This is a genomic window from Pseudomonas sp. NBRC 111139 (assembly GCF_001753955.1).
Taxonomy (GTDB): domain Bacteria; phylum Pseudomonadota; class Gammaproteobacteria; order Pseudomonadales; family Pseudomonadaceae; genus Aquipseudomonas; species Aquipseudomonas alloputida.
Genome location: NZ_BCBP01000058.1, coordinates 1 through 47,379 on the forward strand (window position 1 = coordinate 1; position 47,379 = coordinate 47,379).

Sequence of the window (47,379 nt, forward strand, 5' to 3'; positions counted from 1 at the left end):
CAGGGCCATTGGTAGGGGTGTACCATCTGCCAATGCCCCGACCAATCCCGACCCCAGTATTCCAGTGCCATACTGTAGCGCACCGATCAGGGCGGATACCGCGCCTGCGACTGTGGGAAAGCTGTTAAGCGCTCCGACGATGGAGTTCGCAACAATCAAGCCTGCTGCTGCGCAAAAGACGAAGAGCGGTGCCACCAGCCCTGTTAACCCTCCTAGGCCGCTCCAGCTATCAATCAACAGCCAGATCCCCGCCAGTGCCGCCATCAGCGCCCCCACGCGCATTAGCCGGTCACTACCTATGTGCTTCACGAGTCTGGCGTTGGCCTGATTCGCCATCATGATTCCCGCGATACCCAAGGCAAAGAGGAGGCCGTAGGACTGAGGCGAAATGTGGTAGTAGTCAATGTAAACGAACGGCGTTCCAGCAATGTAGGCGTAGACCCCACCGTAGAAGAATCCACCCACTGTGGCATAGCCGATGATTCGACGATCCATGATTAGCTGAATGTAACGCTTCCATGCACCACCAAGGGGCTCGTAATTTCTCCGCTCGATGGGTAGCGTCTCAGGCAGGGAGTACACAGCGATCAGCGTCGCAATACCGAAGAAAGCCAGAACCCAGAAGATCAAGTGCCATGATCCAAGCTTCAAGATCGCCCCCCCCACGCTTGGCCCGAGTAGAGGGGCGACGGCCATGACGGTCATCAAGGTAGAGAGCATCTGTGCGGCACGGTGGCCCTCGTAGAGATCACGGATCATTGCACGCGCCAGAACCACGCTCGCACATGCGCCGACCGCTTGGAGTGCACGGCTAATGATCATGACGGGAGTTGCGGTCGACAATGCGCAACCGATAGAGCCCGCGATGAAAAGAAGCAAGCCAAGGGCAATAGGTAGGCGCCGACCGTAACGGTCGCCAATTGGGCCCCAAAGCAGCTGGCCTAGGCTGAAACCAACCAGGTAGCCTGTGATAGTGAGTTCCAGTTGCCCAGGGCTGGCATGAAGAGATTGAGCCATCGCTGGCATAGCTGGCAGGTAGAGATCGGTGGAAACTGAAGCGAAAGCCATCAAGGCGCTTAGGACTGCAAGTATCCATAGACTTTGCTTGTCCGACTGTTGAGTACCTACCAGAGGAGTCGTTTGGAGCATTGAGGAAGCTGCCCTCGGTAAAGATCTGAGAAGCAAGACCGCCGGCATCTAATCAGAAAGTCGGCGGCACTCGTTACGGAAGATTCAGCGATTCACGTTTTTCTGTAGATGAGCCGGGTAGCGGTCGCCAACAATTTGGATGTGAGCAAGCGCTGTCGCAATGGAGGCTAGGTCGTCGTTAGTCAGGCTGAGACTGGCCGCAGCGATATTTTCCTCGAGGCGATTTAGTTTCGTAGTGCCAGGAATTGGGACGATCCAAGGTTTTTGAGCTAACAGCCAGGCCAGTGCTACCTGAGCACGTGTGGCGCCTTTGCTATCAGCAATTACCCCGAGCACGTCCACCAGTCTCTTATTGGCTTCACGGCTCTCCTCGGTGAATCGTGGCACTACATTGCGGAAGTCGTCATCTGCGAATTTAGTGTTGGCATCGATAGTCCCAGTAAGGAAGCCCTTGCCAAGAGGACTGAACGGTACAAAGCCAATTCCGAGCTCTTCCAGGGTAGGAAGAATGTCCTTCTCTGGCTCACGCCACCACAAGGAATACTCGCTTTGTAGTGCAGCCACGGGTAGCACGGAATGCGCCCGGCGAATAGTCTCTACCCCGGCCTCTGACATGCCGAAGTGGAGGACTTTACCCGCTTCCACCAACTCCTTGACTGTCCCCGCAACATCTTCCACTGGCACCTGAGGATCTACGCGGTGCTGGTAGAGGAGCTCGATACGGTCGGTTTTCAAAAGCCGCAGGGAATGCTCGACCACCTTTCTGATGTTTTCTGGTCGGCTATCCAGCCCATCAGCCGGCAAGCCATTCTTGAAGCCAAATTTGGTGGCGATTACCACTTGGTCGCGAATTGGAGCCAAGGCCTCACCGAGCAACTCCTCATTGGTGAATGGCCCGTAGGCTTCAGCTGTGTCGAAAAAATTCACCCCTTTGTCGAAGGCGCCTCGGATCAAAGCGGTAGCTGCTTTCTTCTCCAAGGCTGGGCCGTAGGCATAGCTGATACCCATGCATCCCAACCCCAAGGCGGATACTTCCAATCCGTTTTTGCCGAGCTGACGTTTCAACATGTTTCGTCTCCTTCGCAAAGATGTAGATGGCATGTAAACTCTAAACTCATGTAGCTTGCTCAACAATTTGCGTTACATTTCATAGGTAAGTGAGGGGAATTCATCAATGATTAGAGCCGGAATTCCTGAACTGACTGCTTTCGTCGCGATAGCCGAGCAGAAGAGCTTCACCGGGGCGGCCAAAGCTCTGGGAGTCTCTCCCTCTGCGCTGAGCCACTCAATGAGAGGTTTGGAGGCACGGCTTGAGCTTCGCCTATTCAACCGAACTACGCGGTCTGTAGCCCTGACCGAGGCGGGAGAAGAACTCTATCAACGGGTTCAGCCACTCTTGAATGACTTGGAGTGTGCAGTGAATGACGTCACCTCCGAGCGCAGTACACCGTCCGGGTCTATCCGGCTCAGTGCGTCAGAATCGTCCTTCAAACCTTTAATCCGCCACGTCATGCCTCAGTTCTTGCGAGACAATCCCCAGATTCATATCGAGTGCGTGGCTGATAGTAGATTGGTGGACATCGTTGCTGACGGATTCGATGCCGGCATTCGGCTCTATGACGACGTGCCGCGAGACATGATCGCTGTGCGGTTTGGGCCCGACATTCGATTTGCAGCTGTGGCCTCCCCCGAGTACCTCTCCCGTCATCCTGCCCCAAAGGCCCCGCACGACCTCAAGGTGCATCGATGCATCAGGTTTCGATTTGCGAGCGGAACGTTATTCCGATGGGATCTCGATCACTTAGGTCGGTCTGCCAGCATTGATGTAGACGGCCCGATGACGATGGACAACATCAACCTGATGATCGAGGCTGCCCTCACCGGGATTGGCATTGCTTGGGTGCCTGAGCATCAGGTGGAAGAATATCTGCAAGCGGGAAGGTTGGTACATCTGTTACCAGAATGGGGGCCTCACTACGGCGGAGCCTGTCTGTACTATCCGGCCAATCGTCATCCACCGATGGCCTTGAGGATGTTCGCTGAAGCTGTGCGCGAATGGGCTCGCCAGCAGGAGCAGTATTAACCCTCCTGCTGACTGCTTCGCTTACTGGTTTTCTCCCCACCAGTATTGTGCAGTTACGCCACCATCCATGAGGAAGTCGCTGCCAGTGATGAACGTTCCTTCGGGGCCCATCAACAATGCGGCGACGGCGCCTACCTCATCAGGAGTGCCACCGCGTTTGGCCGCGCAGGATTCGATCATGCTTCGATACCCAGCGCCGCGTGGGCCATTCAATTCATCACGCGCCAGTGGGGTGAAGATGATGCCTGGGCTGATTGTATTGACGCGAGCACCACGCTTACCCCAACGAACAGCTTCTGCAGCCACGCGCAGGGAGTTGCCGCGCTTGGAGATCTGGTAGGCGTTGAGCGGATCGGTCACCTGTTCGGGTTGCAGCATCGGAAGCGTCAATAACTCTTCAACGGGCGTTAGCGCCAGGGCTCTATTTTGCTCAGGTGTCAGCGCCGGCAGTCGGTGACCGGACTGCGAAGCGATGACGATGGCAGATCCCCCTTTTGCAATGACGTTGCCGAAGAGCTCCAGAACTAGCGCAGTGCCATACAAATCCACTCGAAGTATGGTTGCTGGTGGCGCCTGGGACGGGGAGACACCAGCGGCATGGATCACCCCAGTAATATCGCCAACGGCAGCGGCGGTATCAACCAAGGCTTTGACAGAGGCACGAGAGGAAACGTCAACCACTGCCGTGCTGACTTCAAAGCCGGCGTCGTTGAGCACTTTAGCGGCTGAGTCCGCAGTTTCCTTGCGAAGATCTGCGAGCACGACATGCTTGCCTGCGCTGACTCGCCTAGCAATTGCCTGGCCGATTGATCCGGCACCGATCACAACGGTTACGTCTGGCATGAATATCTCCTGGCTAGGTTAGGTTAAGCCTATAACTCTAGGACAAAATGCTAGGGCTGATTAGCGCAATTGCTTTGAGTAACCCTATGAGCGCGCTTCATCAATCGAGCTTTGGTAGTGAGTAAATGGGCGGGGCGCGCTTGTACGGCCCCTATGTTACATAATTGATCTAAGCTTGAGTTGCAGGCAAAGTAGTGTTTGCGCAAGCTTCAGCCGAAGTCTCATCCGATTTAGATGTGCGAATACAGAGCAGTAAACTTGCTCCTAAGAAAAGTAGCGCGACCATTACGTATAATCCAGCATGAAGCGAACCTGTCGTAGTGGTTGCCCAGCCGATGATTGTTGGGCTAACAAATCCACCTGATGCTCCGATTGTATTTATAAAGGCTATACCGCCAGCAGCACCATTGCCCTTCAGGTATCTCGAGGGAATAGTCCAGAATACGGTGTATGAGGCATACATCAATAGAGTGGCAAGGGTAATGGTGGTTAATGATGCCAGTACGTTGCCTGAGATAGATGTCGAAATACACAAGCACAGACCAGCACCCACAGCGGGAAGTACGCTATGCCAGCGACGCTCACGGTGACGATCAGAGCTTCGCCCAAAATAAATCATTCCGCATATGCTCGCTATATAAGGGATGGCGGTATAGAAGCCTATTTCGAGGGTGCTAGATACCCCGCTAGCTTTAATTATGCTTGGGAGCCAGAAGTTGATTGTGCAAATACCGCATATCAAACAAAAGTAAGCGGTGGCCATCAGATAGATGCGTGGGTCAGATAGCACGCTACGGAATGAATGGTGTTTCACTACATGTGTGATGTGTGTTTGGTTTTTGAGCAGCTTAACTTCATCTGTGGAGAGCCACTTAGCATGCTCCGGTTGATCCGCTAGCATCTTCCAAACAACTAAAGCGAGTGGTAAGCAAGGCAGGGCCTCTATTAGAAACATCCACTTCCAACCTGCAAGACTTAACACTCCATCGAATGCTGTCATCAGCCAGCCAGATAGGGGGCTACCTAGTACGCCAGATATAGGCCCCGCAATCAAGATTAACGAAATGGCTCTAGCCATTCTTGCTTCACCATACCAAAAGGTGAGGTAGAAGACCATTCCAGGAAATAGCCCTGCTTCAAAGACGCCCAAAAGTAGTCTCAAGCAGTAAAACATTGGCACGCTGTTTACAAACATCATTCCTGCTGAGGTTAATCCCCAGAGGACTAATATTCGAGAAATAGTCCTTCGTGCTCCAATTCGTGCCAGAATTAGGTTGCTGGGAACTTCAAATAAAGCATAGCTAATGAAAAATATGCCCGCTCCTAGGCCATAGATGGCGTCGGAAAATGCAAGGTCATTCTGCATTTGTAGCTTTGCGAAGCTTATATTTTGTCGGTCTAGGTTAGAGAAAAAGTAACAAAGCATTAATATTGGAAGGAGGCGCCAGTTAATTTTCCTATATAGCGCCTCACTCGCCGCGCTTCCCTTGTGGAAGCCTTTGACGTTAGTCATCACTGAGCGTACTCCGATAGATTGAGGCAGAAGTCAATTGCTAACTGCCATTTCTGTTGTTTTTATTGTGCGCTCCGCATTAGGGGCGTCGCGGTCAATGGTGACAATCACCGCCTTGGCAAGCAATAGCAATCAAGATGTGCTATCGTTGCCTTTTGGGCAACGTTCGGTGGCGAAGATCCCGATGCGCGAGATCAATCAGAGGCGCTTGCGATACTTTTATGAAGTTCTGACCCAAGGTACCTTTAGGGGGGCTGCGGATAACCTCAATACTGCCGCGTCGGTTATTACTCGGCAAATCAAGCTCTTGGAGGAAGAGGTTGGAGCGGAACTCTTTGAGCGTCGTGCTCGAGGCGTTGTGCCCACGGAGGCAGCTCAGCATCTGGTCGAATATTGGCGTGGTTGCCAAGCTCAGCAGGAGCAATTCGATAGTAGAATGCGCGCTCTTCAGGGATTGGAGCAAGGGGGAATAAGAATTGCTACTAGCGAGGCTTATATTGAAGGACTGATGGATGAAGTGGTTACCGACTTCTGTGTAAGATATCCTCGGATTGAGGTCGGTGTGAACGCTTTTCCAGTAAATGATGTGGTGAATGAGGTGGTAGATGGGCGAGCTGACTTAGGTGTTGCCTTTAATCCTCCTGCACATCCCCATATAAACCATCTTGTCTCCGCCTCAAGGCCGGTCAATGTTATCGTGAATCCACAGCATCCTTTGGCTTTACGAGGGACAGATGTAACTGTAGAGGACGTCGTCAAGTATCCGGTTGCCACGCCACCCTCTTCATTTGGGCTTGGTCAAATAGTTAAAATGCTGGAGTATGCTGAAGGTCTGCAGTTGAATATTCAATTGAGGACGAACTCCCTGGTCGCATTGAAGCAATTCGCAAAGAAGGGGGAAGGTATAACGTTTTTTGGTAAGTATGCTGTTATGAGAGAGCTGAAGTGTGGGGAGCTCGTGGCACTTCCGATGAGGCACTCGCTTTTTCAAACATGCAAGGTCTGTTTGATCGCTCGTAGTGGTCGTCCACTAGGCCCTGCTGCGGCTGAAATGCGAAAATGGATGCTAGAAAGGATGACCGCGCTTCGCAACTGCGAGTAACGCAAAAGAATTTTAATGCTTAGTTTTCTTGAGGTGGTGTGCACCTCAAGATTCTAAATAAGTGGGGCTATATATTTTAAGTGGTCGTAATGTGGTTGCGCTAATTGATTTGGTATTTTGATGCGCTAATTGCGAATAGCAAAATGCCCCCGCTAATTAACAGGCATGCCATCATGTGCATGCCAACATCAAGAGAGCCTGTTGCGGTGCTTGACCAGCCAATAAGGCTGGGGCTAATGAAGCCACCGATGAGTCCTATCGAATTTATCAAAGCTATTCCTCCGGCTTCACCTCCCTTCTTCAGGTGCTTGCAAGCTGCTGCCCAGAATACGCCATATGAGCCATAGAGAAAGAAGGCTGTCAGGCTTATAAAGGTTAGGAATAATAAAGCGCTATTGACTACCATTGTCGCTATGCTCAGCAATGCACCGGCGGCTAAGGCTGGCAATATACTGTGCCACCTACGTTCGAGATGGCGATCAGAGCTCCACCCAAATAGGAGCATACCCAATACCCCGGCGAGGTAGGGCAGCGCGGAGGCGTAACCAAGTTCTAATGTGTTGCTCATTCCGCTTTGTTTCAATATGCTGGGGAGCCAAAATTTGAGAGTATAGATTCCGCAAATAAGGCAAAAGTAAGCTATTCCGAGTAGGTAGGCTTTTGGTGAGGTGAATATTATTAGAGATGACCTTGTGCTTTTTTGGGTGGGGAGTTGGCTCTTCAGTTTTTCCTTTTCTGCATCTGAAAGCCAGGTGGCATCTGCTGGTTTGTCAGGAAGTATCAACCAAATTGTAAGTCCGAGTACTACGCACGGTAATCCCTCGATTACAAACATCCATTGCCACCCAGCTAACCCCAGTAGGCCGTCGCACACGCTTATCAACCAAAATGAAAGAGGGCCCGCTATGACTCCTGAGGCTGGGCCCGCTATTAGAACGATTGAAAGTGCTCGAGCCATTCGAGCTTCGCTGTACCAGTATGTGAGATAGAGAATCATCCCTGGGGCAAACCCTGCCTCAAATACTCCAAGTAAAAATCGAATGCCGTAAAACATTTTGACGTTTTCTACTAGCATCATTGAGGTTGATGCTAGTCCCCAAAGTATTAAAATCCTAGAGAATGTCTCGCGGGCGCCTCGACGTAATAGAATAAGGTTGCTTGGTATTTCAAAAAGCACATAACCAATAAAGAAAATTCCAGCGCCGAGACCGTAAACGGCATCGGAAAATCCCAGGTGGCTCTGCATTTGTAGTTTTGCAAAGCTTATGTTTTGGCGGTCTAGATTTGCAAAGAGGTAGCAAATCATTAGCGGGATTAGGATTCTAAGGTTTAGAGATTTGTATATCTTATGAAGGGCTTCATTGTCTTCTTTCTGGTGTTTTGCGTCTGGCGTCACATTTGGTTCTCCGGGTTTTAGGTGAGTGAGCCAAAATTTAATGGGGTGCCTCTTTTTTGCAGAACCCTTATATTCGCCGGATTTGAGGTGATGAGCAATAGCTGTAATTAGAATGCGTGTTGCCTATAGGGCAACGCAGGTTCCGTTATTGTTTTTCGTGACTGATTGCTCTAGCAGGGTGTCTATTAAAATATCGCATTTGCAGGCTTGCCATTGCGTGCGATTTCTAGCAATCTCTGTGTTGTTATCTGTCTCCCTTCAGTTCGTGCTAGGTACTATGTCTATGTCGCTACGCATCTGCATCTTAGAAACCGATATCCTACGACCCGAATTGGTCGAGCAGTATCATGGCTACGGTAAGATGTTTGAGCAGCTCTTCGCTCGGCAACCTTTGCTTGCGCAATTTTTTACCTATAATGTTGTGAAAGGTGAGTATCCGACTGAGGCTGATAGGTTCGATGCTTATCTAGTTACGGGAAGTAAGGCGGATTCCTTTGGGGGGGAGCCGTGGATCTTGTCGCTAAAAAAATTTCTAATGAGGTGTTACAATCGTGGCGATAAATTGCTAGGAATATGTTTTGGTCATCAATTGCTTGCTCTCATGTTAGGGGGGCGTACTGAGCGGGCGATTCAAGGGTGGGGTGTGGGTGTGCACGACTATAAGGTGGATATACAAACCGAGTGGATGACACCATATTCAAATAACCTTGCACTATTGGTTAGCCATCAAGATCAAGTAACTTTGCTGCCGAAAGGCGCAGCTACGGTAGCTTCAAGCGCTTTTTGCCCCAATGCTGCTTATCATATTGGTGACCAAGTACTGTGTTTTCAGGGGCACCCCGAGTTCAGTCATGATTACTCTCGAGCGCTACTCGATCTTCGTATGGATGCCCTTGGTGAAGAAGTGCACAGCGCCGCCGTTCAAAGCTTGAAGCGTGATCAGCAAGGTTCTTTGGTAGGGGAGTGGATGATGCGTTTCGTTGCCTGCAAGTAAGTGGTTTCTTTTCTGGCGCGAGGCGATGCCTAGGATAGTGTCCGGGGAGGTTGCCCGACCTCCCGCACTTTATGTGCCTTTATCGCTGGGGTATTGTGAAACCCTCAATTAAGAGTACTGAGGCTGAGCCCGTCTTTATGACTTACACGACAGGCCTTGGCTGTTTGGGCGAGAGAGCGATTGGTTCAGCTGTTAGTTGAGGTCTTATAAGCTTGCTGGGTTCGCTTTGTTTTCTGAGTGTCCAGTCTTGGGTTAGAAGGTTTCATTTTTGGCCTGTAGGAATTTTCATCAAAGTATAGGTATTAAGTAAATATGCATTACTCGAAATTTTGTTTTGAGTAAAATGTTTTTTAGTTATCTTGGCTTGCATCGTAGGATTTTTGAGACTGGGCGCGTAGTTGACAAAATTCACTCTTCCATTCGTGAGGGGCAGGCCTTATCGCCATTCAGAAATGGAGGTCTACAAGATGGCGAAGAGAGTCGATTTGAGGTACTGCTTCCGCCTTCCCCACTTTTTCGAGATGTCTATCTGACGGGGAGATCGTGCCCGGAATTCATACCTGAGGCATTTCCTCCCAACTGCTTGGATAGCGTCGATCAGTGGTCTCGTCCAAGAGCTGGCTGCAGCTGGTAAGCACCCAGGGCTCAGTAGAGTGTTCAGAACCATTCTGGAAGAGATCTGGAGCCGTGATGAAACTTCGACGACCTACAGATCACCCTCCAGGTGCTCAATTTCCAAGCGAAGGTCGTCGATGAGCTCCGCTGAGGATTTACCAGACTCCAAGCTCAAGGTGAGCGTCAACAAAGTCAGCGGGCTCAACTCTAGGCGCTGACTCACCTGCTCGAGCTTATCCAGCGTCAGGCTGGATTTACCGCCTTCCAACTTGGACAGGAACGTCCGGCTCGTGTCACCGAAGTCCCGCTGCGTGATGTTTCGCTTGCTCCGTAGCGCCCGCAGGACAATAGCGAAAGACGATTTCAGTGACATATGCGCTCTCCGTTTGCGCGTGTCTCGGGCGATATCCACGAAGCACCCCTGCGTAATCCCTATCGACCGCGTGCGTACCCAGGGCCGGGCGGTGAGAAGGCACCACCACTCCGTCGACCTACTGTTGATACATCCAGTATATATCGCTAAGCTCGACAGGAGAACATTTGTACTACTCGTGGTGACGAGCGTCATGAAAAACCCTGACCAGACCGTTGATGATCGCTTTGCTTTTTTCTCGCGGGAGGAGCTGCTCGAGCAGCAGTGCCTGTTGCTTGAGAACGAGCTGGCCGTAATGGGCGAGGAGTTGACGGCGTCTCGCGAAAAGATCGCCACTTTGGTTCTGATGTGGACGGGCGTCAAAGCTGAGCTGCAGAAGGCGGAGACAGAGTTGACCCAGGCGAGGTACCAGCTTCAGGTAGCCAGCGCTGCTCACTGAGGAGAGTAGCCTGGCTGTAGGACTTGAACTCTCGGCGTCGCCCCTCGGTTACCCGGTTTTGAGCTGCTGTTTGAGCTTGGTCATGAGCCGCAAACCTGCCGCTTCCACGAGATCGCCATGGTGGCTCAGAGCGCCACAGCTCCTGCAGGTGATCACCGATTTACGATGCAGCCTAGTGGGTTGCACAAGCTGCTTTCCATTGCATTTGAGGCAGCGAAGGGTGAGGCTCATCATGCCTTCTCCTTGGAAACTTCATGTACTGGGCCCTCGATCCTTTAGAGAGCGTTACATTGAGTGCTGAGGGGCTTTGATCGTTCAGTCGGTGAATCATGAGCAACTGCGCAGGCAGTCTCGCTTTGGGTTATCACGCTGAGAGATGGTGCGCGCAGACCATAGCATTCGGTGGAAATCTGCGATGCGTCCTGCACGCCATAGCTTTGTCTCACAACGTCGCCGGGGTTGGAGGAGGAAGCCCTGATAAAACGCAGTTGCGATGAAGCAGGGCAGAAACACCCCCTAGAATCTCGTTACCTCCCTGGATGATAAGGCTTGCGCACGATCACATTGATCCGGTGCCAATTCACAGCTCCAGAGTCGATGACCATCGATGATTCAGATTCACGCAGCAGGACTATTTCGAATCCCTCGCTTAGCCTCCGAATGTCCTCCACGCTATGGAATGACATTAGCTCTTCGCTCGCCCAGGTATGCCTCAAACCAAAGAAATGACCTACGAATACACCGCCCGGGACTAGGGCGGTGCGAATCTGACTCCAAAGGTTGGCAAATTTGTTAGGCCTGCAGAAAGGAAGAGCTAGCCCTGCATGAATCAAAGCAGACGGTGGAAGGTGGGTCAGATGCTCAAAGTCCGCGACCTCAGCGGTGAGTCGGCGAGCTTCGTTCATCGAGCACTTACGGATCGTTCGCGCGATGGCTTCTGGTTCTTTGTCAATTGCCAAGACCTGCCACCCGCCTTGGATGAGCTGCCAGACTTCATTGCCTGACCCACATCCCAGATCTATTGCACAGCGAGGATTTAGATTTCCAACGTGATCAATCGCATATGTGAGAAGCGGAGAAGGGGCTCGGGTTTCTGTACGTTCGTAGAAAGCATTCCAACTCGTCATGGATGAAGCGTCCTTACCAGTCCATGTCTTTAAGGCGCAGAGGCCATCATGGGATCCTCTGCACTTGCTTTTTGAAAGTTGCCTTCTTTAGACGCTTGGGCCCTTGTCAGAAGGTAGAGACTGGGGGCGGCTACCAGGGAGGATGCAGAGAGGGCCCCCTCTCTTAGAATCGACCAGCTGGTCAGATCCACTCCTGACCACTGAATCTCTTTAACCTTCCGCACCTTCATCGTCTCATCCTCTGCCCCTGAGTCTACTGCCATTGGAGCATAGGTGAGGAGTGGTGTGTATCAACAAAAGGTTTGAAAAAAGCCGCTTATAGATATACCTCGCCGATGCTTGGCACCAGGTTGTGCAGGTCGGCTTCGGCGCGTTGGTACACTTCGTCATGCTGCGAGCACTGCTTGCGCCCGCCGCTCTGCCAGCACTGGCGCTGATGGCCGATCTGCCAGGCGGGTACGATGTGCTCCCACTCGATGCGCGACGCGCGCTGGGCGTTCTTGCGTGGGGTATAGCCGCAAGATGCCAGGTCGACCTTGTTGCCTTTGTATTTACAGCCGCAATAAAACTCGGTCGATTGCGGCGCATAGAGCTTCCAGGCGACCTTCTTGGCCTCCTGGAAGGTGCGCGGGGCGTCGGCTTGAACAAGCGGAGTGGTCAGTAACAGGCAAGCTGCTGCGAAAAGCGAAACTCTCATGCGCAGTCAATCTTCCTTCGGTACGGTCCAGAAAATCTGCACACCGCCATCGTCGCGATGGGCGAGGGTGACGTTGTCGTTTTCTGCAATCTCCTGAAGCAGGGTCTCCCAGTCATCCGGGCTTTCCTGTTCCAGGCGGAAGATCAGCGCCGCACGGCTGCGCTGGGCGGTGGGGCTGTTGATGATCTTCTGGATGCGTACACCCAGCTGTTCATAGCTGCTCGGGGTGGCGGAGGCGGTGCTGGACACAGGAATTTCCTTGTTTTGCTGTATGTGCATACAGTATTTCACTGTAAGTAAATTCGCAACAGCTTGTCAGGGGAAATCCAGCGTTGGTCCGTAAGCCATGACACCGTTCTGAAATGTAAACGATGTTCGGGTTAGTAGCAGTGCAAAGCAAAACCTCTTTTTTGTCCTGGGTATGAAGTGAGACAGGCGGCGACTGAGGCTGCCTGCCTTCTTTATCGCTTCAGCAGGTTGTTGCGCTGGTGGCTTTCTTCGCGGCCGTACGGATGTGGGTGCCGTACAGCGTCAGGCCTGTGAAGGCCAGGCCGCCCACCAGGTTGCCCAGTACGGTGGGGATTTCGTTCCACGCCAGGTAGTCCATGAGCGAGAAGTCGCCGCCCATGATCATTGCGGAAGGGAACAGGAACATGTTCACGACCGAGTGCTCGAAGCCCATGAAGAAAAACAGCATGATCGGCATCCACATGGCGATCACCTTGCCGCTCACAGAGGTGGAGATCATTGCGCCGACCACGCCCATCGACACCATCCAGTTACACAGCACGCCACGCAGGAAGATCGTCAACCAGCCTGCCAGCCCGTATTGCTCGTAACCCAGGGTGCGGGCCTCACCGATGCTGGCAATTTTCTCTCCCACGGCGCCGGGGGAAGCGTGGAAACCATAGGTAAAGACGAAGGCCATCATGCAGGCGACCGTAAGGGCGCCGGCGAAGTTGCCGACGAACACCAGGCCCCAGTTGCGCAGAATTCCCCTAACGGTGACCCCGGGACGTTTGTCCAGTAATGCCAGCGGGGTGAGCATGAAGACCCCAGTGAGCAGGTCGAAGCCCATAAGGTAGAGCATTGAAAAACCAACCGGAAACAGTACTGCGCCTAGCAGGGCTGAGCCTGTCTGTACTGCGATGGTCACTGCGAATACGGCCGCCAGGGCCAGAATTGCCCCGGCCATATAGCTGCGGATCAGCGTGTCGCGAGTGGACATGTGGACCTTTGATGCGCCGGCATCGAGCATCTTGGTGACAAAATCGGTGGGTAGCAGATAAGACATGGCGGCTCCCTCAACTGCGGGTAATAGGCGGCACCCCTGGAGGGGTGCCGAGGGTTGGATGGGTTTACCAGGAACGGTACGGCAAGAACTTGCCATTGAGGGTCAACAGAACCCGGTCGCCTTTGGGGTCTTCGATTCGCTCGACATGCATGGAAAAGTCGATGGCACTCATGATGCCGTCGCCAAATTTTTCCTGGATCACGTCTTTCAGGGTCGGGCCATAGACGCCCACGACTTCATACAGTCGATAGATCAGCGGGTCTTGAGGGATGGACTTGTCCCAGCCCTTGACTGGGAAAGCGGTTAAGGTGGCGGCGACTTGATCATCCAGCTCCAATACCTCGCAAAGATGCGTTGCCACTTCCAGCGGCGCGCTATTCATGCCGTAGCAGACCGATGCAAGCCATACCGGGGCCTTGCCCACTGCGTTGGCAAGATCATCCCAGCTCAGGCCCTTGCGTGCTTTCGCGGCCATGATCAGGTGATGCATTTCAAGTTTGTCCATTATTTCTGCTCCCGCAGTTTGGTTTAAGGTGAACACACCCATAGCGAGAGATGTGCCAATCTCCTGTTTTTTGTAACTGCATGATTTTATTGAGTTATTTTTTGTTTGATGGCGAGGTTTATTTACGAAATTTCGTAAATCACGAACGGTCGTAATATTGTTCACGAAATGTCGTGAAAATCGGTTCGAGGATATCCATCAGTGACAGACGCCGTCGCCCTCGGAGTCGCTGCCGACTCCGCCGTTGCCATGCTGTTAATCCACCCGGTAGATGATCGGGTACTGCAAGCCAACAACGCCGCGCTCGATTTACTGGGCTGCGCCGCAAATGAGCTTTCCGGTCATGCCTTTAGCCATTTTCTGCGAGGGGGAATCGCACTGTGGGTGAGCTTTACGGATGAGGTGCTGACTCAAGGCGAAGCGTGGTCGGACGACCTGCTGCTGGTGGATCTGCAACTGCGGCAAATAGCGGTGGAGGTTTCGGCTAGCGCGGTTGAGGGCGGGAAAATTGTACTGGCGGTGCAGCGCCGGGACCTTTTGGAGCAGCGCCGTAACCGGGCTGAGGCGCGCCGCCAACACCGTTTGGGCCACGTGGGGTGGGAGCGGATCAGCCAGGTGTTCGAGCGCATCCAGCAGCAGAACCGGCTGATTCTTGGTGCAGTTGGCGAGGGCATCTATGGGCTCGATACCCGGGGCCAGACCACGTTCATCAACCCCGCCGCCGAGCGTATTCTGGGGTGGAGTGCCGTCGACATGATTGGCCAGGATGCCCACCATTTGTTCCACCACAGCCATAGCGACGGACGTGCGTTCGAGGTCAATCAGTGCCCCATCCATGCTTCGTTCAGCGATGGACAAGTTCATCGCGTGGACCACGAGGTGTTCTGGCACAAGAGCGGCGAACCAATCGCCGTCGAGTACACCAGCACTCCAATCTTCGAGATGGGAAGGCTGGTGGGGGCGGTGGTGTTGTTTCGGGACATCCGCGAACGACAGCGCACTGAAGCGCGCCTGCGCGATGCGCTAAGTGAAGTAGAGCAGTTGAAGACTCGGCTGGAGATGGAAAACCAATACCTGCAGGAGGAAATCAACGCCCACGGCAATCACCACGAGATCGTCGGCGAAAGCCCAGCGGTCAAGCATCTGTTACAGCAGATCGACCTGGTCGCAGCTACCGACGCCAACGTGTTGGTCACCGGCGAGTCAGGCACGGGTAAGGAGCTTGTGGCTCGCGCGATTCATGCCAGCAGCCCCCGGCGCGACCGCCCTCTGATTCGGGTCAATTGCGCCGCGGTACCCCGTGAATTGTTCGAGAGCGAGTTCTTCGGCCACCTCAAAGGGGCCTTCACCGGAGCGGTCAGCAACCGAGTGGGTCGCTTTGAATTGGCGGACGGAGGTACCTTGTTTCTCGATGAGGTGGGAGAGATTCCGCTGGAGCTACAAAGCAAGTTGCTCCGTGTTCTACAGGACCGCCAGTTTGAGCCTGTAGGCGACAATCGCACCAGGGCCGTTGATGTGCGAGTTATCGCCGCAACGAACCGTGACCTGCGCGATATGGTCGCCCGAGGGGCGTTCCGGGAAGATTTATACTTCCGCTTGAATGTGTTCCCTATACGCTCGGTGCCCCTGCGGGAGCGACTTGAGGACATTCCGTTGCTCGCCAGCCATTTTCTTGAAAGGGCTAGCCTGGCGTTTAACAAACCGGGCATTCGCATGTCGCTGACCCAAGTCGCGGTGCTTCAGCAGTACGCCTGGCCAGGCAACATTCGCGAGCTTCAAAATGTGATTGAGCGACAGACCATCGTCTCCCGAGACGGTCGCGTGAGCTTTCATGAGGTTCTGGCGCCAAGCGCCCCGTCCAGTGGCCCTGTATCTTCAATTGCACAATGCCAGCCCGAGCCGACTGCCGACAAAGACTGGGAGCGGCAGATGAAGCTGAATGCGATCTCTGTGCTCAAGCGAACAGCAGGGAAAGTCTCCGGCGAGGGTGGTGCTGCGCAATTGCTGGGGTTGAAGCCCACAACCTTGGCGTCTCGACTCAAGAAGTGGGGCGTTGATCCGAGAGATTACAAATAGAGCCGCTTGCGCAAGCCAGAGAAGAAACCCACTGATGCGAGCCCCAGTTGAATGGCGGCCGGGCGGGATTGATCTGGAAGGGAAGAATGGCCGGTGATGTGGGGCACCGGCCATGGGTGGTTGATCAGTACTCCCAGAAGATGCGTTGCAGCTCTTTGCTGTCCTGGGTCTTGGTCATTGCCACCATCGCCAGGATCCGCGCTTTTTGCGGGTTCAGGTCGTGAGCCACGACCCAGTCGTTCTTGTCATCCGGCTGTTCGGCGTTACGCAGTACGAAACCACCTTGGTTGACATGCGACGAGCGGATGATCTGCACGCCGTTCTTGCGCAGTTCTTGCAGCGCCGGGACTACCCGCGACGATACCGAGCCGTTGCCGGTACCGGCATGGATCAGCGCCTTGGCGCCGTTCTGTGCCAGCGCCTTGTAGGCGGTGTCGGTGACGTTGCCATAGCCATAGGCAATGTCCACCTGCGGCAGGCTGCTGATCTGCTTGATATCGAACTCGGAATTGACCGTATGGCGCTTGGCCGGCAGGCGGAACCAGTACGATTTGCCTTCCACCACCATGCCCATCGGGCCCCAGGCGCTCTTGAAGGCTTCGGTCTTGATGTTGACCGCCTTGCTCACATCGCGGCCGGACTGGATCTCGTCGTTCATGGTCACCAGCACGCCCTTGCCACGCGACTGCTTGTCGCTGGCTACGGCCACGGCGTTGTACAGGTTGAGCATGCCGTCGGCGGACATGGCGGTACCCGGACGCATCGAGCCGACCACCACGATTGGCTTGTCGGTCTTCTCTACCAGGTTGAGGAAGTAGGCGGTTTCTTCGAGGGTGTCGGTGCCATGGGTGATGACGATGCCGTCCACGTCCTTGCTTTCGGCCAGCTCGGCGACGCGCTTGCCCAGCTTCAGCAGGTCGTCATTGCTGATGCTCTCGGAGGCGATCTGCATCACTTGCTCGCCGCGTACGTTGGCGATGTCGGCCAGTTCTGGCACGCCAGCGATGAGCTTGTCGACGCCCAGCTTGGCAGCCTGGTAAGTGGCGCTGTTGGCAGCGCTGGCGCCGGCGCCGGCAATGGTGCCGCCGGTGGCGAGGATGACCACGTTGGCCAGCTTCTGTTGGGTTTCGGCTTCTTTGGCCGAGGCGCTGGATGGCAGGATCAGCAGCAGGGCGAGTGCGCTGGGGGCGAAGGTTTTGAGTGCGGCATTCATCGTTATTGTTCTCGCTTCCTAGTGAGATAGTTATTGAGTCGCGCAGGGCTACAGGCATTTTCCGTACCAAGGCACCACGCGTTGCCTGGGTTGGAGCGGCCTTGCGTTGCAAGGGGCCGCGTAGCAGCCCCGGCAATGTGTGGTGTTGCACCGAACCGCGCCTGCAAAAGGCGGCATCGCATTCGTAATTCCGAACAAATAAAGGAAAAGGTGTTCGGTTTTTCGGAAAAGCCTGCATAATCGGCCCCGGCAGCACATTGGCCTCCGACAGCCAAACGGATTTGACAAACAACGGTCCTGTTACCATAGTTGGTCAACGCAAACGTTTGCGATCCGATAAAAAACACAAGATTCGGAGTCATCGTTCATGAAGCTGCCGTTCCCCGGTCGTCTGCTGGCCCTCGCTGTCATTTCCTCGCTTAGCCTCGCCTTGCCATTGTCTGCCGCCCACGCTGAAGACAAGCCCAAGGTCGCCCTTGTCATGAAGTCGCTGGCCAACGAGTTCTTCCGCACCATGGAAGACGGCGCCAAGGACTACCAGAAAACCCATGCCGACGAGTTCGAGCTGATCGCCAACGGGATCAAGAACGAGACCGACACTGGCGAGCAGATCCGCATTGTCGAACAGATGGTCAATGCCGGCGCCAAGGCGCTGGTGATTGCCCCGGCTGATTCCAAGGCGCTTGTGTCGGCGGTGAAGAAGGCCATGGACCAGGGCGTGGTGGTGATCAACATCGACAACCGTCTGGACCCTGGCCTGCTCGAGAGCAAAGGCATCAGCGTTCCCTTCGTCGGCCCCGACAACCGCAAGGGCGCGCGCCTGGTTGGCGATTACCTGGCCAGCCAGAAGCTCAAGGCCGGCGACCAGGTGGGCATCATCGAAGGCGTGCCGACCACCACCAATGCCCAGCAGCGCACCGCCGGCTTCAAGGACGCCATGGGCGCCGCGCAGATGAAAATCGTCTCGGTACAAAGCGGCAATTGGGAGATCGACAAAGGCAACGCCGTCGCCGCCTCCATGCTCAACGAATACCCCGACCTGAAGGCCTTGCTGGCCGGCAACGACAGCATGGCCCTGGGCGCTGTGTCCGCCGTGCGTGCCGCTGGCAAGACCGGCCAGGTGCAAGTGGTGGGCTATGACAACATCAATGCCATCAAGCCAATGCTTGAAGACGGTCGCGTGCTTGCCACCCTCGACCAGGCGGCCAGCCAGCAGGCGGTGTATGGCATTCAGGCGGCGCTGAAAATGGTCAAGGGCGAAAAGCCTGATGTGGATGCCGACAACGTCATCCAGACCCCGGTCGAACTCATCACCAAGAAGCCCTGATGCTGCCAGGAGAATCGGCCATGCCTGCATCGGCCAATGAAGTGGTGCTTGCCGCCAGCGGCCTGGGCAAGACCTACGCCCAGCCCGTGCTCGGCGAGGTCAGCCTGAGCCTGCGCGCCGGTGAAGTGCTGGCCCTGACCGGCGAGAACGGCGCGGGCAAGAGTACGTTGTCCAAGCTTATCAGCGGCCTGGAGGTGCCCACCACCGGGCACATGACCTACCGTGGCCAGGCCTACGCGCCCGGCAGCCGCGGCGAGGCCGAACGCCTTGGGGTGCGCATGGTCATGCAGGAACTGAACCTGCTGCCGACGCTGACCGTCGCGGAAAACCTGTTTCTCGACAACCTGCCCAGCCGTTTCGGCTGGATCAGCCACAAGCGCCTGCGCCAGCTGGCAACGGCCGCCATGGCTCGGGTCGGGCTCGACGCCATCGACCCGGACACCCCTGTCGGTGAACTGGGCATCGGCCATCAGCAAATGGTCGAAATTGCCCGCAACCTGATCGGTGACTGCCATGTGCTGATCCTGGACGAACCCACTGCCATGCTCACTGCGCGCGAGGTGGCGTTGCTGTTCACCCAGATCGAGCGCCTGCGCGCGCGCGGCGTGGCCATCGTCTATATCTCGCATCGCCTGGAAGAGTTGCAGCGGGTAGCCCAACGCATCGTTGTGCTGCGCGATGGCAAGCTGGTGTGCGACGAGCCGATCCAGCGCTACAGCAGCGCCGAGCTGGTCAACCTGATGGTCGGCCGCGAGCTGGGCGAGCATATCGACCTGGGCCGACGGCAGATGGGTGCACCGCTGCTCAAGGTCGACAAGTTGTGCCGCGGCGACAAGGTGCGCGAGGTGTCGTTCGAAGTCAGGGCAGGGGAGATTTTTGGCATTTCCGGGCTGATCGGCGCCGGCCGTACCGAGCTGTTGCGCCTGATCTACGGTGCCGATCGCGCCGACAGCGGCGGTATCGCGCTCGGCCAACCGCCGCAGGCGGTAAACATCGACTCGCCCAAGGCTGCAGTGCGGGCCGGTATCGCGCTGATAACCGAAGACCGCAAAGGCGAGGGCCTGCTGTTGACGCAGTCGATCAGCGCCAACATTGCGTTGGGCAACCTGGGCGCGGTATCGCGCGCCGGTGTGCTCGATAGCGAAGCGGAAAAGGCCTTGGCCGAACGCCAGATCCAGGCCATGCGCATTCGCAGTGCCGGCGCGCAGCAGGTGGTGGGCGAGCTGTCTGGCGGTAACCAGCAAAAAGTGGTGATCGGCCGCTGGCTGGAGCGCGATTGCCAGGTGCTGCTGTTCGACGAGCCCACGCGTGGCATCGATGTGGGCGCCAAGTTCGACATTTATGGCCTGCTGGCCGAGCTGGCGCGCCAAGGCAAGGCCTTGGTGGTGGTGTCCAGTGACCTGCGCGAACTGATGCTGATTTGCGACCGCATCGCCGTGCTGTCCGCCGGCCGCCTGATCGACACCTTCGCGCGTGATCATTGGAGCCAGGACCAGTTGCTTGCCGCCGCCTTCGCCGGTTATCAGAAACGTGACGCGTTGCTGCATGATGCAGCCCCCAGGATGGATGCATGAAAACCACCCCGCTCAACAACCAGGAAGCCGCCCCCGTGCGCCGCAGCGGTACCTACTTTGGCCTGGGCACCTACCTGGGCCTGGCTGGCGCCTTGCTGGCGATGATCGTGCTGTTCTCGTTCCTCAGCAGCCACTTCTGGTCGTATGGCACCTTCAGCACGCTGGCCAACCAGATCCCGGACCTGATGGTGCTGGCGGTGGGCATGACCTTCGTGTTGATCATCGGCGGCATCGACCTGTCGGTGGGCTCGGTGCTGGCGCTGGCCGCCTCGACGGTGAGCGTGGCGATACTCGGCTGGGGCTGGGGCGTGCTGCCCTCGGCGCTGCTGGGCATGGCTGTGGCCGCATTGGCCGGCAGCATTACCGGTGGCGTCACCGTAGCCTGGCGCATCCCGTCGTTCATCGTCTCGCTTGGTGTGCTGGAGATGGCCCGTGGCCTGGCCTACCAGTTCACCGACTCGCGCACCGCCTATATCGGCGACGCCTATGCCTGGTTCTCCAACCCGGTCGCCTTTGGTGTTTCGCCAGCGTTTATCATCGCCTTGCTGGTGATCGTGCTCGCCCAGTTGGTACTGACGCGCACGGTGTTCGGCCGTTACCTGATCGGTATCGGCACCAACGAAGAGGCCGTGCGCCTGGCCGGTATCGATCCGCGCCCTTACAAAGTGCTGGTGTTCGCCCTGATGGGCCTGCTCGCCGGCCTGGCCGCACTGTTCCAGATCTCGCGGCTGGAAGCCGCCGACCCCAACGCCGGGTCTGGCCTGGAGTTGCAGGTCATTGCCGCCGTCGTGATCGGCGGTACCAGCCTGATGGGCGGGCGTGGCTCGGTCATCAGCACCTTCTTTGGCGTACTGATCATTTCCGTATTGGCCGCCGGGCTGGCGCAGATCGGCGCCAGCGAGCCGACCAAACGCATTATCACCGGGGCGGTGATCGTCATCGCCGTTGTGCTCGACACTTACCGTAGCCGGCGCGCAGGCCGGCGGAACTGACACCATGGCAACTATCAAAGACGTCGCGGCACTGGCGGGTATTTCCTACACCACCGTGTCCCATGTACTCAACAAGACCCGTCCGGTCAGCGAACAGGTGCGGCTGAAGGTGGAAGCCGCCATTGTCGAACTGGATTACGTGCCCAGTGCGGTGGCGCGCTCGCTGAAGGCGCGCAGTACGGCCACCATCGGCCTGTTGGTGCCCAACAGCGTCAACCCTTACTTCGCCGAGCTGGCGCGGGGTATCGAAGACGCCTGCGAGCGCAACGGCTATTGCGTGATCCTGTGCAACTCCGACGACAACCCACAGAAGCAGCGCAGCTACCTGCGCGTGCTGCTGGAAAAACGCATCGACGGCCTGGTAGTGGCCTCGGTGGGCCAGGACGACGACCTGCTGCAAAGCCTGGCCGGTGTGCGCACGCCAATGGTCATCGTCGACCGTGAGCTGGAAGGCGTCGATGCCGACCTGGTGCGCATTGACCACGAGCAGGGGGCGTACCTGGCCACCCAGCACCTGCTGGAGCTGGGCCATCGCGACGTCGCCTATATCGGCGGCCCCGCCGAAACCGGTGTTACCCAGCTGCGCCTGAGCGGCTTCCGCCGTGCCATGGCCGAAGCCGGTGCGCCTGTGCTGGGCAGCCGTGTACTGCACTGCGACTTCACCAGCCCGGGTGGCCATGCAGCGGCGGCGCAGGTGCTGGAAGGCAAGCGGCCCTCGGCGATTTTTGCCGGCAACGACATGATCGGCTTTGGTGTGCTGCGCGCTGCCGCCGAACGCAATATCAGCGTACCCGGCGAGCTGTCGGTGATCGGCTTCGACGACATCGAACTGAGCCGCTACGTGTACCCACCACTGACCACCGTGGGCCAGTCGATCCGCGAGCTGGGCGAGAGCGCTGCCTCGTTGCTGCTGACGCGTATCGCTACGCCCCGGCAAGGCGCGGCGGAGCAGCGTATCGTCGCCCCGCGTATCGTCTTGCGTGAATCCACCGGGCCGCGCCCGGACCTGTTCAATGAATACCGCTAACGCTAAGGAAACGTCATGAATGCCAAGGTTGTGGTGGTCGGCAGCCTCAACATGGACCTGGTGGTCCGCGCCCAGCGTCTGCCACGGGCCGGCGAAACACTCCCCGGCGATAGCTTTTTCACGGTGCCGGGCGGCAAGGGTGCCAACCAGGCGGTGGCGGTAGCGCGGCTGGGGGGCAGCGTGGCGATGATCGGCAATGTGGGGGATGATGATTACGGTCGGCAACTGCACCGGGCCTTGTATGTCGAGGGTATCGACTGTCAGGGTGTCAGCACCTGCCCGGGCACGTCCAGCGGTGTGGCGCTGATCACGGTGGATGCTGCCAGCCAGAACTGTATTGTCATCATTCCCGGCGCCAACGGCCTGCTGACGCCGCAGTCGGTGCTGCGTTTCGATGCACTGCTGCAGGCCGCCGAGGTGGTCATCTGCCAGCTGGAAGTGCCCACTGACACTGTGGCGTGCACACTGGCCAGGGCGCGTGAGCTGGGCAAGCAGGTCATCCTGAACCCAGCACCCGCTACCGGCCCCTTGCCAGCGGACTGGTTTGCGCATATCGATTACCTTACCCCTAACGAAAGCGAGGCCGAAGCCTTGACCGGTGTGGCGGTGACCGACCAGGACAGTGCCCGGCGCGCAGGTGAGCGCTTGCTGCAGCTGGGGGCAGGCAAAGTGATCATCACCTTGGGTGCGCAAGGTGCCTTGCTGGTTACTGCCCAAGGCCATCAGCACTATCCGGCGCCGCGCGTGCAACCGCTGGACACCACCGCTGCCGGCGATACCTTCATTGGTGGCTTTGCTGCCGCCCTGGTGCGTGGGCTGAAGGAGGGCGAGGCGATCGCCTTTGGTCAGCGTGCCGCGGCATTGTCGGTTACCCGTGCCGGTGCCCAGCCGTCGATTCCCTACCTGGCGGAGCTGACGCCATGAAGAAAACCCCGCTGCTGAACGTTGCCCTGTCGCGAGTCATTGCCGGCATGGGGCATGGCGATATCCTGGTGATCGGCGATGCCGGGCTGCCGGTGCCGCCGGGTGTCGAGCTGATCGACCTGGCCATTACGCCTGGCCTGCCGGACTTCGCCAGTGTGCTGCGGGTGGTGCTGAGCGAATTGCAGGTTGAGCGCCACGTGCTGGCCGAGGAAATGCAGAAAGTGGTGCCACCCGCGCTGGTCGAAATCGAGCGACTGAAGGGCAAGCTGGGCAAGCGCGAATGGCTGACCCATGAGGATTTCAAAGTGCTGTCCCGCAGTGCCCGTGCGGTGGTGCGTACAGGCGAGTGCCAGCCCTACAGCAACATCGCCCTCATCTCCGGCGTCACCTTCTAGCCGCTTCCACAAAGGACGCCGGGCTGTGTAAACGCATGATTCATAGGCAACAGGAGTGCCATCCATGCTCAAGTCCCTGCTACAAGGAGTCGTCTTCATGGCCACAGCCTCCACCCTCCAGGCCGCACCCATCGACCTGATCATCGACACCGATCCCGGCGCGGACGACGTGGTCGCGCTGTTTCTGGCCATGGCTTCGCCCAACGAACTCAATATCCGCGCCATCACCACCGTGGCCGGCAATGTGCGCCTGGACAAGACCTCGCGCAATGCCCGCCTAGCCTGCGAATGGGCGGGGCGCGAAGACATCCCGGTGTACGCCGGTGCCGGCCGCCCATTGGTGCGCACGCCGATCTACGCCGCCGACGTTCATGGCGAAGAAGGCCTCACCGGTGTACCGGTGCACGAGCCGAAAGCGCCTCTGGCCCAGGGCAATGCCGTGCAATACCTGGTCGATACCCTCAGCGCAGCCAAACCGCACAGCATCACCGTCGCCATGCTCGGCCCGCAGACCAACCTGGCCCTGGCGCTGATCCAGCGCCCGAGCATCGTCAACGGCATCAAAGAGGTGGTGGTCATGGGGGGAGCCCATTTCAATGGTGGCAACATCACCCCGGTGGCGGAGTTCAACCTCTATGCCGACCCGCACGCCGCCGAAGTGGTGCTGGCCAGCGGCGTACAGCTGACCTACCTGCCGCTGGACGTCACGCACAAGCTGCTGACCAGTAACGCCCGCCTGAAGCAACTGGCAGCCGTGAACAACCAGGCCAGCAAGCGCGTGGTGGATATCCTCAATGCCTACATCACCCACGATATGGACGTGTATGGCATACCTGGCGGCCCTGTGCACGACGCCAGCGTCATCGCCTACCTGTTAAAGCCCGAGCTGTTCAGTGGCCGGCGTATCCACATGAGCATAGACAGCCGCGAAGGGGCCACTTTCGGCCAGACAGTTGCGGACTGGTACGGTGTGCTCAAGCGGCCGGCGAATGTGCTGTGGGTGGAGCAGGGTGATGCCCAGGGGCTGTTCAACCTGCTCAGTGACCGTCTGGCGCGATTGGAATAGCCGCGTGCGGCGCGTAACGCTCGAATACCTGGTCGATGAAGCTGCGTGCCGCCTCGGCACCGTTGTCGCGCACCAACAGGTCGATGGCGATCAACAGTAACTCTTCCGGTGTGCCAGGGCTGTACGCGCTCTGGCCCTCGGCCCATTTGACCTTGATATCGGCATCGATGCTGTGGGTGCTCATGAAAAGCTCTCGCTGGGGGCCCGGAACGAAGGGGGAACACCTGACCCTGGTGTTCGATGGAGGCGGGATGCGCTCCACTTCTTGCAGCAAATCATGGCTTTGCGCCGGTGACCGTGCGGGCTAAGCATATGGCAAATACAGCACGTTGTGCAAAATCCGGTCACGATTGCTTTTCGCCTCGCCGCTGCAGTTCAGGCAGACTTGACCGGTTTTGCAACAAATGATGAGCGGAGCTGTCGGATCAGACAGTTCCCGGACCGATTTAGGAGGCTTCATGTTCCGTACCCGTGCTTACCTGGCAACTCTGGCTGTGGCTGCTGTCCTGGCGGGTTGCAGCACTGGTGGCAATGCTGATGGTGGTGCCGCGCCAGCGGGCAACGATGGCCGCTGCGATGCCAGTGGTGCCGACTTTGCCCTGGGCAAGCAGGCCAGCGCCGAATTGCTGGAGCAGGCACGCAAGGCCAGCGGCTCGCAGATGGCGCGCATTCTCAAGCCGCACGACGTGGTCACCCTGGAGTACCGCTCCGAGCGCTTGAACCTGAACGTGGACGAGCAGGGTAGGGTAACCCGCGTCAACTGCGGTTGATGCACGCGGGGGCAACTGCCTTGCGCAAAATGTGAAAAGCCTGCGCGGTCGCCTTGTAGGAGCGGGTTCACCCGCGAACACGGGCAAAGCCCGTGCCATTCACCCTACAGTCGGTTTCGCAGGCAATCCCGCCCCACTCAGATGATGCATCACCCATAAAAAAACCCGCCACAAGGGCGGGTTTTTTTACAGCTATCCGAATTACTCCGGACGAACCTGTGCAGCCTGCATGCCCTTCTGGCCGCGCTCGGCGACGAAGGAAACAGTCTGGCCTTCTTTCAGGCTCTTGAAGCCGTCAGATTCGATGGCTTTGAAGTGTACGAACAGGTCGTCGCCGCCGCCTGCTGGGGTGATGAAGCCGTAGCCTTTCTCATCATTGAACCATTTGACGGTGCCTTGTTGGCGATTGGACATGGGTGAATCTCCAGAACATTTAGTTTTTTCAGTGGTGCAATGCGGCCGAGGCTACGGAGCACGGGATACATCATAGTCTAATTCTGCGCATCTAGCGCCTTTTACCTTCGCAGGATATTGATCCAGCTCAAAGAATGGCTGGTCATCACCGGCTTTAAGGTTTCAGCTCTTCGGTGCGCAGGCCTGTCTCACCACCGACTGCGCCTTCTGCATCAGCTTGGCGTCAACGCCGTCCTTGCTGTCGAGGTCGGCAATCTCGGCGTCGGTGAAGTTCTTTTTGATGGCTTGCGCGCCGCAGTCGCAGTGTTTTTTCGCGGTGGCAGCGTCAACGCCCTGGCCGCTGGCCACTTGCGTGCACTGGGTCATGTAGGCGGCCTCCTTCCCGGCTGGGAAGTTGCCGGCGTTCGCAGCCACGGGCAGCAGCAGGGCGCCAGCGGCCGCCAGGGCCAGAAGAGACGGAACTCGCATCACCAGTTACTCCTTGGGTTAAGGTCTCATCAAGAGTAGGTTGCTTCCCAAAGTCTGAGCGGTATTTTTCCGCGTTAGTTCACCGTTGTGGTGCAATTTCCAAATATTTCTGCCTGGGGTGCAACCCGCGTGCTAGCATGCTCGGCTTGCAGTCGCGCTGTTGCCGGTTGCAGCTATCTTTTTTCTTTCCAGTCACTCTGGTTCGTCCCTGACAAGCCGAAAGGCTTCTGCCACTGTGGGGCAGGCTTCCTTTTACCGGAAGGCAGGTCGGATCTTGTACTGGCTCATCCCAACCCACGTGACCTTTGGTAGGGGTCACCACTAGGAGAGGAGGCGCCATGCCCGTTATTACTCTTCCCGATGGCAGTCAACGTTCGTTCGATCACGCCGTATCCGTAGCCGAAGTTGCCGCTTCCATCGGCGCTGGCCTGGCCAAGGCCACTGTGGCCGGCAAGGTCGACGGCAAGCTGGTCGATGCGTGTGACCTGATCAGCAACGACGCCACCCTGCAGATCATCACCCCTAAAGATGAAGAGGGACTGGAGATCATCCGTCACTCGTGCGCCCACCTGGTTGGCCACGCCGTGAAGCAGCTGTACCCGACCGCCAAGATGGTGATCGGCCCGGTCATTGACGAAGGCTTCTATTACGACATCGCCTACGAGCGCCCCTTCACCCCAGAAGACATGGCCGCCATCGAAAAGCGCATGATGGAGCTGATCGAAAAAGACTACGACGTGGTCAAGAAAATGACCCCGCGCGCCGAAGTCATCGATGTGTTCAAGGCCCGTGGCGAAGACTACAAGCTGCGTCTGGTCGAAGACATGCCGGATGAACAGGTCATGGGCCTGTACTACCACGAAGAATACGTCGACATGTGCCGTGGCCCGCACGTGCCGAACACCCGCTTCCTCAAGGCATTCAAGCTGACCAAGCTGTCCGGCGCCTACTGGCGTGGCGATGCCAAGAACGAGCAGCTGCAGCGCGTGTACGGTACGGCCTGGGCTGACAAGAAGCAGCTGGCTGCCTACATCCAGCGCATCGAAGAAGCCGAAAAACGCGACCACCGCAAGATCGGCAAGCAGCTCGACCTGTTCCACCTGCAGGAAGAAGCCCCGGGCATGGTGTTCTGGCACGCCAACGGCTGGACCGTCTACCAGGTACTCGAGCAGTACATGCGTGGCGTGCAGCGCGAAAACGGCTACCAGGAAATCAAGACCCCGCAGGTTGTCGACCGCATCCTGTGGGAGCGTTCCGGCCACTGGTCCAACTATGCCGAAAACATGTTCACCACTTCGTCGGAAAGCCGTGACTACGCGGTAAAACCGATGAACTGCCCGTGCCACGTGCAGGTGTTCAACCAGGGCCTGAAAAGCTACCGCGACCTGCCGCTGCGTCTGGCCGAGTTCGGTGCCTGCCACCGTAACGAGCCGTCCGGCGCACTGCACGGCATCATGCGCGTGCGTGGCTTCGTACAGGATGATGCGCACATTTTCTGCACCGAAGAACAGGTGAAGAAAGAGGCCGCCGACTTCATCAAGCTGACCCTGGACGTGTACAAGGACTTCGGTTTCAGCGACATCGCCATGAAACTGTCCACTCGTCCGGCCAAGCGTGTCGGTTCTGAAGAGTTGTGGGACCGTGCTGAAACAGCGCTGGCCGACGCCCTGAACGAATCCGGCCTTGAGTGGGAATACCAGCCGGGCGAGGGTGCCTTCTACGGCCCGAAAATCGAGTTTACCCTGCGCGACTGCCTCGGCCGTAACTGGCAGTGCGGTACCCTGCAGTACGACCCGAACCTGCCAGAGCGTCTGGATGCCAGCTATATCGCCGAAGATAACAGCCGAGTTCGCCCGGTCATGCTGCACCGCGCCATCCTCGGTTCGTTCGAGCGCTTCATCGGCATGCTGATCGAGCACTATGCTGGCGTGTTCCCGGCGTGGCTGGCCCCAACCCAGGCGGTGATCATGAATATCACCGACAAGCAGGCCGATTTCGCCCTCGAGGTTGAGAAATCTCTGAACGGAAGCGGTTTCCGTGCCAAGTCGGACTTGAGAAATGAGAAGATCGGCTTTAAAATCCGCGAGCATACTTTGCTCAAGGTCCCGTACCTTTTGGTTATAGGGGACCGCGAAGTCGAAACGCAAACCGTCGCTGTGCGTACTCGCGAAGGCGCAGACCTGGGCTCCATGCCCGTCGCCCAATTCGTTGAGCTGCTGACACAAGCGGTTTCCCGGCGTGGTCGCCAAGAATCGGAGTAATGACTATTAAGCGTGAAATGAGAAACGATAAGCGTGCTGTACCGAAGGCCCCGATCAACGAGAATATCTCGGCCCGCGAGGTTCGGTTAATTGGCGCAGACGGCGAGCAGGTTGGCATCGTCTCGATTGATGAAGCGCTGCGTATCGCTGATGAAGCGAAGCTGGACCTGGTAGAAATCTCTGCAGACGCGGTACCACCCGTCTGCAAGGTCATGGACTACGGCAAGCACCTCTTCGAGAAGAAGAAGCAGGCTAACGAAGCCAAGAAAAACCAGAAGCAGATCCAGATCAAAGAAATCAAGTTTCGTCCAGGGACGGAGGATGGGGATTACCAGGTAAAACTACGCAACCTGGTACGTTTCCTTACCGATGGGGACAAGGCCAAGATCTCTCTGAGATTCCGTGGTCGTGAGATGGCCCACCAGGAGCTGGGCATGGAGCTGTTGAAGCGGGTCGAAGCCGACCTCGCCGAATACGGCACCGTTGAGCAGCATCCGAAGATGGAAGGACGCCAGCTTATGATGGTCATCGCCCCCAAGAAAAAGAAGTAATCTCCCGGGCACGGCAGGCCTGATGATTATGTGTAATTTTATCGAATGCGGAGTTCCAACATGCCAAAAATGAAAACCAAGAGCGGTGCTGCGAAGCGCTTCCTGAAGACAGCTTCGGGCTTCAAGCACAAGCACGCTTTCAAGAGCCACATCCTGACCAAAATGTCGACCAAGCGTAAGCGTCAACTGCGCGGTGCCAGCTTGCTGCACCCGTCCGACGTCGCAAAAGTCGAGCGCATGCTGCGCGTTCGTTAATTCTGGTTAAGATAGAGGAAGTTACTCATGGCTCGTGTTAAGCGCGGCGTTATCGCTCGTAAGCGTCACAAAAAAATTCTGAAACTGGCTAAAGGTTACTACGGTGCACGTTCGCGCGTATTCCGTGTAGCCAAGCAAGCGGTCATCAAGGCAGGCCAATACGCCTACCGCGACCGTCGCCAGAAGAAGCGTCAGTTCCGCGCACTGTGGATCGCTCGTATCAACGCCGGTGCCCGCACCAACGGTCTGTCCTACAGCCGTCTGATTGCTGGCCTGAAAAAGGCTTCGATCGAAATCGACCGTAAGGTTCTGGCTGATCTGGCAGTGAACGAAAAAGCGGCGTTTGCTGCGATTGTCGAGAAAGCTAAAGCCGTTCTGGCTTAAGTACCCGCGACAATCACCCGGCGGTGCTAGCGCTGCCGGGCATTGAACGTCATCGATAGGGGAAGAGCCTTCAAAGCTCTTCCCCTATTTTCGTATCTGGAGTCTGTACATGGAAAACCTGGATGCGCTGGTCTCCCAAGCCCTAGAGGCCGTGGAACGCGCTGAAGACATCAACGCCCTGGAACAGATCCGGGTTAATTATCTCGGCAAGAAGGGCGAACTGACCCAGGTGATGAAGACCCTGGGCAACCTGCCAGCCGAAGAGCGGCCGAAAGTCGGCGCGCTGATCAACGACGCCAAAGAGCGCGTCACCGTTGTGCTCAATGCCCGCAAGGCTGCCTTTGAAGAAGCCGAGCTCAGCGCTCGCCTGGCTGCCGAATGCATTGACGTCACCCTGCCAGGCCGCGGCCAGGCCACCGGTGGCCTGCACCCGATCACCCGTACACTCGAGCGCATCGAGCAGTTCTTCACCCACATTGGCTACGGCATTGCCGAAGGCCCAGAGGTGGAAGACGACTACCACAACTTCGAAGCGCTCAACATCCCTGGCCACCACCCGGCGCGGGCGATGCACGACACCTTCTACTTCAATGCCAACATGCTGCTGCGCACCCACACCTCGCCGGTGCAGGTGCGGACCATGGAGTCCACCCAGCCGCCCATCCGCATTGTGTGCCCGGGCCGCGTATACCGCTGCGACTCGGATATCACCCACTCGCCGATGTTCCACCAGGTCGAAGGCCTGCTGATCGATCGCGATATCAACTTCGCCGACCTCAAGGGCACCATCGAAGAATTCCTGCGCGTATTCTTCGAGAAAGAACTGGCGGTCCGTTTCCGCCCATCGTTCTTCCCCTTCACCGAGCCGTCTGCAGAAGTCGACATCCAGTGCGTGATGTGTTCCGGCAACGGCTGCCGCGTGTGCAAGCAAACCGGCTGGCTGGAAGTGATGGGCTGCGGCATGGTGCACCCGAATGTGTTGCGCATGTCCGGCATCGACCCAGAAGAGTTCCAGGGCTTTGCCTTCGGCATGGGTGCCGAGCGCCTGGCCATGCTGCGCTATGGCGTCAACGATTTGCGTCTGTTCTTCGACAACGACCTGCGGTTCCTAGCCCAATTCCGCTAGGCCCAATCGACGCAACTTTCAGGAGAACAGCATGAAATTCAGTGAACAGTGGCTGCGCGGTTGGGTCAACCCGCAAGTCTCCCGTGACGAACTGGTCGCCCGCCTGTCCATGGCCGGCCTCGAAGTTGACAGCGTTACCCCCGCTGCCGGCCAGTTCAGCGGCATCGTCGTGGGCGAAATTCTCGCCACCGAACAACACCCGGACGCCGACAAGCTGCGCGTGTGCCAGGTAAGCAGCGGCCAGGAAACCTTCCAGGTTGTGTGCGGCGCCCCTAACGCCCGCCCAGGCATCAAGATCCCGTTCGCCATGATCGGTGCCGAACTGCCAGGCGACTTCAAGATCAAGAAGGCCAAGCTGCGCGGTGTCGAGTCCTTCGGCATGCTGTGCTCGGCTGCCGAACTGCAGATCAGCGAAGAAAACGACGGCCTGCTGGAACTGGCTGCCGACGCTCCGGTTGGCGAAGACATTCGCACGTACCTGAGCCTGGATGATGCCAGCATCGAAATCGGCCTGACCCCGAACCGCGGCGACTGCCTGTCCATCGCCGGCCTGGCACGCGACGTCAGCGCCCTGTACGACACCCCGGTCACCCGCCCGGTGGTGCCAGCCGTAGCGGCCGCCCATGACGAAGTGCGCCCGGTCGAAGTCAGCGCCCCGGCTGCCTGCCCGCGCTACCTGGGCCGCGTTATCCGTAACGTCGACCTGAGCAAGCCAACCCCACTGTGGATGGTCGAGCGCCTGCGCCGCAGCGACGTTCGCAGCATCGACGCCGCCGTCGACATCACCAACTACGTGATGCTCGAACTCGGCCAGCCGATGCACGCCTTCGACCTGGCGGAAATCAACGGCGGCATCCGCGTGCGCATGGCCGAAGAGGGCGAAAAGCTCGTCCTGCTCGACGGCCAGGAAGTGGCCCTGCGTGCTGACACCCTGGTCATCGCCGACCACACCCGCGCCTTGGCTATCGCCGGCGTCATGGGGGGCGAGCACAGCGGTGTGAACACCGAAAAAACCCGCGACCTGTTCCTGGAAAGCGCCTTCTTCGAGCCGATTTCCGTCGCCGGTAAAGCCCGTTCCTACGGCCTGCACACCGATGCCTCGCACCGCTACGAGCGCGGCGTCGACTCGCAACTGGCCCGCGAAGCCATGGAGCGCGCCACGCAGTTGCTGCTGGACATCGTTGGCGGCGAAGCCGGCCCTGTGGTCGAAGCGGTCAGCGAACAGCACCTGCCACAAGTAGCCCCGGTCACCCTGCGCGCCGAACGCATCACCCAGATGCTTGGCATGGAAATGGACCCAGCCCAGGTCGAGCAGTTGCTCAACGCCCTCGAGCTGACCACGACCAAGAGCGGGGAAGGGCAGTGGACCGTCAGCGTGCCAAGCCACCGCTTCGACATCAGCCTGGAAGTGGACCTGATCGAAGAGCTGGCCCGCCTGTACGGCTACAACAACCTGCCGGTACGCTACCCGCAAGCCCGCCTGGCCCCACAGGGCAAGCCGGAAACCCGCGGTGACCTGCCGACCCTGCGCCGCCTGCTGGTTGCCCGCGGCTACCAGGAAGCCATCACCTACAGCTTCATCGACCCGAAACTGTTCGAACTGTTCAGCCCGGGCGTAGAGCCGCTGCTGCTGGCCAACCCCATCTCCAGCGACATGGCCGCCATGCGCGCCTCGCTGTGGCCGGGCCTGGTCAAGGCACTGCAGCACAACCTGAACCGCCAGCAAGACCGCGTGCGCCTGTTCGAAAGCGGCCTGCGCTTTGTCGGCCAACTGGGTGACCTGCAGCAGCAGCCAATGATTGCCGGCGTCATCACCGGCAGCCGCCTGCCAGAAGGCTGGGCCAACGGCCGCGACGGCGTCGACTTCTTCGACGTCAAAGCCGACGTGGAAGCCCTGCTGGGCTACTCCGGCGCCCTGAGCGACTTCACCTTCAGCGCCGGCAAACACCCAGCCCTGCACCCAGGCCAGACTGCTGCCATCGAGCGTGACGGCAAACTGGTCGGCTACCTCGGCGCCATCCACCCAGAGCTGGCCAAGGCCCTGGGCCTGGACCGCCCGGTGTTCCTGTTCGAGCTGGTGCTGGGCGACGTGGTCGAAGGCCGCCTGCCGAAATTCAGCGAACTGTCCAAGTTCCCGGAAACCCGTCGTGACCTGGCTTTGATCGCAGGACGTGATGTGGCTTCTAGCGCGGTGCTTGAATTAATTCGTGACAATGCAGGCGAATGGCTCACAGACCTCAGGCTGTTTGATGTGTACCAAGGTAAAGGCATTGATCCTGATAGAAAAAGCCTTGCCGTCGGCTTGACCTGGCAGCATCCATCGCGCACTCTTAACGACGATGAGGTGAACACTACCCTGCAAAACATCCTCACCTCGCTCGAACAAAGGTTGAACACCACGTTAAGGAAATAACGGCATGGGTGCTCTGACGAAAGCTGAGATGGCCGAAAGGCTGTACGAGGAGCTGGGGCTTAACAAGCGTGAGGCCAAGGAGCTGGTCGAGCTGTTTTTCGAAGAAATTCGGCACGCACTTGAAGAGAACGAGCAGGTCAAGCTGTCCGGTTTCGGCAACTTCGACCTTCGCGACAAACGCCAGCGGCCGGGCCGTAACCCCAAGACAGGGGAAGAAATCCCGATCACTGCACGGCGCGTCGTCACCTTTCGTCCAGGGCAGAAGTTGAAGGCCCGGGTTGAGGCCTATGCTGGAACCAAGCCATAACGACGAACTGCCCCCCATACCGGGCAAACGCTACTTCACCATTGGTGAAGTGAGCGAGTTGTGTGCCGTAAAACCACACGTGCTGCGGTATTGGGAGCAGGAGTTCGACCAGCTGAACCCTGTGAAGCGGCGGGGGAACCGGCGGTATTACCAGCGCCAGGATGTGCTGATGATCCGCCAGATTCGTGCGCTGCTGTATGATCAGGGGTTCACCATTGGCGGGGCGCGGTTGAGGCTCTCCAGTGATGAGGCTAAAGATGAATCCAGCCAGTACAAGCAGCTGATTCGGCAGATGATTGTTGAGTTGGAGGATGTGTTGGTGGTTTTGAAGAAGTAAACCGGGTTTCTGATGAATGGAAATTTTTTTGAGAAAAAGCTTTCATTTATCAGAGGGTTAGGGTACATTCTTCAACGTTCTCGGCAAGATTGAGAACATGCTTCAAAGCCCAGTCGGGGCGTAGCGCAGCCCGGTAGCGCACTTGCATGGGGTGCAAGGGGTCGAGTGTTCGAATCACTCCGTCCCGACCAAAAAACTCCAAGAAATCCAAGCACTTACGAGTGCTTGGATTTTTTTATGCCTGCTGTTTTTCATGGCTTATCAAAAATGATCGTTCTGGTTGCCAATTGGTTGCCAATTGAGATTGGCTTGCAAGCGGTGGGGGATTAGTATCGGTTAGGAAGGCGCAGTGCTATCAGCGTCATGCGCGTTGCGTGGATGACGGCGCTGGTCAATAGGGCGGGGAGTGCCTATGTAGCTGATCGACAACGTCAATTCGCTGCTTGGCGAGAGCCTCAAGGGTTCGCTCAAGTCTGGCGCCAGGTTGAGGTTTACTGTCCAGAAAACTGTGAGGCAAAGCACGGTGCTGGTAAGTCGCGCATGCGGAAGCGAATAAAAAATAGAGGGTTAGGTGCGTGGCTAAAAAGCAGAATGTGCTGCTCTGCTGGGTGGGTGGCAACGACCTCAAGGCACTATCAGGAAGTGATGCTGGGCCTGTGCTTTCGACGCTGAGAGCAGAGTCTTTCGATCAGGTTGAATTGCTTTCTTCTTACCCAGCTGAGCAGGTTGAGCCCTACCTGGCTTGGCTGCGTGAGCAGGTAGGTGCGCAGATCAATGTCAGCTATGAATCGCTCAGGTCTCCTGTGCATTTCGGAGATATCTATCAGGCTGCCAATACCCACCTAGCGCGGCTTCAAGCCTCCGGCATACAGCTATCCATCTTGCTCAGTCCCGGCACCCCAGCCATGCAGGCTGTTTGGATTTTGCTCGGCAAGACCCGTTACCCAGTCACCTTCTACCAGGCCTCGTTAGAACAGGGTGTGCAGAAGGTCGATGTGCCATTCGAGATCGCAGCGGAATATGTCCCGGCTGCAAACACGATTACAGACGACAAGCTGCTTCAGCTTGCTGACGGCCACGCTCCAGCCAATGCGGCCTTTGACAGCATCATTACGCAGAGCGAGCGCATGCTCATGCTCAAGGTTCAGGCGCAGGTTCTTGCTCAAAAGCAGGTGCCTGTTCTGATCTATGGTGAAACGGGCACTGGCAAGGAACTATTCGCCAGAGCTATTCACAATGCTAGTCCCCGTTCATCTGGGGCATTCGTTGCGATCAACTGCGGCGCTATCCCGCCGGAGCTGATTGACTCCACATTGTTTGGTCACCGCAAAGGGGCTTTCACCGGCGCTGTTGAGAGTCGCGCCGGTGTTTTTCAGCAGGCTGATGGTGGAACCCTGTTCCTGGATGAATTTGGTGAGCTGACTTGTGATGCTCAGGTGCGTTTGCTACGAGTGCTGCAGGAAGGGGTGGTAACTCCAGTCGGAGGCAGCCAGGACGTCAGAGTGGATGTGCGACTAATCACTGCGACTCACCGCAATCTGATGCACGCCGTGGCAGAAGGTGGTTTCCGGGAGGACCTTTTCTATCGCGTTGCCATCGGTGTCCTGCATCTACCGCCACTGCGTGAGCGCGAGGGTGATTTGCTGCTGTTGGCTGATTCCCTCTTGAGCGGAATTGCAGAGCGGGACGAATCGCTAAAGGGTAAGAAAATTTCCGTAGATGCAAAAAAACTTATCCTCTGCGGCGCTTGGCGAGGCAATGTGCGTGAGTTGCAATCGACGTTGCTGCGCGCTGCCCTCTGGTGTCCGGGTGACGTGATTGGCGCTGCGGATATTGAGCAGGCACTGTTCCAATTACCCCGGGGGCAGCACAATCCAACTTCCTTGGATGTTTCTCAAGGTATTGATTTGCAAGAGATAATTTCAGAGGTTGCTGGGCATTATTTGCGTCAGGCTTTGAAGCTTACCGGCAACAACAAGACTCGGGCGGCCGGCCTGCTAGGCCTTAAAAGCCAGCAAACGCTGAGCAACTGGATGGACAAATACGGCATTGAATAAAACTGGCACGGTCCTCGCTATAGGGTCGTCATGGACAGAATCGCCTTTATGAAATCAGTCAACTTTGAGTTCCTCCGCCCCGGCAATGAGCTGCTGGCAAACCTCGCCGGTCTTGCCGAAGCCGTACTGCACATCGATCCTGGCAGTGCGCTCACTCGTCTGCGTAGCTTTGCCGAAGAACTGACCAAGGCCATCTACAAGGAAGAGCTTCTGCCGCGTATGCCGCAGTCGAGCTTCTACGATCTGGTTAAAAATCCGGTGTTTGTTGATTGCGTCAACAAACCCCTGGTTCATCAGATCAACTTCTTGCGTATCCAGGGTAACGACACTGCCCATGGTGCCGAAGGCGAGCTGCGCAACGCACAGCTGGCACTGAAGACTGCCTACCAACTGGCCATGTACATGGCCATCAAGTACTACGGCACCGTGCAGGCAGCGATCCCCGAGTTTGCTGACGTGCAGGACCCAACGGCTGCGCTGGCCAGCCTGCAGAAAACCGTCTCCAGCTACGAGAAGGACCTCAACCAGTACCAGGAAGAGCTGCAGCGCGTCATGGACAAGCTGGAGCAGGAGCGTACCCGCCACCTCGACAAGATTGAAGCGCCCGCCAAGCCCGACCAGCAAAAGCGTCAGCAGCAGAGCCAGAAGGTTGCCGACAGCCTGCATTGGAGTGAAGCCAAGACCCGCTCACTGCTGATCGACGCCATGCTCTTGCAAGCTGGCTGGGATGTCAGCAACCCCGCGCAGGTTGGCCAGGAGGTGGAGGTCGATTTCCCCGAGAACGTCTCCGGCAAAGGTAAGGCGGACTACGTGCTGTGGGGCGACAACGGTCAGCCCCTGGCCGTGATCGAGGCCAAGAAGTCCGGCAATATCAGCCTGCAAACCGGGCGCGAACAGGCCCGCATGTACGCTGATGGTTTCGAACGCATGGGCATGCAGCGTCCGGTGATTTTCTACAGCAACGGCTACGAAACCTTTATCTGGGACGACAAGCAATACAACACCTATCGCCCGGTGTACGGCCTCTACAGCAAAGACAGCCTGGAATACCTGGCCTACCAGCGCCAGTACCGCATCCCCGCGCTGGAAAAACACAACCCTGAGCTCAGCATTGCTGATCGCCCCTACCAAATCGAAGCAATCAAAACCGTCGCTGCGCACTTCCAGCAGCAGCGCCGCAAGGCCCTCATCATCCAGGCCACCGGCACCGGCAAAACCCGTGTGGCCATCGCGTTGGCCGAATTGCTGCTGCGCACCGGCTGGGCCAAGCGCGTGCTGTTCCTCTGTGACCGCAAAGAGCTGCGTGTACAGGCCGATGAGGCCTTCAAGCAGAACCTGCCCAGCGAACCGCGTTGCGTGATTGGTGAAACCAACAAGGTCGACCAGACCGCCCGCGTCTACATCGCCACCTATCCGGGTATGATGAACCGCTTCGCTCAGCTCGATGTCGGCTTCTTCGACCTGATCATCGCCGACGAAAGCCATCGTAGCATCTACAACAAGTACCGCGACCTGTTCGACTACTTCGATGCCCTGCAGGTCGGCCTCACCGCCACCCCGGTGAGGTTCATCAGCCGAAACACCTTCGATATTTTCGACTGCGAAACCACCGACCCCACCTTCGAGTTCGGGCTGGATGCCGCCATCAACAACGAGCCGCCGTATCTGGTACCGTTCCGCGTGCGCGATCTCACCACCGATTTTCTGCGTGACGGCATTCACTACAACGACCTGAGTGACGAGCAGAGGCGCCAGCTCGAAGAGGACCTCGGCGAGGAAGAGGCCAAGCGCACCACCATTGCCGGCAAAGACATCGGTCGCAAAATCTTCAGCGAAGACACTGACCGCATCATCCTGGAAAACCTGATCAACAACGGTATCAAGGATGCAACAGGCTCACTGGTTGGCAAGACCATCATCTTTGCTCAGCGCCAGGACCACGCCGAGCATCTGGAAAAACTCTTCTGCAAGCTTTACCCGCAGTATGGGGCCAAGGTCTGCAAGGTCATCCACAACGCAATTCCGCATGTGGACACCCTGATCAAAGAGTTCAAGAAACCGGGCAACGACTTCCGCATCGCCATTTCGGTAGACATGCTCGACACCGGTATCGACGTGCCGGAAGTGGTCAACCTGGTATTCGCCAAACCGGTCAAATCATGGGTCAAGTTCTGGCAGATGATCGGCCGTGGCACGCGCCTGAGTCCCAACCTGTTTGGTCAAGGCAAGCACAAGGCCGAGTTCCTCATCTTCGATCACTACGGCAATTTCGACTTCTTCGAGCAGGAGTACGAGGAACCCGAGGACAAGGGCGGCAAGTCGCTCCTGCAGACCACCTTCGAAGCACGTCTGGAGCTGGCGCAGGCCGCGCTCAAGCACAACCATGCTGCTGCCTTCGATGCAGCCATCGAACTGCTGCGTGCTGACATCAATGACCTGCCGGACAGCAGCGTTGCTGTCAAACGTGAGCTGCGGGCCGTGCACCAGTTGCAGCAGGGCGACCAACTGCAAAGGTTCGATGCCAAGGTTCAGCACCTGCTGGTGACCACCATTGCGCCGCTGATGTCGGCCCGTGTACTGCGGGACAAACATGCTACCGCGCTCGACAAGCTCATCGCCGGCATCGAAATCTGCATGGTGGAAAAGGCCAGCTGTTTCGAGGATGGCAAGATCACGCTGCTGGAGGAGCTCGACAAGCTCGCCATAAATATCCAGGCCGTTCGGCAAAAGGACGCGCTGATCGCCGAGGTACGCAGCGCGGACTTCTGGCTCAACGCCTGCGTCGATAAGCTGGAACGTGCCCGCCAGGAACTGCGCGGGATCATGAAGTATCGCAAGTCGGGGGATGGTCCGCTCTACAACACCCCGGGTACCCGCACCGCCGATAGTGGAGTGCAGGAGGCTGAGCGTGAAATCAAGATCGCCGGTGCCAACGAGGCGATGAGCTACCGCCGCCGTCTCAAGGACATCCTCGACGGCATGTTGGCCGCCAATCCGACTCTGCAGAAGATCCACAAGGGCGAACCGATTGCCGAGCAGGAGCTTAATTCGCTCACCTCGACCATCCTCACCACCCACCCCGGCGTCAACCTGCAGGTGCTCAACGAGTTCTATGGCCGCACCGCCAGCGAGCTTCAGTTGACCGTGCGCGAGCTGATTGGCCTGGACGTGCAGGCCATCGAGCAGCATTTCGCCCAGTTCCTGCATGCCCACCCCAGCCTCACGGCCCAGCAGGTGCGCTTCATGAACCTGCTCAAAAGCTACATCGCCCAGCACGGCAGCATCGTCATCGAAAAGCTCTACGACGCTCCGTTCTCCAGCATTTCCCACGAAGGCATCGACGGTGTGTTTACGCCAGCCGACGTGGGTGAGCTGGTGGCCGTGCTCAAGCCCTTCTTGCGCGGGGAAACCCCGCCTACCAGTCACTAGGAGTGCACATGCAAGCCAGTCAATGGACTACCGACATCATCGTTATCACAGCCGTACTCGCACTGGCTTGCGCGTTACTGGGTTATTTCGCTGCGGCATTGCGTCAGGGCCGGCAACTCAGTCTGCTGGCGGCTCAGCTTGAGCTGGCCCAGCAGGCTCAAACGACGGCAGTGGCCGGCAGCGCAGCGCTGAGCGAGCAGCTCAAGGCGGCAGAGGCGCGCGGCCATGAACTGCAGGTCGCAGAATCTAAGCTGAAGGCGCAGCTGCAGGCCGCCTTCGACAATGTGACTCGGCTGAATCAGGAACAGCAGGAAGGCAAAGACGCACAGGCTGCGTTGCAGCTGAAGCTGGACGATTCCAGCCGACAGTATAACGAAGCCGCCAAACGCCTGGAAACCGCTCAAGCCGAAGGGCGAGCGCTGCAGGAGCAAGTCTCTGAACTGCGTGATCGTCTGACAGCCGCGCAAACTGCAATCACCTCATTGCAAGGTGAGCGCGACACTCTCAAGGACGAACTGGCAAATCTGGATGCCAGCGCCAAGGTGGCCGCAACGGGGGAGCGGGAGGCCCGTGAGCAGCTTGCTGAAATTCGCCAGAAGATGGCTGCACAGGCTCTGGAGTACAACGAGCTGCTGGGGCGTTATCAGCCGCTTAGTAATCAGCACGCTGAGCTGAAGACGGCCCTGGATAACAGTGGGAAGCAGGTGACAGAGCTGCGGGATCGTCTGGCACAGGCTCAGACCACCAACGAGCAACTGCATGCAGATCGTGACCGCCTGAAGGATGAGCTGGCTGCCGAAGGCAAGCGCGCCAAGTCGCTGGAAACCTCCGAGCGCGATGCCCGCGAGCAGTTGGCTGAAACCAAGCAGCATCTGAATGAGCAGGTAAAGGCGTTCGGCGAACTCCAGGAGCGCTTCAACACGCTGTCATCCGAGCACACCAAGCTCAAAACCACCCTGAGCCAGCGCGAGGAGCACTTCCAGGAGCAGATGACGCAACTGGCAGATGCGCGCAAGTCGCTGACTCAGGAATTCGAGAACCTGGCCAACAAGATTTTCGAGGAGAAGGGCAAGACCTTCACCCAGACCAGCCAAACCAGTATCGACGGCATGCTTAAACCGTTCCGTGAGCAGATCGAAGGCTTCCAGAAGCGCATCAACGAAGTTCACGATGCGTCCCTGCAGGGCAACACCAGTCTCAACTCTGAAATCAAAAAGGTGCTGGAAATCGGCCTGCAGATGAGCAAAGAGGCCAACAATCTCACCTCGGCGCTCAAGGGCGACTCCCAGCAGCGCGGAGCCTGGGGCGAGGCGCAACTGCGTCGCACGCTGGAAATGAGTGGCCTTATCGAAGAGGCTCACTACGAAGTGCAGACAGCCTTCAAAGATGCCGAGGGCCGCTCCAAGCAGACCGATTATCTGATCAAGTTGCCTGATGGCAAACACATCATCATCGACAGCAAGGTCTCGCTGGTCGCCTATGACCGTGCGGTAGCAGCTGAGTCCACCGAAGAGTGCCAGCTGGCCATGGCCGAGCACGTCAAAGCGGTACGCCGGCACATCGATGACCTGGCTTCCAAGGACTACACCAACCTCGTTGGTATGCGCAGCCCCAGTTTTGTACTGATGTTTATGCCCATCGAGCCGGCCTACATCGAGGCCATGAAGCACAACAAGGATCTGTTCGAGTACGGCTACAAGAAGGGCATCGTGCTGGTTTCCCACACCACCCTGATCCCGATCCTGCGTACCGTTTCCAACCTTTGGATGATCGAGCGCAGCAATGCCGAAGCACGGGAGATCAGCGAGAAGGCCGGCGAGATCTACAACCAGGTCTGCACCGTGGCCGAGCGCCTCGGCAAGCTGGGAGGAACGCTCAATACCGTGAGCAACCACTACAACGACACCGTCAAGGCACTGGCTGGCAAGCAGGGCCTGTACGGCAAGGTGGAACGCTTCAACAAGCTGTCGGCCAAGGTCAGCAAGACGCTGCCGGCGCTGGAGCCAACCCACATGGATTTCGAAAGCGAGCGACTCTCGCTGATCGTCGAGGCGCTCGACGAGGCGGATGAGTCCACCGAAGAGTTGCCACTGCAAATAAATCACAACAGTCACGACAGCGAAGCGCTGCCGCAGGCCTGACCCCCTTTTTAGCGAGAGAAGTACCTCGAATGCTCACCGGCAAAATCCGCAACGATATCGACAAGCTCTGGGAAAAATTCTGGACCGGCGGCATTACCAACCCGCTGACCGTGATCGAGCAGATCAGCTACCTGATGTTCGCCCGCATGCTCGACATGCAGGAAGACGTCGCCGAGCGCAAAGCCAACCGCACCGGTAAAGACTTTGCCCGCTTGTTTCCCAATAACCCGGAAGGCCAGCTGCTGCGCTGGAAGAACTTCCGCAACATGAGCGGCAAGGAGCTGCACAGCCACCTCAGGCAGAAGGTCTACCCGTTCTTCGCCCAACTCGGCAGCGCCGAAGGCGAGGGCGGTGAGCGTGAAGGCCTTGGCCATATCAGCGAGTACATGCAGGACGCCGATCTGGAGATTAAGAACGAGTCCGTGCTCACCTCCGCCGTGGAGATGGTCAACGACCTGCCGCTGACCCAGAGCGACGTAAAGGGCGATATCTACGAGTATCTGCTCAGCAAGCTCACCACCGCCGGCATCAACGGCCAGTTCCGCACGCCGCGCCACATCATCGACGCGATGATCGAACTGATCGCCCCGCAACCGACTGAGCTGATCTGCGACCCGGCCTGCGGCACTGCGGGCTTCCTGGCCCGCACCATGGAATACCTCAACCGCATGCATTCCAGCCCGGAAGGCACCTTCAGCGACGAAGACGGCAACCTGCATTACTCCGGCGACCTGCTCGAACCCTACCGCCAGCACATCAACAGCCAGATGTTCTGGGGCTTCGACTTCGACACCACCATGCTGCGCGTCTCCAGCATGAACATGATGCTGCACGGGGTGAACGACGCAAACATCCGTTACCAGGACTCCCTGAGCAAATCCATCAAGGAGCACTATCCGCGTCAGGAGCAGGATTTCTTCGACGTGGTGCTGGCCAACCCGCCGTTCAAAGGCAGCCTGGACGAAACCAACACCAACCCCGACGTTCTCGGCCTGGTGAAAACAAAAAAGACCGAGCTGCTGTTCGTCGCCCATATCCTCCGCTCGCTCACGCTCGGTGGCCGCGCCGCTGTGATCGTGCCGGACGGCGTTCTGTTCGGCTCCAGCAAGGCACACCAGCAACTACGCCAGGAGCTGCTCGACAACAACCAGCTGGAAGGTATCGTCAGCCTGCCCAGCGGTGTGTTCAAACCCTACGCGGGCGTCAGCACCGCCATCCTCATTTTCACCAAAGGCGGCGCTACCGAGCGTGTGTGGTTTTATGACCTGCAAGCCGACGGTTACTCGCTGGACGATAAACGCACCGAGCTGAAAGGCGAGGGCAGCAACGACCTTCCCGACGCCATCGCCCAGTGGCACAAATACCGGAAGATGGTCGAAGGCAATATCAGCACCAGCACCATCAACACCCTGTTCGGCGACAAGCGCAAAAAGGCCTTTGTCGTGCAAGCCGAGGACATCGCCGCCAACAAGTACGACCTCTCCATCAACCGTTACAAGGAAGTGGAGTACCAGCAGGAGCAGTACGAAGACCCGAAGGTGATTCTGCAACGGCTAAAAGGGTTGGAGCAGGAAATTCTGGCGGACCTGGATGAGCTGGAGGGGATGCTGTGAGTTGGCCTCTTGTTGCCATAAGAGAAGTGGCAAAGGTTGTTACCGGAAAAACGCCATCAACGGTGGATGATCAAAACTTTGGCGGGGATATTCCGTTTGTCACTCCTGCTGAGCTTGGTCTGGATAATTATGTAACGAGTGCGCCAAGAACCTTGTCTGCTAAAGGCGCCTCGGCAATTAAGCTTGTGCCAAAGAATGCTGTGATGGTTTGCTGTATAGGTTCGCTTGGAAAGATGGCGATTGCGGGCAAGCCTGTTGCCACAAATCAACAGATCAACTCAGTGATCTTTGACGAGAATAGAGTTGATGCCAAGTATGGCTTCTACGCTTTACAGCTTTTAAAGCCGAAAATGGAGGCCATGGCTCCATCAACTACCGTAGCGATTGTTAATAAGGGCAATTTCGAGGCGATGCAAATCCCCCTCCCACCCCTGCCCGAACAAAAGCGCATCGCCGCCATCCTCGACAAGGCCGACTCCATCCGCCGTAAACGCCAGCAAGCCATCCAGCTCGCCAACGACTTCCTCCGCGCCGTGTTTCTGGACATGTTCGGCGAGCTTGTCACATCTTCTGGGTATGCAAACTCGCAAAAGTACAAGCTGCAGGAGTTGGTTGATTACATTGACTACAGAGGTAAGACTCCCGAAAAGTCCGAGTATGGAATTCCTCTGATAACGGCAAAGAACGTCAAGAGTGGGTATGTCGATGATGAGCCGAGAGAGTACATTCCCGAAGAAAATTATGACGCATGGATGACGAGAGGCTTTCCCAGGGCGAACGATGTTCTTTTTACTACTGAAGCACCGCTCGGAAATGTTGCTTTGCTAGGTGAGTATGAGAAGGTTGCAATTGGTCAGCGTTTGGTAGCTCTGCGATCCAAAGGGAAGGTGACACAGGAGTACCTCCTGTTCTTGTTGCTGGATCCTTTTGTTAAGGATTTGATTTATGCCCGCTCTTCCGGTAGTACGGTAAAAGGAATTCGCACAAAAGAGCTTTATGCTATTGAGCTTCCGGTACCGGATATGCAAAAGCAAAGAGAATTTTCAGCTGTTTACTGGAAAAGCAAATCGCTCACGAGCAATCAAGAGTCTGCACATCAATTGGATGTGTTGAACTTCAGTGCGCTGTCTCAAAAAGCCTTTGCTGACCAGCTGTAGATAAGGAAATCCCCATGCGCCTCAAGTCAGTCAAACTCACCCATTTTCGCGGCTACCGTGCCGCCACAGTCATTCCCATCGACGAAGCCATGACCGGCATCGTTGGTCGGAATGACTGTGGCAAATCGACCATCCTCGAAGCCTTGGCGATCTTCTTTGAGATCGGCGACGTCAAGGCCGATAAAAGCGATATGAACTGCTTCAGCCTGACGGAGGGTGCCGAGCAGTTCGAGATCGCCTGTGAGTTTGATGATCTGCCTGAGGCGCTGGTATTGGATGAAAATGCCCAGACCTCCCTGGCGCAGGAATACTTGCTCAACGCCGAGAGTGCGTTGGAGATCGTCAAAACTTTCAAGGCCAGTACAGGCAAGCTGGAGCGTACCGCCATCCGCTGCCAGCATCCAGCGGATGAGGCGCTGGCTGGGCTGCTAAGCCTCAAGATGGATGTTTTGAAAAAGCTCGGTGTACAACGAGGCATTGCAGAGCAGGTGGCGGATCAGCGGGTTGCTTCGCAGTGGCGACAGGCTATTCGTGCTTCAGTGCAACCCATTGTTTGCCAGGAAACCCTGCTCGAAGTCGGCAAAGGAATCTCGGCGGACAACAAACCCATCTGGGAAAAGATCGAGGCCCAGTTGCCCACCTTCGCCCTGTTCAAGGCGGATCGTGAAAGCAGCGATGGCGACGCCGAGGCCAAGAATCCGCTGCAGCAGGCTGTCAAGGAGGCTCAGGCCGCGCTGCAGGCTCAGATCAGCGCGCTGGAGCAGCAGATCGAAGCCAGTGTGCTGAATGTTGCTGAGCGTACCCTCGACAAGCTGCGGGAAATGGCCCCCGAGCTGGCCAACGAGTTGACCCCGCGCTTTAAGGAGAAGCCCAAGTGGAGCTTCAGCTTCACTCTAGATGGTGAGAACGGTATTCCGATTAACAAGCGCGGCAGCGGCGTGCGCCGCCTGATCCTGCTCAACTTCTTCCGCGCCGAGGCGGAGAAGGCAGTAGTGGGCTCCCAGTGCAATGTGATTTACGCCATCGAAGAGCCAGAGACCTCCCAGCACCCGAACTACCAGATGATGCTGATGAAGGCGTTGCTGGAGCTTTCCAACCAACCCAACCGGCAGATCATCGTCACCACCCACGTCCCTGCTCTGGCCGGCCTGATGCCCATCGATGGCATCCGCTATGTGACCAAGGATGAGAACTGTATCCCCATCGTCAAGATGCCCAATAACGATGTGCTCAAGGAGGCCGCAGAGAGTCTGGGTGTGCTCCCCGAAACGGGGATGGAGCGGGCGAAAGGCGTCGTGCTTGTTGAAGGTAAATCAGACGTCACCTTCCTCCGTCATGCCGCCAATACCCTGAAGGCTGGCGGACATCTCCCGTCCAGTCTTGAGGATGCCGGCATCGTTCCGATTCTGATTGGCGGCTGTGGCAGCGTGAAGCACTGGGTCACCCTCAATCTCGCCGATGACCTCGGGTTGCCATGGTGCGTGTTCCTAGACTCTGACATTGGCGGCAGCCCGGAGCAGGTCGCGTCAATTGCCAAGCGCAAGCAGGAAGTAGAAGGAAGAGGTAGGCCCTTCTATTCCACCCGTAAGCGGGAAATCGAGAACTATCTGTGCCCTGACATGATTGATACTCAAACCGGGGTAAGGGTGGCCTTCACCGATACCTGCGACGCTAAGAAAATCATAGGCCAGGCGGTGCGTGTCAAAGCGGATGATGTGATCGACAAGTTCTGGCCTCACATGGCTGCTGAGCAGATCCTCCAGCGCTCGATGTACCAAGAGGGTGCTGAGCAGCGCTCGGAGCTCAAGGAGCTAGTCGAGAACTTGCTGGCGTTGGTTCCGTGAACTCAGCTCGATATGAGAGCCAGCCGAATGCGGTTTGGTTTGCCTGTGAGCCATGCAGAGACGGCGTGAGCGCATGCAACGGCAGAGCTATTGCCATCTAAAAATTACAAATAAGACATTTGCCGGCCATAGGCCGAGCTAGGGCATAAAAAATGCGAATTACAGAAATCGCCCTCACCAACTTTCGTTCCTTTCAGGCTACCCAAACCATCCCGCTGGCGCCGGTAACCTTGATGTTTGGGCCTAATAGCGTCGGCAAAAGCTCGGTGCTGCAGGCGCTGTTTTATCTGCAGCAAATCCTCGCCAAAGGCCACTGCGACCCGCAGCGCATTGATGTGTTGGGCGAAAAACACATCGGCGGCTTTGCCAGCCTGGTGAATGGCGGTGACCTGAATAAACGCATTGTCATCAAGCTTCATGTCGCAAAAAACGACAGCATCGGTGCCACTTACAACCAGCTGTATGAGCTGATCAACGAGGATTTTGGCCTCACCGTCGACAGCCCAACTGCCGATGCCGCACGCTTTGCTTTGGAGTTGCATATCGCCTGGTCTAAATCAGCCGAAACCGCCTATGTGGCCTGCTACAAGCTGTGGCTGGACGATACGCTGATCGCTGAACTGACCAGCGATGCGGGGATGAAGCAGCCGGTGCTGGCCTGGCTCAATTACCAACATCCCGCTTTGCTAGCCGAACTTGATTTGGATGAAGCTCCGGAGCGCGAAGCCGAAGGCTTTGTAAGTGCCTTGCATGAGCTATTAAACGCTCAGCGCCCCATTCAGCAAGTCAGTCACCGCGACTCCTGGCATATGCCCGAAATGACCTTTGCACATGCCGAGTTGGGTTTTAAAGGCTTTGCTGGCGCCTTACCGCTGCTGGGCAAGCGATTGGAAACCACCGTCGAACACGACGACCCGCGTATCACCACACGACTGCATGAAATTCTCTCGGATGTGTTAGTAGCTCCGTTAGATAACATGCTGACAGTGCTTAATCAGAGTCTGTGCATCGGCCCGCTGCGCATAGTGGCCGATGCCTTGCGCCAGCCTAATCCTTACCCTGAGCAGAAAGACTGGTACAGCGGCGCGGCTGCCTGGGACGTAGTTAGTGCGCTCAGCCGCCAGCACA

43 protein-coding genes, 1 tRNA gene and 1 pseudogene are annotated in these 47,379 nt (G+C 57.2%); 29 read left to right on the forward strand and 16 right to left on the reverse strand.

The window, feature by feature from the left end; genetic code table 11:
• Both BJQ17_RS22080 and BJQ17_RS22085 read right to left on the reverse strand, forming a co-directional pair.
• On the reverse strand, nucleotides 1-1,197 hold a 1,197-nt coding region (locus tag BJQ17_RS22080), incomplete at its 3' end, for a multidrug effflux MFS transporter (RefSeq protein ID WP_307572225.1).
• Between the two features lie 36 nt (nucleotides 1,198-1,233).
• Nucleotides 1,234-2,217 (reverse strand): aldo/keto reductase, encoded by a 984-nt coding sequence (locus BJQ17_RS22085; protein WP_070096648.1) that lies wholly within the window; start codon nucleotides 2,215-2,217, stop codon nucleotides 1,234-1,236.
• Nucleotides 2,218-2,323: 106 nt separating this feature from the next.
• Here BJQ17_RS22085 and BJQ17_RS22090 point away from each other — a divergent pair, with 106 nt between their 5' ends.
• Nucleotides 2,324-3,232, forward strand: a complete 909-nt coding sequence (locus tag BJQ17_RS22090; RefSeq protein ID WP_003250607.1) for a LysR family transcriptional regulator — start codon at nucleotides 2,324-2,326, stop codon at nucleotides 3,230-3,232.
• A gap of 21 nt (nucleotides 3,233-3,253) precedes the next feature.
• Here BJQ17_RS22090 and BJQ17_RS22095 read toward each other — a convergent pair whose 3' ends face one another.
• Both BJQ17_RS22095 and BJQ17_RS30360 read right to left on the reverse strand, forming a co-directional pair.
• Nucleotides 3,254-4,075: an SDR family oxidoreductase gene (locus BJQ17_RS22095; RefSeq protein WP_003250609.1), complete on the reverse strand. Its 822-nt coding sequence runs from the start codon at nucleotides 4,073-4,075 to the stop codon at nucleotides 3,254-3,256.
• Between the two features lie 169 nt (nucleotides 4,076-4,244).
• Complete coding sequence (locus BJQ17_RS30360; protein ID WP_083285094.1) at nucleotides 4,245-5,588, reverse strand: MFS transporter; 1,344 nt, start codon at nucleotides 5,586-5,588, stop codon at nucleotides 4,245-4,247.
• A gap of 37 nt (nucleotides 5,589-5,625) precedes the next feature.
• On the opposite strand from BJQ17_RS30360, the gene BJQ17_RS22100 reads away from it, so the two are divergent.
• Nucleotides 5,626-6,690: a LysR family transcriptional regulator gene (locus tag BJQ17_RS22100; protein ID WP_237742407.1), complete on the forward strand. Its 1,065-nt coding sequence runs from the start codon at nucleotides 5,626-5,628 to the stop codon at nucleotides 6,688-6,690.
• 100 nt (nucleotides 6,691-6,790) lie between these two features.
• Here BJQ17_RS22100 and BJQ17_RS22105 read toward each other — a convergent pair whose 3' ends face one another.
• Nucleotides 6,791-8,086, reverse strand: a complete 1,296-nt coding sequence (locus BJQ17_RS22105) for an MFS transporter (RefSeq protein WP_070096649.1) — start codon at nucleotides 8,084-8,086, stop codon at nucleotides 6,791-6,793.
• A gap of 283 nt (nucleotides 8,087-8,369) precedes the next feature.
• On the opposite strand from BJQ17_RS22105, the gene BJQ17_RS22110 reads away from it, so the two are divergent.
• Nucleotides 8,370-9,080: an amidotransferase gene (locus BJQ17_RS22110; protein ID WP_003250616.1), complete on the forward strand. Its 711-nt coding sequence runs from the start codon at nucleotides 8,370-8,372 to the stop codon at nucleotides 9,078-9,080.
• A 706-nt stretch (nucleotides 9,081-9,786) separates the two neighbouring features.
• Here the strand turns inward: BJQ17_RS22110 and BJQ17_RS22115 are convergent.
• Nucleotides 9,787-10,068: a helix-turn-helix domain-containing protein gene (locus BJQ17_RS22115; RefSeq protein WP_003250618.1), complete on the reverse strand. Its 282-nt coding sequence runs from the start codon at nucleotides 10,066-10,068 to the stop codon at nucleotides 9,787-9,789.
• 193 nt (nucleotides 10,069-10,261) lie between these two features.
• Here BJQ17_RS22115 and BJQ17_RS22120 point away from each other — a divergent pair, with 193 nt between their 5' ends.
• Nucleotides 10,262-10,507 (forward strand): hypothetical protein, encoded by a 246-nt coding sequence (locus tag BJQ17_RS22120; RefSeq protein ID WP_033725569.1) that lies wholly within the window; start codon nucleotides 10,262-10,264, stop codon nucleotides 10,505-10,507.
• Between the two features lie 48 nt (nucleotides 10,508-10,555).
• Here the strand turns inward: BJQ17_RS22120 and BJQ17_RS22125 are convergent, their stop codons facing one another.
• The 6 genes and pseudogenes from BJQ17_RS22125 to cynS form a co-directional block, all read right to left on the reverse strand.
• Complete coding sequence (locus tag BJQ17_RS22125) at nucleotides 10,556-10,741, reverse strand: hypothetical protein (RefSeq protein ID WP_139139805.1); 186 nt, start codon at nucleotides 10,739-10,741, stop codon at nucleotides 10,556-10,558.
• A gap of 293 nt (nucleotides 10,742-11,034) precedes the next feature.
• Entirely contained in the window at nucleotides 11,035-11,634 is a 600-nt protein-coding gene (locus BJQ17_RS30365) for a trans-aconitate 2-methyltransferase (RefSeq protein WP_003250623.1), read from the reverse strand.
• Nucleotides 11,635-11,959: 325 nt separating this feature from the next.
• Nucleotides 11,960-12,331: pseudogene (locus BJQ17_RS22135) on the reverse strand (endonuclease); the annotation flags it as partial.
• 6 nt (nucleotides 12,332-12,337) lie between these two features.
• Nucleotides 12,338-12,580 (reverse strand): DUF1654 domain-containing protein, encoded by a 243-nt coding sequence (locus BJQ17_RS22140; RefSeq protein WP_004574330.1) that lies wholly within the window; start codon nucleotides 12,578-12,580, stop codon nucleotides 12,338-12,340.
• 220 nt (nucleotides 12,581-12,800) lie between these two features.
• Nucleotides 12,801-13,625 carry a formate/nitrite transporter family protein gene (locus tag BJQ17_RS22145; RefSeq protein ID WP_060537405.1) on the reverse strand — a complete coding sequence of 275 codons (825 nt, stop codon included), beginning with the start codon at nucleotides 13,623-13,625 and terminating at the stop codon, nucleotides 12,801-12,803.
• Nucleotides 13,626-13,689: 64 nt separating this feature from the next.
• Nucleotides 13,690-14,130 carry a cyanase gene (gene cynS, locus BJQ17_RS22150; protein ID WP_003250631.1) on the reverse strand — a complete coding sequence of 147 codons (441 nt, stop codon included), beginning with the start codon at nucleotides 14,128-14,130 and terminating at the stop codon, nucleotides 13,690-13,692.
• Between the two features lie 201 nt (nucleotides 14,131-14,331).
• Between cynS and BJQ17_RS22155 the strand changes: the two genes are divergently transcribed.
• Nucleotides 14,332-16,206: a sigma 54-interacting transcriptional regulator gene (locus tag BJQ17_RS22155; protein WP_070096651.1), complete on the forward strand. Its 1,875-nt coding sequence runs from the start codon at nucleotides 14,332-14,334 to the stop codon at nucleotides 16,204-16,206.
• A 124-nt stretch (nucleotides 16,207-16,330) separates the two neighbouring features.
• Here BJQ17_RS22155 and BJQ17_RS22160 read toward each other — a convergent pair whose 3' ends face one another.
• Nucleotides 16,331-17,419, reverse strand: coding sequence for an asparaginase (locus BJQ17_RS22160; protein ID WP_003250634.1), 1,089 nt, complete (start codon nucleotides 17,417-17,419; stop codon nucleotides 16,331-16,333).
• Between the two features lie 367 nt (nucleotides 17,420-17,786).
• Between BJQ17_RS22160 and BJQ17_RS22165 the strand changes: the two genes are divergently transcribed.
• The 7 genes from BJQ17_RS22165 to BJQ17_RS22195 all read left to right on the forward strand — a co-directional run bounded on the left by BJQ17_RS22165 (nucleotide 17,787) and on the right by BJQ17_RS22195 (nucleotide 24,724).
• Nucleotides 17,787-18,746, forward strand: a complete 960-nt coding sequence (locus BJQ17_RS22165; RefSeq protein ID WP_070096652.1) for a sugar ABC transporter substrate-binding protein — start codon at nucleotides 17,787-17,789, stop codon at nucleotides 18,744-18,746.
• A gap of 20 nt (nucleotides 18,747-18,766) precedes the next feature.
• A complete protein-coding gene (locus BJQ17_RS22170) occupies nucleotides 18,767-20,320 on the forward strand; it encodes a sugar ABC transporter ATP-binding protein (protein WP_070096653.1) in 1,554 nt (517 codons plus the stop codon).
• Nucleotides 20,317-21,312, forward strand: coding sequence for an ABC transporter permease (locus BJQ17_RS22175; protein ID WP_003250639.1), 996 nt, complete (start codon nucleotides 20,317-20,319; stop codon nucleotides 21,310-21,312). Before BJQ17_RS22170 ends, BJQ17_RS22175 begins: the two co-directional genes overlap by 4 nt.
• Nucleotides 21,313-21,316: 4 nt before the next feature.
• On the forward strand, nucleotides 21,317-22,339 hold the full coding sequence (locus tag BJQ17_RS22180; protein WP_012052885.1) for a LacI family DNA-binding transcriptional regulator: 1,023 nt from the start codon (nucleotides 21,317-21,319) through the stop codon (nucleotides 22,337-22,339).
• Nucleotides 22,340-22,354: 15 nt separating this feature from the next.
• Nucleotides 22,355-23,263, forward strand: coding sequence for a ribokinase (gene rbsK, locus BJQ17_RS22185; protein ID WP_003250643.1), 909 nt, complete (start codon nucleotides 22,355-22,357; stop codon nucleotides 23,261-23,263).
• Entirely contained in the window at nucleotides 23,260-23,658 is a 399-nt protein-coding gene (gene rbsD, locus BJQ17_RS22190) for a D-ribose pyranase (RefSeq protein ID WP_003250646.1), read from the forward strand. The genes rbsK and rbsD overlap by 4 nt, the downstream gene beginning before the upstream one ends.
• A gap of 64 nt (nucleotides 23,659-23,722) precedes the next feature.
• The gene (locus tag BJQ17_RS22195; RefSeq protein ID WP_033726383.1) at nucleotides 23,723-24,724 is read left to right on the forward strand and encodes a nucleoside hydrolase; all 1,002 of its coding nucleotides are present in this window, start codon (nucleotides 23,723-23,725) and stop codon (nucleotides 24,722-24,724) included.
• Here the strand turns inward: BJQ17_RS22195 and BJQ17_RS22200 are convergent.
• The gene (locus BJQ17_RS22200) at nucleotides 24,696-24,908 is read right to left on the reverse strand and encodes a hypothetical protein (protein ID WP_003250649.1); all 213 of its coding nucleotides are present in this window, start codon (nucleotides 24,906-24,908) and stop codon (nucleotides 24,696-24,698) included. The genes BJQ17_RS22195 and BJQ17_RS22200 overlap by 29 nt on opposite strands.
• Nucleotides 24,909-25,182: 274 nt before the next feature.
• On the opposite strand from BJQ17_RS22200, the gene BJQ17_RS22205 reads away from it, so the two are divergent.
• Nucleotides 25,183-25,494 (forward strand): I78 family peptidase inhibitor, encoded by a 312-nt coding sequence (locus BJQ17_RS22205; protein ID WP_070096654.1) that lies wholly within the window; start codon nucleotides 25,183-25,185, stop codon nucleotides 25,492-25,494.
• Nucleotides 25,495-25,695: 201 nt separating this feature from the next.
• Here BJQ17_RS22205 and BJQ17_RS22210 read toward each other — a convergent pair whose 3' ends face one another.
• Both BJQ17_RS22210 and BJQ17_RS22215 read right to left on the reverse strand, forming a co-directional pair.
• The gene (locus BJQ17_RS22210; protein ID WP_003250656.1) at nucleotides 25,696-25,908 is read right to left on the reverse strand and encodes a cold-shock protein; all 213 of its coding nucleotides are present in this window, start codon (nucleotides 25,906-25,908) and stop codon (nucleotides 25,696-25,698) included.
• 162 nt (nucleotides 25,909-26,070) lie between these two features.
• Nucleotides 26,071-26,376, reverse strand: coding sequence for a hypothetical protein (locus BJQ17_RS22215; RefSeq protein WP_003250658.1), 306 nt, complete (start codon nucleotides 26,374-26,376; stop codon nucleotides 26,071-26,073).
• 338 nt (nucleotides 26,377-26,714) lie between these two features.
• Between BJQ17_RS22215 and thrS the strand changes: the two genes are divergently transcribed.
• From thrS to BJQ17_RS22295, 16 genes are all read left to right on the forward strand, one after another.
• Nucleotides 26,715-28,637, forward strand: a complete 1,923-nt coding sequence (thrS, locus tag BJQ17_RS22220; RefSeq protein ID WP_070096655.1) for a threonine--tRNA ligase — start codon at nucleotides 26,715-26,717, stop codon at nucleotides 28,635-28,637.
• Nucleotides 28,637-29,188 carry a translation initiation factor IF-3 gene (infC, locus tag BJQ17_RS22225; RefSeq protein WP_012052879.1) on the forward strand — a complete coding sequence of 184 codons (552 nt, stop codon included), beginning with the start codon at nucleotides 28,637-28,639 and terminating at the stop codon, nucleotides 29,186-29,188. Before thrS ends, infC begins: the two co-directional genes overlap by 1 nt.
• Before the next feature lie 60 nt (nucleotides 29,189-29,248).
• The gene (gene rpmI, locus BJQ17_RS22230; RefSeq protein WP_003250667.1) at nucleotides 29,249-29,443 is read left to right on the forward strand and encodes a 50S ribosomal protein L35; all 195 of its coding nucleotides are present in this window, start codon (nucleotides 29,249-29,251) and stop codon (nucleotides 29,441-29,443) included.
• A 27-nt stretch (nucleotides 29,444-29,470) separates the two neighbouring features.
• The gene (rplT, locus tag BJQ17_RS22235; RefSeq protein WP_003250671.1) at nucleotides 29,471-29,827 is read left to right on the forward strand and encodes a 50S ribosomal protein L20; all 357 of its coding nucleotides are present in this window, start codon (nucleotides 29,471-29,473) and stop codon (nucleotides 29,825-29,827) included.
• Between the two features lie 109 nt (nucleotides 29,828-29,936).
• A complete protein-coding gene (gene pheS / locus BJQ17_RS22240; protein WP_003250674.1) occupies nucleotides 29,937-30,953 on the forward strand; it encodes a phenylalanine--tRNA ligase subunit alpha in 1,017 nt (338 codons plus the stop codon).
• 31 nt (nucleotides 30,954-30,984) lie between these two features.
• Nucleotides 30,985-33,366, forward strand: a complete 2,382-nt coding sequence (gene pheT, locus BJQ17_RS22245) for a phenylalanine--tRNA ligase subunit beta (protein WP_004574323.1) — start codon at nucleotides 30,985-30,987, stop codon at nucleotides 33,364-33,366.
• Between the two features lie 4 nt (nucleotides 33,367-33,370).
• Nucleotides 33,371-33,673: an integration host factor subunit alpha gene (gene ihfA / locus BJQ17_RS22250; RefSeq protein ID WP_003250679.1), complete on the forward strand. Its 303-nt coding sequence runs from the start codon at nucleotides 33,371-33,373 to the stop codon at nucleotides 33,671-33,673.
• Complete coding sequence (locus BJQ17_RS22255) at nucleotides 33,654-34,010, forward strand: MerR family transcriptional regulator (protein WP_003250681.1); 357 nt, start codon at nucleotides 33,654-33,656, stop codon at nucleotides 34,008-34,010. The genes ihfA and BJQ17_RS22255 overlap by 20 nt, the downstream gene beginning before the upstream one ends.
• Before the next feature lie 114 nt (nucleotides 34,011-34,124).
• Nucleotides 34,125-34,201 (forward strand) — tRNA-Pro (locus BJQ17_RS22260).
• A gap of 384 nt (nucleotides 34,202-34,585) precedes the next feature.
• A complete protein-coding gene (locus tag BJQ17_RS22265) occupies nucleotides 34,586-36,067 on the forward strand; it encodes a sigma-54-dependent Fis family transcriptional regulator (protein ID WP_070096656.1) in 1,482 nt (493 codons plus the stop codon).
• Nucleotides 36,068-36,115: 48 nt separating this feature from the next.
• Entirely contained in the window at nucleotides 36,116-39,496 is a 3,381-nt protein-coding gene (locus BJQ17_RS22270; protein WP_070096657.1) for a DEAD/DEAH box helicase family protein, read from the forward strand.
• A gap of 8 nt (nucleotides 39,497-39,504) precedes the next feature.
• Nucleotides 39,505-41,637, forward strand: a complete 2,133-nt coding sequence (gene rmuC / locus BJQ17_RS22275; protein WP_230064411.1) for a DNA recombination protein RmuC — start codon at nucleotides 39,505-39,507, stop codon at nucleotides 41,635-41,637.
• A gap of 29 nt (nucleotides 41,638-41,666) precedes the next feature.
• Nucleotides 41,667-43,250 carry a class I SAM-dependent DNA methyltransferase gene (locus tag BJQ17_RS22280; RefSeq protein ID WP_070096658.1) on the forward strand — a complete coding sequence of 528 codons (1,584 nt, stop codon included), beginning with the start codon at nucleotides 41,667-41,669 and terminating at the stop codon, nucleotides 43,248-43,250.
• Nucleotides 43,247-44,407, forward strand: coding sequence for a restriction endonuclease subunit S (locus BJQ17_RS22285; RefSeq protein WP_070096659.1), 1,161 nt, complete (start codon nucleotides 43,247-43,249; stop codon nucleotides 44,405-44,407). Before BJQ17_RS22280 ends, BJQ17_RS22285 begins: the two co-directional genes overlap by 4 nt.
• A 14-nt stretch (nucleotides 44,408-44,421) precedes the next feature.
• Nucleotides 44,422-46,251, forward strand: coding sequence for an AAA family ATPase (locus BJQ17_RS22290; RefSeq protein ID WP_070096660.1), 1,830 nt, complete (start codon nucleotides 44,422-44,424; stop codon nucleotides 46,249-46,251).
• A 152-nt stretch (nucleotides 46,252-46,403) separates the two neighbouring features.
• A partial coding sequence (locus BJQ17_RS22295) for an AAA family ATPase (RefSeq protein WP_139139806.1) occupies nucleotides 46,404-47,379 on the forward strand: 976 nt, incomplete at its 3' end.

Bases quoted from the DNA above. Each gene is read 5' to 3' on its own strand.
- rpmI (WP_003250667.1), top strand. From the start codon at position 29,249: ATGCCAAAAATGAAAACCAAGAGCGGTGCTGCGAAGCGCTTCCTGAAG.
- BJQ17_RS22195 (WP_033726383.1), top strand. From the start codon at position 23,723: ATGCTCAAGTCCCTGCTACAAGGAGTCGTCTTCATGGCCACAGCCTCC.
- BJQ17_RS22215 (WP_003250658.1), bottom strand. From the start codon at position 26,376: ATGCGAGTTCCGTCTCTTCTGGCCCTGGCGGCCGCTGGCGCCCTGCTG.
- BJQ17_RS22090 (WP_003250607.1), top strand. From the start codon at position 2,324: ATGATTAGAGCCGGAATTCCTGAACTGACTGCTTTCGTCGCGATAGCC.
- cynS (WP_003250631.1), bottom strand. From the start codon at position 14,130: ATGGACAAACTTGAAATGCATCACCTGATCATGGCCGCGAAAGCACGC.
- BJQ17_RS22170 (WP_070096653.1), top strand. From the start codon at position 18,767: ATGCCTGCATCGGCCAATGAAGTGGTGCTTGCCGCCAGCGGCCTGGGC.
- BJQ17_RS22165 (WP_070096652.1), top strand. From the start codon at position 17,787: ATGAAGCTGCCGTTCCCCGGTCGTCTGCTGGCCCTCGCTGTCATTTCC.
- ihfA (WP_003250679.1), top strand. From the start codon at position 33,371: ATGGGTGCTCTGACGAAAGCTGAGATGGCCGAAAGGCTGTACGAGGAG.
- rplT (WP_003250671.1), top strand. From the start codon at position 29,471: ATGGCTCGTGTTAAGCGCGGCGTTATCGCTCGTAAGCGTCACAAAAAA.
- BJQ17_RS22255 (WP_003250681.1), top strand. From the start codon at position 33,654: ATGCTGGAACCAAGCCATAACGACGAACTGCCCCCCATACCGGGCAAA.
- BJQ17_RS22175 (WP_003250639.1), top strand. From the start codon at position 20,317: ATGAAAACCACCCCGCTCAACAACCAGGAAGCCGCCCCCGTGCGCCGC.
- BJQ17_RS30360 (WP_083285094.1), bottom strand. From the start codon at position 5,588: ATGACTAACGTCAAAGGCTTCCACAAGGGAAGCGCGGCGAGTGAGGCG.
- BJQ17_RS22205 (WP_070096654.1), top strand. From the start codon at position 25,183: ATGTTCCGTACCCGTGCTTACCTGGCAACTCTGGCTGTGGCTGCTGTC.
- thrS (WP_070096655.1), top strand. From the start codon at position 26,715: ATGCCCGTTATTACTCTTCCCGATGGCAGTCAACGTTCGTTCGATCAC.
- rbsK (WP_003250643.1), top strand. From the start codon at position 22,355: ATGAATGCCAAGGTTGTGGTGGTCGGCAGCCTCAACATGGACCTGGTG.
- pheS (WP_003250674.1), top strand. From the start codon at position 29,937: ATGGAAAACCTGGATGCGCTGGTCTCCCAAGCCCTAGAGGCCGTGGAA.
- BJQ17_RS22110 (WP_003250616.1), top strand. From the start codon at position 8,370: ATGTCGCTACGCATCTGCATCTTAGAAACCGATATCCTACGACCCGAA.
- BJQ17_RS22210 (WP_003250656.1), bottom strand. From the start codon at position 25,908: ATGTCCAATCGCCAACAAGGCACCGTCAAATGGTTCAATGATGAGAAA.
- pheT (WP_004574323.1), top strand. From the start codon at position 30,985: ATGAAATTCAGTGAACAGTGGCTGCGCGGTTGGGTCAACCCGCAAGTC.
- rmuC (WP_230064411.1), top strand. From the start codon at position 39,505: ATGCAAGCCAGTCAATGGACTACCGACATCATCGTTATCACAGCCGTA.
- infC (WP_012052879.1), top strand. From the start codon at position 28,637: ATGACTATTAAGCGTGAAATGAGAAACGATAAGCGTGCTGTACCGAAG.
- rbsD (WP_003250646.1), top strand. From the start codon at position 23,260: ATGAAGAAAACCCCGCTGCTGAACGTTGCCCTGTCGCGAGTCATTGCC.
- BJQ17_RS22085 (WP_070096648.1), bottom strand. From the start codon at position 2,217: ATGTTGAAACGTCAGCTCGGCAAAAACGGATTGGAAGTATCCGCCTTG.
- BJQ17_RS22200 (WP_003250649.1), bottom strand. From the start codon at position 24,908: ATGAGCACCCACAGCATCGATGCCGATATCAAGGTCAAATGGGCCGAG.
- BJQ17_RS30365 (WP_003250623.1), bottom strand. From the start codon at position 11,634: ATGACGAGTTGGAATGCTTTCTACGAACGTACAGAAACCCGAGCCCCT.
- BJQ17_RS22125 (WP_139139805.1), bottom strand. From the start codon at position 10,741: ATGATGAGCCTCACCCTTCGCTGCCTCAAATGCAATGGAAAGCAGCTT.
- BJQ17_RS22115 (WP_003250618.1), bottom strand. From the start codon at position 10,068: ATGTCACTGAAATCGTCTTTCGCTATTGTCCTGCGGGCGCTACGGAGC.
- BJQ17_RS22180 (WP_012052885.1), top strand. From the start codon at position 21,317: ATGGCAACTATCAAAGACGTCGCGGCACTGGCGGGTATTTCCTACACC.
- BJQ17_RS22095 (WP_003250609.1), bottom strand. From the start codon at position 4,075: ATGCCAGACGTAACCGTTGTGATCGGTGCCGGATCAATCGGCCAGGCA.
- BJQ17_RS22120 (WP_033725569.1), top strand. From the start codon at position 10,262: ATGAAAAACCCTGACCAGACCGTTGATGATCGCTTTGCTTTTTTCTCG.
- BJQ17_RS22280 (WP_070096658.1), top strand. From the start codon at position 41,667: ATGCTCACCGGCAAAATCCGCAACGATATCGACAAGCTCTGGGAAAAA.
- BJQ17_RS22145 (WP_060537405.1), bottom strand. From the start codon at position 13,625: ATGTCTTATCTGCTACCCACCGATTTTGTCACCAAGATGCTCGATGCC.
- BJQ17_RS22270 (WP_070096657.1), top strand. From the start codon at position 36,116: ATGAAATCAGTCAACTTTGAGTTCCTCCGCCCCGGCAATGAGCTGCTG.
- BJQ17_RS22160 (WP_003250634.1), bottom strand. From the start codon at position 17,419: ATGAATGCCGCACTCAAAACCTTCGCCCCCAGCGCACTCGCCCTGCTG.
- BJQ17_RS22290 (WP_070096660.1), top strand. From the start codon at position 44,422: ATGCGCCTCAAGTCAGTCAAACTCACCCATTTTCGCGGCTACCGTGCC.